Source organism: Pedobacter immunditicola, assembly GCF_037482985.1.
Classification (GTDB): domain Bacteria; phylum Bacteroidota; class Bacteroidia; order Sphingobacteriales; family Sphingobacteriaceae; genus Pedobacter; species Pedobacter immunditicola.
Map to the genome: position 1 here is coordinate 1 of NZ_JBBHKC010000011.1, position 57671 is coordinate 57671.

General features: G+C 40.7%; 42 protein-coding genes and 1 tRNA gene (1 of these 43 running past the window's edge). 19 read left to right on the top strand and 24 right to left on the bottom strand.

Going from position 1 to position 57671, the window contains the following annotated elements; genetic code table 11:
• Window positions 1-201 precede the first annotated feature (201 nt).
• The gene (gene trxA, locus WG905_RS17450; protein ID WP_339593040.1) at window positions 202-501 is read right to left on the bottom strand and encodes a thioredoxin; all 300 of its coding nucleotides are present in this window, start codon (window positions 499-501) and stop codon (window positions 202-204) included.
• Between the two features lie 117 nt (window positions 502-618).
• Between trxA and nhaA the strand changes: the two genes are divergently transcribed.
• A complete protein-coding gene (gene nhaA / locus WG905_RS17455) occupies window positions 619-1962 on the top strand; it encodes a Na+/H+ antiporter NhaA (protein WP_339593041.1) in 1344 nt (447 codons plus the stop codon).
• 15 nt (window positions 1963-1977) lie between these two features.
• The gene (locus tag WG905_RS17460; RefSeq protein WP_339593042.1) at window positions 1978-3168 is read left to right on the top strand and encodes an aspartate aminotransferase family protein; all 1191 of its coding nucleotides are present in this window, start codon (window positions 1978-1980) and stop codon (window positions 3166-3168) included.
• Between the two features lie 3 nt (window positions 3169-3171).
• Here the strand turns inward: WG905_RS17460 and obgE are convergent, their stop codons facing one another.
• The 4 genes from obgE to WG905_RS17480 all read right to left on the bottom strand — a co-directional run bounded on the left by obgE (window position 3172) and on the right by WG905_RS17480 (window position 9668).
• Window positions 3172-4170 (bottom strand): GTPase ObgE, encoded by a 999-nt coding sequence (gene obgE / locus WG905_RS17465; protein WP_339593043.1) that lies wholly within the window; start codon window positions 4168-4170, stop codon window positions 3172-3174.
• Window positions 4171-4245: 75 nt separating this feature from the next.
• On the bottom strand, window positions 4246-4815 hold the full coding sequence (locus WG905_RS17470) for an adenylate kinase (RefSeq protein ID WP_339593044.1): 570 nt from the start codon (window positions 4813-4815) through the stop codon (window positions 4246-4248).
• Window positions 4816-5087: 272 nt separating this feature from the next.
• Window positions 5088-6596, bottom strand: coding sequence for a RagB/SusD family nutrient uptake outer membrane protein (locus WG905_RS17475; RefSeq protein ID WP_339593045.1), 1509 nt, complete (start codon window positions 6594-6596; stop codon window positions 5088-5090).
• Window positions 6597-6662: 66 nt separating this feature from the next.
• Entirely contained in the window at window positions 6663-9668 is a 3006-nt protein-coding gene (locus tag WG905_RS17480; RefSeq protein ID WP_339593046.1) for a SusC/RagA family TonB-linked outer membrane protein, read from the bottom strand.
• Window positions 9669-9929: 261 nt separating this feature from the next.
• On the opposite strand from WG905_RS17480, the gene WG905_RS17485 reads away from it, so the two are divergent.
• Window positions 9930-13952: a hybrid sensor histidine kinase/response regulator transcription factor gene (locus WG905_RS17485; protein WP_339593047.1), complete on the top strand. Its 4023-nt coding sequence runs from the start codon at window positions 9930-9932 to the stop codon at window positions 13950-13952.
• A gap of 47 nt (window positions 13953-13999) precedes the next feature.
• On the opposite strand, the gene WG905_RS17490 is transcribed toward WG905_RS17485, so the two are convergent.
• The 4 genes from WG905_RS17490 to WG905_RS17505 form a co-directional block, all read right to left on the bottom strand.
• On the bottom strand, window positions 14000-15127 hold the full coding sequence (locus WG905_RS17490) for an amidohydrolase family protein (protein WP_339593048.1): 1128 nt from the start codon (window positions 15125-15127) through the stop codon (window positions 14000-14002).
• Window positions 15128-15187: 60 nt separating this feature from the next.
• The gene (locus tag WG905_RS17495) at window positions 15188-16423 is read right to left on the bottom strand and encodes an acyltransferase family protein (RefSeq protein ID WP_339593049.1); all 1236 of its coding nucleotides are present in this window, start codon (window positions 16421-16423) and stop codon (window positions 15188-15190) included.
• A gap of 225 nt (window positions 16424-16648) precedes the next feature.
• Window positions 16649-17860, bottom strand: a complete 1212-nt coding sequence (gene hmpA, locus WG905_RS17500) for an NO-inducible flavohemoprotein (protein WP_339593050.1) — start codon at window positions 17858-17860, stop codon at window positions 16649-16651.
• Window positions 17861-18184: 324 nt separating this feature from the next.
• Window positions 18185-19138 (bottom strand): fasciclin domain-containing protein, encoded by a 954-nt coding sequence (locus tag WG905_RS17505; RefSeq protein WP_339593051.1) that lies wholly within the window; start codon window positions 19136-19138, stop codon window positions 18185-18187.
• A 151-nt stretch (window positions 19139-19289) separates the two neighbouring features.
• Here WG905_RS17505 and WG905_RS17510 point away from each other — a divergent pair, with 151 nt between their 5' ends.
• Window positions 19290-19904, top strand: coding sequence for a MarR family winged helix-turn-helix transcriptional regulator (locus WG905_RS17510; RefSeq protein ID WP_339593052.1), 615 nt, complete (start codon window positions 19290-19292; stop codon window positions 19902-19904).
• Window positions 19905-19991: 87 nt separating this feature from the next.
• Here the strand turns inward: WG905_RS17510 and WG905_RS17515 are convergent, their stop codons facing one another.
• The 10 genes from WG905_RS17515 to WG905_RS17560 all read right to left on the bottom strand — a co-directional run bounded on the left by WG905_RS17515 (window position 19992) and on the right by WG905_RS17560 (window position 35345).
• On the bottom strand, window positions 19992-21170 hold the full coding sequence (locus WG905_RS17515; protein WP_339593053.1) for a n-acyl-d-glucosamine 2-epimerase: 1179 nt from the start codon (window positions 21168-21170) through the stop codon (window positions 19992-19994).
• Between the two features lie 16 nt (window positions 21171-21186).
• Window positions 21187-22116 carry a DUF4434 domain-containing protein gene (locus WG905_RS17520; RefSeq protein ID WP_339593054.1) on the bottom strand — a complete coding sequence of 310 codons (930 nt, stop codon included), beginning with the start codon at window positions 22114-22116 and terminating at the stop codon, window positions 21187-21189.
• Window positions 22113-22799 (bottom strand): GDSL-type esterase/lipase family protein, encoded by a 687-nt coding sequence (locus tag WG905_RS17525; RefSeq protein ID WP_339593055.1) that lies wholly within the window; start codon window positions 22797-22799, stop codon window positions 22113-22115. The genes WG905_RS17520 and WG905_RS17525 overlap by 4 nt, the downstream gene beginning before the upstream one ends.
• 1 nt (window position 22800) lies before the next feature.
• A complete protein-coding gene (locus WG905_RS17530) occupies window positions 22801-23484 on the bottom strand; it encodes a GDSL-type esterase/lipase family protein (protein ID WP_339593056.1) in 684 nt (227 codons plus the stop codon).
• Window positions 23485-23497: 13 nt separating this feature from the next.
• The gene (locus tag WG905_RS17535) at window positions 23498-25336 is read right to left on the bottom strand and encodes a sodium:solute symporter family protein (RefSeq protein WP_339593057.1); all 1839 of its coding nucleotides are present in this window, start codon (window positions 25334-25336) and stop codon (window positions 23498-23500) included.
• Between the two features lie 33 nt (window positions 25337-25369).
• On the bottom strand, window positions 25370-26773 hold the full coding sequence (locus tag WG905_RS17540; protein WP_339593058.1) for a family 10 glycosylhydrolase: 1404 nt from the start codon (window positions 26771-26773) through the stop codon (window positions 25370-25372).
• Between the two features lie 70 nt (window positions 26774-26843).
• Window positions 26844-28523, bottom strand: a complete 1680-nt coding sequence (locus WG905_RS17545) for a DUF5018 domain-containing protein (protein WP_339593059.1) — start codon at window positions 28521-28523, stop codon at window positions 26844-26846.
• A gap of 27 nt (window positions 28524-28550) precedes the next feature.
• Window positions 28551-30254, bottom strand: a complete 1704-nt coding sequence (locus WG905_RS17550; RefSeq protein WP_339593060.1) for a RagB/SusD family nutrient uptake outer membrane protein — start codon at window positions 30252-30254, stop codon at window positions 28551-28553.
• A 9-nt stretch (window positions 30255-30263) separates the two neighbouring features.
• Window positions 30264-33458 (bottom strand): SusC/RagA family TonB-linked outer membrane protein, encoded by a 3195-nt coding sequence (locus WG905_RS17555; RefSeq protein WP_339593061.1) that lies wholly within the window; start codon window positions 33456-33458, stop codon window positions 30264-30266.
• A 6-nt stretch (window positions 33459-33464) separates the two neighbouring features.
• On the bottom strand, window positions 33465-35345 hold the full coding sequence (locus WG905_RS17560; protein ID WP_339593062.1) for an FAD-dependent oxidoreductase: 1881 nt from the start codon (window positions 35343-35345) through the stop codon (window positions 33465-33467).
• A 373-nt stretch (window positions 35346-35718) separates the two neighbouring features.
• Between WG905_RS17560 and WG905_RS17565 the strand changes: the two genes are divergently transcribed.
• A complete protein-coding gene (locus WG905_RS17565) occupies window positions 35719-36942 on the top strand; it encodes an ROK family transcriptional regulator (RefSeq protein ID WP_339593063.1) in 1224 nt (407 codons plus the stop codon).
• A 39-nt stretch (window positions 36943-36981) separates the two neighbouring features.
• Here WG905_RS17565 and WG905_RS17570 read toward each other — a convergent pair whose 3' ends face one another.
• From WG905_RS17570 to WG905_RS17585, 4 genes are all read right to left on the bottom strand, one after another.
• Complete coding sequence (locus WG905_RS17570) at window positions 36982-38178, bottom strand: copper amine oxidase (RefSeq protein WP_339593064.1); 1197 nt, start codon at window positions 38176-38178, stop codon at window positions 36982-36984.
• Between the two features lie 518 nt (window positions 38179-38696).
• Window positions 38697-38770, bottom strand: a tRNA-Arg gene (locus WG905_RS17575).
• 99 nt (window positions 38771-38869) lie between these two features.
• Complete coding sequence (locus tag WG905_RS17580; protein ID WP_339593065.1) at window positions 38870-39334, bottom strand: redoxin domain-containing protein; 465 nt, start codon at window positions 39332-39334, stop codon at window positions 38870-38872.
• Between the two features lie 57 nt (window positions 39335-39391).
• Complete coding sequence (locus tag WG905_RS17585) at window positions 39392-40306, bottom strand: SDR family oxidoreductase (RefSeq protein ID WP_339593066.1); 915 nt, start codon at window positions 40304-40306, stop codon at window positions 39392-39394.
• A 182-nt stretch (window positions 40307-40488) separates the two neighbouring features.
• Here WG905_RS17585 and atpD point away from each other — a divergent pair, with 182 nt between their 5' ends.
• The 14 genes from atpD to WG905_RS17655 all read left to right on the top strand — a co-directional run bounded on the left by atpD (window position 40489) and on the right by WG905_RS17655 (window position 57269).
• Window positions 40489-41994, top strand: coding sequence for a F0F1 ATP synthase subunit beta (gene atpD, locus WG905_RS17590; RefSeq protein WP_339593067.1), 1506 nt, complete (start codon window positions 40489-40491; stop codon window positions 41992-41994).
• Between the two features lie 23 nt (window positions 41995-42017).
• Complete coding sequence (atpC, locus tag WG905_RS17595) at window positions 42018-42260, top strand: ATP synthase F1 subunit epsilon (RefSeq protein ID WP_339593068.1); 243 nt, start codon at window positions 42018-42020, stop codon at window positions 42258-42260.
• Between the two features lie 520 nt (window positions 42261-42780).
• Window positions 42781-43671: an aminotransferase class IV gene (locus tag WG905_RS17600; protein ID WP_339593069.1), complete on the top strand. Its 891-nt coding sequence runs from the start codon at window positions 42781-42783 to the stop codon at window positions 43669-43671.
• Between the two features lie 26 nt (window positions 43672-43697).
• The gene (gene ilvD / locus WG905_RS17605) at window positions 43698-45404 is read left to right on the top strand and encodes a dihydroxy-acid dehydratase (RefSeq protein ID WP_339593070.1); all 1707 of its coding nucleotides are present in this window, start codon (window positions 43698-43700) and stop codon (window positions 45402-45404) included.
• A 31-nt stretch (window positions 45405-45435) separates the two neighbouring features.
• Window positions 45436-47175 carry a biosynthetic-type acetolactate synthase large subunit gene (ilvB, locus tag WG905_RS17610; RefSeq protein WP_339593071.1) on the top strand — a complete coding sequence of 580 codons (1740 nt, stop codon included), beginning with the start codon at window positions 45436-45438 and terminating at the stop codon, window positions 47173-47175.
• A 7-nt stretch (window positions 47176-47182) separates the two neighbouring features.
• Entirely contained in the window at window positions 47183-47803 is a 621-nt protein-coding gene (gene ilvN, locus WG905_RS17615; protein WP_339593072.1) for an acetolactate synthase small subunit, read from the top strand.
• A gap of 51 nt (window positions 47804-47854) precedes the next feature.
• Complete coding sequence (ilvC, locus tag WG905_RS17620) at window positions 47855-48925, top strand: ketol-acid reductoisomerase (protein WP_339593073.1); 1071 nt, start codon at window positions 47855-47857, stop codon at window positions 48923-48925.
• A gap of 25 nt (window positions 48926-48950) precedes the next feature.
• The gene (gene leuC, locus WG905_RS17625; protein ID WP_339593074.1) at window positions 48951-50366 is read left to right on the top strand and encodes a 3-isopropylmalate dehydratase large subunit; all 1416 of its coding nucleotides are present in this window, start codon (window positions 48951-48953) and stop codon (window positions 50364-50366) included.
• Between the two features lie 136 nt (window positions 50367-50502).
• On the top strand, window positions 50503-51090 hold the full coding sequence (gene leuD, locus WG905_RS17630; RefSeq protein WP_339593075.1) for a 3-isopropylmalate dehydratase small subunit: 588 nt from the start codon (window positions 50503-50505) through the stop codon (window positions 51088-51090).
• A gap of 2 nt (window positions 51091-51092) precedes the next feature.
• Window positions 51093-52562 (top strand): ATP-binding cassette domain-containing protein, encoded by a 1470-nt coding sequence (locus WG905_RS17635; protein ID WP_339593076.1) that lies wholly within the window; start codon window positions 51093-51095, stop codon window positions 52560-52562.
• Window positions 52559-53650: a 3-isopropylmalate dehydrogenase gene (gene leuB, locus WG905_RS17640; protein ID WP_339593077.1), complete on the top strand. Its 1092-nt coding sequence runs from the start codon at window positions 52559-52561 to the stop codon at window positions 53648-53650. The genes WG905_RS17635 and leuB overlap by 4 nt, the downstream gene beginning before the upstream one ends.
• 10 nt (window positions 53651-53660) lie before the next feature.
• A complete protein-coding gene (locus WG905_RS17645) occupies window positions 53661-55169 on the top strand; it encodes a 2-isopropylmalate synthase (protein ID WP_339593078.1) in 1509 nt (502 codons plus the stop codon).
• Between the two features lie 382 nt (window positions 55170-55551).
• Window positions 55552-56802, top strand: coding sequence for a threonine ammonia-lyase IlvA (ilvA, locus tag WG905_RS17650; protein WP_339593079.1), 1251 nt, complete (start codon window positions 55552-55554; stop codon window positions 56800-56802).
• Window positions 56803-56855: 53 nt separating this feature from the next.
• A complete protein-coding gene (locus WG905_RS17655; RefSeq protein WP_339593080.1) occupies window positions 56856-57269 on the top strand; it encodes a hypothetical protein in 414 nt (137 codons plus the stop codon).
• Window positions 57270-57456: 187 nt separating this feature from the next.
• Here the strand turns inward: WG905_RS17655 and hmpA (WG905_RS17660) are convergent, their stop codons facing one another.
• On the bottom strand, window positions 57457-57671 hold the 3' end of the coding sequence (hmpA, locus tag WG905_RS17660) for an NO-inducible flavohemoprotein (protein ID WP_339593081.1). Its footprint extends 997 nt past the window's final position; 215 of the gene's 1212 nt are visible here — the last part of the coding sequence; the start codon falls outside the window, past its right edge; it ends in the stop codon at window positions 57457-57459.

A 57671-nucleotide genomic window follows, 5' to 3' on the forward strand; every position in this document is an offset into this window, starting at 1 on the left:
GCACAATCCGAAGTCATTCCACAAAAGAACAAGCCTCATTTCACAAAAAACGATCAAAATAAGAACCCAGCTTTATCACACCTATATATACTACGATGCTCTATCAGCCATGAAACTACCTTCGATCTACCTTTTTAGGGAGAAAAGGTAGATCGAAGGTACATCCATGGTAGATCCACCCTAGATCCATCCTCACTTAACTTAGACTGTATATCCTTCGATGATGGACTTCAACTGATTTGCTTGAATCACTCCAGATTGTCTCCATTTAATTTCGCCATCTTTAAATAAAATCAAGGTAGGTACGCCCTGAATCTGGTAAGCCCGTGATACGGAAGGATTTTTATCCACATCAACCTTTAGAATAGTGGCCTTTTCACCGATCATCCCTTTTAACTGATCTAATATCGGAACCATCATTTTACAAGGTCCACACCAGGTTGCAGAGAAGTCTACCAATACAGGCTTGCTTGATTTAATCAATTCTGAAAAAGTTGCCATAAGATGGAAATTATTTATGTTGATAAACAATTAAAACCGGTATTGGTTTGAATTGTTTCCTCCCGATTTAGCCATTTAAATTAAAAGGTTATTTTTGCAGAAACCTACTCAACAAACATGATGCAAAAATCACCAATCGACAAGATAATGGCCCCGGTTAGCAAATTCATTCAACTGGAATACACCAGTGGCATTGTTTTGCTCTTAAGTGTTATCGTTGCCATTATATGGGCAAACTCTGCTTTCGCCGATAGCTACCATCACCTTTGGGAACTCCATTTATCCATAGGATTTGATAAGTATGTATTCGATCAGCCTTTACATATCTGGATTAATGACGGACTGATGGTCATGTTTTTCTTTGTGATCGGACTGGAGCTTAAACGGGAATTCATGGACGGTGAACTTTCTTCGGCTAAAAAAGCTTCGTTACCGATGGCAGCGGCCTTGGGTGGTATGATTGTGCCGGCGCTGTTGTATTTTTCCATTAACCAGGGAACCGAGGCAGCACATGGTTGGGGGATCCCGATGGCAACCGACATTGCTTTTGCCTTAGCGTTGTTATCTATTGCAGGTAAACATATTCCTGGTTCTATAAAAGTTTTTTTATCGGCGCTGGCCGTAGCCGATGACCTCGGGGCTGTATTAGTGATCGCTTTTTTTTATACCGCAGAATTAAACTTTATCCCACTGGCCGTAGCCGGTGTGTTTCTTGCCATGATGCTCATGGGAAATCGTATGGGCATCCGCAGCACAGCATTCTATTTATTAATGGGATTAGTCGTTTGGATGGGTTTCCTACTTTCTGGCGTACATGCAACCATTGCAGGTGTATTAACTGCATTCACCATTCCCGCAGCCACTAAAGTTGATGAACTCCTCTATGCCAGTAAGTTAAAAAAACTAGCATCAGATTTCGAAAAGGAAATCCCCAGCAACAGTACACTGACCACCCCCCAGCAGCACCAAACCATAGAGCAGATCAAAGACCTCAGTTTGGCGGCCGAAACGCCACTTCAAAAAATAGAACATGCCATGCACCCATGGGTGGCTTTTGCCGTGATGCCACTGTTTGCATTAGCAAATTCGGGAATGGTAATTGGTTCAGATTTCTTTACAGCCATTGTAAACCCTGTAAGCATTGGCATTATGGTCGGCTTAATTGGCGGGAAATTTATAGGCATTTTGCTTTTCACTTGGTTAATGGTGAAATTCAAAATCTCCAAACTTCCGGCACAATCTTCCTGGAACCATATCATCGGCGTAGCTTTACTGGGAGGCGTTGGTTTTACCATGTCGCTATTTATCAGCAACCTTGCCTTTGCCGATGTGGCCATGATTAACCAGGCAAAATACGGGATCTTACTCGCTTCTGTAACCGCAGGAATTTTAGGCACAATAGCCCTTAGAAGAACAGCAAAATTAAAACCAGCAGCAGCGCCTGCCGAGGTTTATGACTAGCATAAAACACAAAAAATGATTAGCAATAAGCAACTATTCCTTCAAAATAACGCACAAACCTCAACCTCTCCCAACCTTTTGGAAGTTGAAATGGCAGAGGGAATATATTTATACGATAAAAGCGGGAAGTCTTATGTAGACCTGGTTTCTGGTTTTGCAGTAAGCAATATCGGTCACCGGCACCCAAAAGTTATTACCGCCATTAAGGCCCAACTTGATAAATATTTGCATTTAACAGTGTATGGTGAGTTTGTACAAACCCCTATGGTACTGTTTGCCAAGAAACTGGTGGAAGTGTTACCCGACAGTCTGAATAATGTATATTTTGTTAATTCGGGTGCTGAAGCAACGGAAGGCGCTTTGAAACTTGCAAAAAAATACACTGGCAGGTCAGGCATTATTTCCTGTTTCAATTCTTACCATGGTAGCACACATGGTGCGCTGAGTGTGATGGGCAATGAACAATTTAAACAAGGTTACAGGCCATTGCTTCCCGATGTAAAGTTTATACACTTTAATGAAGAAGCAGACTTGGCATTAATTACAGAAGACACCGCCTGTGTAATCATGGAAACCTTGCAGGGGGAAGCCGGCATTAGGGTTGCTTCAAAAGGTTATATGCTAAAATTGCGCAACCGTTGCACCGAAGTGGGGGCATTGTTGATATTAGATGAAATACAGGCTGCTTTTGGTAGAACAGGTACTTTGTTTGCTTTTGAGGATTATGGCATTGTACCTGATATTTTATTATTAGCCAAAGCATTGGGCGGAGGTATGCCATTGGGCGCCTTTATTGCAAATAAGGAGGTGATGGGCGTTTTGAAAGAAAACCCAATTCTAGGTCATATCACTACGTTTGGTGGTCACCCAGTATCCTGCAGTGCCGGACTAGCTAGTTTGGAAGTTATTCTGGAAGAAAACCTTGTTACCGCTGTTCATCAAAAAGGCGAACTTTTCCGTAGCTTACTGGTACATCCACTGATCAGGGAAATTCGCGGAAAAGGATTAATGTTGTGCATACAACTGGATAGCTTTGCACAAGTTGAAAAAGTAAGTCAGTTGTGTAATGAACGTGGAGTGGTGATCGACTGGTTCCTGCATTGTGAAACAGCAATGCGGATTGCCCCTCCTTTAATCATTAAAGAAGAAGAAATCCGCATGGTATGCGCTATAATATTAGAAACATTGGATTTGATCAGCGCTTAAGTACTAAGCATTGATGGCCTGCCAAAGCAGATCTTTCAGTTCTATGATGTTTTTCTGTGCAACAGACGAAATAAATAGGGCCGGAATATTTGCAGGCAGGTCTTTCTTCATTTCCGCCATCAACTCATCATCCAGCATATCAGCCTTCGTAACGGCCAACACATGCGGCTTTTGCATCAGTTCCGGATTATATTGCTCCAGTTCCGATTTTAAAATCGCATATTCTTCTTTGATGGAGCGATTGGTATCTGCCGGCACCATAAACAAGAGTACTGAATTACGCTCAATATGACGTAAAAAACGGTATCCTAGCCCTTTACCCTGTGAAGCTCCCTCAATAATTCCAGGGATATCTGCCATCACGAAAGATTTGCCTCCGCGGTACTCAACTATCCCTAGATTAGGCACCAATGTGGTGAAAGGATAATCAGCAATTTCCGGCTTGGCAGCAGACACAACCGATAACAAAGTAGACTTACCAGCATTAGGAAAGCCAACAAGCCCTACATCTGCCAATACTTTTAATTCAAGCACGACCCATCTTTCAGTACCAGGTTCGCCAGGTTGTGCAAAACGAGGTGTTTGCAAGGTAGGCGTTTTGAAATGCCAGTTACCCAGCCCTCCCCTGCCTCCGGGGGTTAAAATCTTAGTTTCACCATCCTCAGTAATTTCGAACAGCACCTCACCAGTTTCAGAATCCTTAGCAATGGTACCTAATGGTACATCAAGAATCTCATCCTTACCAAATTTGCCTGAGGACGTACCACTAGAGCCTGACTCGCCATCTTTGGCTATGATGTGTTTCCGGTATTTCAGGTGCAATAAAGTCCAGAACTGCGTATTCCCCCTGAGGATAATATGACCGCCTCGTCCCCCATCACCACCGTCCGGACCACCTGTAGCGGTTCTTATATCGCGGTGTAAATGTGCAGAGCCTGCCCCACCTTTACCGGAACGACAGCATATTTTAACATAATCTACAAAATTGGAACCTTGCGACATAATCTTTATATTCTTTTTAAAACAAAAATAGCGGGAAGAAGTTACATTCCTCCCGCTATTAATCAATATTTTTATTTAAAACTGATCAACAACAGCAGTAAGTTCAGCAAAGATATCATCTATTTTACCAATACCATTTACTTTAACCAACTTGTTTTGTGCCTCATAATAAGGTAAAACGTGTACCGTTTTGTTGAAATACTCTTCAATACGTTTTTGCAGTTTGTCTGCCTGATCATCTACCCTACCGGTTTCTAACTGGCGCTGAGCGATTCTGGTTGTCAACTCTTCCTGGTCTACATCAAGTGCGATAACGCCCGCAATGGAAGTACCTTTACGTTCCAAAAACTCATCTAAAGCTTGTGCCTGTGGTACAGTACGAGGGAAACCATCAAAAATGATTCCTTTAGCTTCAGGGTTTTTATCAACTTCTTCTTCGAGCATAGCAATTGTAATTTCATCAGGCACAAGTTGTCCATCTGCGATTAACTGGCTTACTTTTTGCCCCAAAGGCGTTTGATCTTTAATATGTGCCCTGAAAAGGTCACCGGTGGAAATGTGTATCAATTGATATTTATCAATTAATTTTTGAGATTGGGTGCCTTTACCTGCACCCGGGGGGCCAAAGAGAACAAAATTAAGCATTTGGGTTGTCTTTAAAGTTTAAAAAAGCCGTAATGCTGTTTTAGCAAGGCTTATCTCAGCAATAACTGAAGAACGATGATCCATGATTTCCTGAAAAAAGGAAATATCATGGAGAATAATCCCATAAAGGTTGCAAATATATAATTATTAATTTATTATGGTAATGTTTTTATGCACAGGGCGTGTTAAGAAAGGGTAAAGTTCAGGGAGACTTAAAAGCAAAAGGCTGCACTAAGCCATTGAAGAATGCCTTAGTGCAGCGTTGAGAATTATTATTTAACCACTGGTTGCGGTGCTAAATAAAAAGTATGCGCATTATCCTCAGGTCTACCCTTCAGTGGTAATTCTGCAGCTAAACGATCAACGTTAGCCTTGGCAACAGTTTCAGTTCGCACCAAATCAAACCATCTGGCTGCAGGCTCACATCCGGTAAATTCCCAGCCCCTTTCTGCAAGGACAGCATCACGGAAAGCAGATTGCGACAGACCAGAAGGTAAATCAGCCAGTCCTGCCCTTTTTCGCACTTCATTTATAGCCTGGTAAGCGGTAGCATCTGGTCCGCCAGCAGCCATTGCTTTTGCCTCAGCATAAGTAAGCAACACTTCGGCATACCTGATCAGATAAATGGTGGCACTTCCCCACCAATCACCCATTACATGTGTAGCCGGGTTGTAAGATTCATCGTCCCGGTATTTCATAAAATAAGGATGTTTGTGTGCAAGTTTCGTATAATCAACGGCCTTTGCTGGATCATTACCCAGAAAATAAACCTTCTGATAAGTAGCGTCCTTTCTGGGTCCTTCAGGAAATTTATTATAAAATCCAATTTCAGCGAAAGCCTCATCCCAGCCTCCTTCTTCGCCCGGGGCAAAGTTTGGCGGGCCCATCTGGCTACCATTACCCCAGTTATCTCCGTAATCCCAGATACTAGGCATATTTTTATTGAAATAGGCACCAAAAACAGCTTCTTTATTAAACCTGAAGTCCTTATCCCAAAGTTCTCCAAAATTAGGCATCAGACCATAGCCCCAGGTGGCCTTTCCCGAAATCACCTCATTAGCTTTATCAGCAGCAAGCTGGTATTTATCCACTTGTTTTAAGGGCCATCCGGCCATTGTTAAATAAACATTGGCAAGCAAAGCCTTAGCCGAACCCCTTGTAGGTAAAATATCTACGCCATCATGTCTTCTCGGACCAGTCCAGACATTCGGCAACATGGTTTCCGCTTTCAGAAGATCTGAAACAATTTGATCATAAACCTCTTGTGTAGTAGAATTACTTTTTTCTTCAAGACTAGCTTCAAGTGGCATAGGCACATCACCCCATGTTCTGGTCAGGTAGAAATAGGAAATGGCACGGTAAAAATGTCCTACCCCTGCTGCGTGATCACGCTCATTTGCTGTAGCTCCGGATGCTGCTGCATAATTCTGAACCAAACCATTTGATGACTTGATCGTTTTATAAAAATAGTTCCACCAAATGGACATCCTGTCGTTTGAAGATGTTGCCTGGAAGGTATCAAAGTCACTGAATCCAATCTTATTTCCACCCCCATGTGTAGTGATATCGTCAGCCCCAAAAGTAGTGGCAAAGCCCCCGGTTTGATTCCAAGCCAAGTTGAAAGTGAGGGCAATACCCAATGTGGCAGCATTTAAATCTTCGGAGGTTTTGTAGAAAGTTGGCTGCGTGATACTCCCTTTCGGGTTCTCTACCAAAAAATCTTTTTTGCATGCCGAGAAGCTGAGCACGCCGGTTAATAGTAATATATAATATTTTTTCATCCTGATTTTATTTGTTTTTAAAGGTGAAGCTACCCTCAGCTAACTAATAGCTGATGATAAAGCAACTTATAAGGTCAAATTAAGTTTAATGGTCACTGTTTTAGGTGTTGGGTACGCACCAAGATCTATCCCTGCATCTGCGTCGCTATTTGCTGCAGTGGTCGTAGCTTCCGGATCGAAACCTTTATAATCGGTCACCGTTAATAAATTTTGCCCGCTGACAGATAATTTTAAATCACCAAATTTTAACGTTTTCTTCGGAAACAGATAGGATAAGCTCACATTTTTAAGCCTTGCATAAGTACCGTCTTGTAAGAATTGTGTGGACTCTATATATCTTTTACTTTTACTTGCAGGATTTGCCCACTGCGAATTGGAACCAGGCACCCAGTAATCTGCTGTTTCAGCCAATGTTGGATAAGCAACATCACTTGAAGGAACTGCCGCAGCCGCATAAGTGGCATTAAACACTTTGTTACCCTGGGCACCCTGGATAAAAATGTTCATTTCGAAATTCTTAAAAGCTAAATTATTATTGAATCCCCAGGTTATTTTAGGTGTTGCATTACCCGCAATAACCATATCATCGTAACCAATAGTACCATTACCATTCACATCTGTGTATTTGTAATCGCCTGCTTTACGTCCGAGTGTGGCATCATCAGTTTGATGTACGCCTTCCCATGGGATCAGGTAGAAAGCACCCAATGACTCACCAACTTTAATGACCTGGATATCAGCGTTAATTAAACCACCACCAATTCTCGCACGCTTGATCATGTCGGCCCCTCCCAGGCTAACTACCTTATTTTTATTAAGCGAGGCATTTAACCCCGTGTTCCATTTAAAGTGATCTCCTTCAATGATATTGGCGTCAATTAAAAATTCAAAGCCTTTATTATTCATGGATCCGATGTTTTTAAGCAGTGATCCTCCACCCAGATAGTTATCGATTTGAGTGAATAAAAGCATATCAGTTGTATTCTTATTATAATAGTCAGCAGTCAGATTTAAGCGGCCACTAAAGAAGGAAACATCGATGCCGATATCTGTTTGTTTCGTTGTTTCCCATTTGATATCTGGTGTACTCGGATTACCAACAGCGTATCCCTGGTAAGACGTAGTGGTACCATAGGAATAATTAACCGGACTTAGTAAACCAAGTGTGCTGTAAGGGCCTATAGATTGATTACCTGTAACACCCCATCCTGCCCTCAGTTTTAAAGAAGAGAAGATATTCAAATCTTTGATAAATGATTCTTCTGACAGTTTCCAGCCAACACTCAATGAAGGGAAGTTACTCCACTTGTTGTTGCCCTGGAACTTTGATGAGCCATCTCTCCTCACGGTTGCCGTCAGTAAATATTTCCCCATGTAATTATAGGCGGCCCTTCCCATAAACGACAACATCGACCATTGCGAATAACCAGAAGAAATGCTTTGTGATGCATTTAAACCCAAATTATAATAACCGTTAGAGATTGTACTTAAGCCAGCACCATTCGCACTGAAACTGTTATTTGTACTGATTGTACTCTCCTCTACTGCAGTTATGGTAAGATCATGTTTTTCTGCAAAAAGACGACGAAAGGTTAGCACGTTACTATTTTGAAAAGTATAACTATCGGAAGTACTCTGTGCGGACCTCATATTTCCCGGAGAGATAAAGTTGTTAGACAACGAAGCATTTTTAGTAATATTCATGTCAAGGCCTGCAATTGAAGTAAAGGTCAGCCAGTCAAAAAAATTATAGTTGAACTTACCATTCACCACAGCCACATTAGCAAAGCTATTGCCGTCGCTTTCCATGCTGGTCAGGTACGGATTCACATAAATAGGTGATATACCTGTTCGGTTATAAATTCCATTCGCTTCATCATCATAAACAGCCTCTGTTGGTGCCCAGGTGACAGAAGACATAACTGGATTCCCTTTAAAACCATTATCCCCGTTATTATGGGAATTGATACGTTGCGCAAAAACATTAAGCCCAAGGGAGATCTTTTCGGTTAATTGCGCATCTACATTGGAGCGAAATCCAAATTTCTTTTGACTGGTATTCACCAGCAGACCATTTTGATCGGTATAAAAGCCCGAAATATAGTATTTAGCTTTATCTGTTCCGCCATTTACAGATAACTGGTGATTTTGAGTAGCTGCATCATTAAACAACAAACTCTGCCAGTCAGTAGATTTACCTGCATAAGAATCAGGATTTGCAATAACTTGTGAACCGGCTGTAAGATTAGCCATAGTTGCATAAGAAACACCATCCATCAGATCATAGCGTTTCATTGGGCTGTTAAAACTCACAAAGCTATTATAATCCACCTTTACAGCGCCTGCCTTACCTTTTTTAGTGGTGACAATGATTACACCGTTTGCACCCCTGGATCCGTACACAGCCGTAGCTGAAGCGTCCTTTAACACATCCATCGACTCAATGTCATTTACATTGATGTCCGACAAACCAATACTGCTTAAAGCAATTCCATCAACGATGTATAAAGGCTCATTGCTTCCGCTTACGGAATTTGCACCACGGATGCGGATTTTCATTTTTGCACCGGGAGCACCGGAATTACTTGTTACCGCAACTCCTGATACCCTACCTTGTAGCGCTGATGAAGGACTTAATACAGGTTGGTCTTTAAAGGCGGCGGCATTAACTGTCCCAATAGAACCGGTAAGATCTGAGCGCTTTTGCGTACCGTAACCCACAACAGCCACATCATCGAGCGTTTGAACACTCTCTTCAAGCTCCACGTTAACGACTTTTTGATTGTTTACAACAACCTCTTTCGTTTTATAACCCACATAATTAAATAATAGGGTAGCATTAGCAGGAGCGCTTATGGTATAAGCGCCATCTTGATTGGTTTGCGTGGTGAGGGCCGAACCTTTTACTTTGACAATCACACTTTGCAACACCTGCCCCTCGGCACGCACCGTACCCGTGATATTTTGTTGGGCAAAGGCACTATAATGAGAACAAACAATTAACAGGAACAGGATAAGCCTGCTATAAAATGGGCGCTTAAAAAAGCTGTAAATGGGTAGTTTTTTAATCATGTCTTTAATTTGGTTAGTGGATAATTTTTATAATCACATTAAAACAATAGCAGCATCACTGCATGATCAAGGCTTTAAAGTTTAGCTAAGATATGCTTGCTAAAACTTGGGCTAAGGGGGTGAAATCGTTAAAAAAGGGGGGCAAAATGAGAAAAAAGCGAGAGCGGACTAACCCACTCTTAAAAAGAGTGCCGGATAAATTACACTTATATTCAAATAATTATATATTTTCGACTTAGACTAAACTTACTTAAGGCATGTATGCTTCCTATACTAAAACGACCACTGTTGATCTTGTTTTTACTTTTCAACTTTTCATCTCCTGTATTTGCCATTGATTTTCCCTCCGTATTTTACCTTGGCATTCAAAATGGATTATCGAACAATGAAGTAAACTGCATATTTAAAGACCACAAAGGATATATGTGGTTTGGAACCCAGGACGGATTAAACCGTTACGATGGTTATAATTTTAAGATTTTCAGAAAAAAAATTGAAGATGAAAATTCATTGATTAACAACCGCGTTCTCAGTATCGAGGAAGACGATGATCATCAGCTTTGGATTGCCACCATGGGTGGGACATCGGTTTTTAATCCTGTCAGCGAGAAATTCCATAGTGTCTATTTTCAAGCCTATCGACAACGCGTAGAGAAAAAGGTGGAAAACACCCTGGTTGTAAAAAAGGTCAATCACAATGACATGTTGATTGGAACGGCAAAGGATGGACTGCTGTATTTTGACAGCCAAACAAAAGCGACAAATCAGATTCCATTAGTGTTAGCCGGTAAACACCTGATCAATTACCAGGTAAATGCGATTAAAACAGACAAGAAAAATCAAGTCTGGCTTTTAATTGATGGAATTGGTTTATGCCGGTATGATCGTGATACAAAAAAGCTCGTGCTCATAAATAAAGACTTTAAGTCTGCGAATTGTCTGGAAGAGGATCAACAAGGAAACTTATGGATAGGCACGAACGGCGGAATTTACAGCTATAACACCAGGTTAAACAAATCCTCTTTTACACCACTACAGCAGGTGATCACCAGTTTGTATTTCGACCAAAAATTTAACCTTTGGATTACCACAGATGGCGGAGGTATGTTTTTCAAAAACAGTTTAACTGGCAAAATAGAACATCCGTTGAAACCTGGTGGAAAACATGTTTTTGGCAGCGCCTCACTTAAATCCATTATGCAAGATCAAAAAGGGCGTTATTGGGTGGGTGCCTTAAGGGGTGGCATCGCGATAATAGATCCGCATAGACACCAATTTAATACACTTGTCCCCGGACCTGTAGTTGATGGTGCCAGTCAACATTATTTTATCTCTTCATTTGGTGAAGACCAATACAAAAACCTGTGGATAGGTACAGATGGGCATGGCCTTTATTATTGGGACAGAAAAAAGAACAATTATACAAATTACAAGGGTTTAGCACATGGATTGAAAAGTAACCACATTACAAAGGTTTTAAGTGATTATAAACACGATCTATGGATAACCACGTGGGGCGCTGGAATATATAAATTAAATAAAACCAATGGGATATTTAAACATTTCAAAGCTTTTAATCCAGATAAAAAACAGGAATTCACTAATACCTGGGAACTCTATGAAGACAAGCAACATCAATTATGGGCAAGTGCCTATAATAATGGGGGCTTATATAAATTAAACCGCATTTCGGATCAATTTGAATTATTTGACGGCACCATAGGTAATGTGCTCACGATGAATGAAGACAGCGAAGGAAACCTTTGGGCGGGCACTGACGACAGGATCATAAAAATTGACCAAAAAACAAAAAAACACAAGAGCTTCCCCATAGGATACCGTGTGAGGTCAATTCTGGAACACACAAAGAACAATTTATGGATTGGAACAGAAGGTGGCGGACTTTTGTTATTTAATACCAGCAACGGGCAGTTTAAAAGGTTCTCTGAACGCGAGGGCTTGCCGCATAATGCTGTGCTAAATATATTGAAAGATCAACAAGGTCATTTATGGCTCAGCACATTTATTGGACTCTCTAAATTTGACCCTGTACATTTAAAGTTTCATAACTTTTCTGTCAGCGATGGATTACAGAGTAACCAGTTTAATTATGCTGCTGCTTATCAAATGCAGTCGGGCGAAATGATCTTCGGCGGAATAAAAGGGTATAACTTATTTGATCCCGGAAAGATCATTATTCCTAAAACAAAGCTTCATGTATTGCTGCAAGACATTAAGATAAATGACATTTCTATTGGTGACGACCTGAACACACCTTACGTGGTAAGGCATTTGGGAGAGGTTAGACAACTCCTATTGCCTTATGACAAAACCTCCCTGTCTTTTGAGTATGCTGCCATTGAATATTCAAAACCCGATAAAGTGAACTATGCCTATTACCTGGAAGGATGGGATAAAAAGTGGATTCAAGCAGGCCGTAACAGAACCATAAATTACAGTCGGCTGGAAGAAGGAAAATACACCCTGCACTTGAAAGCCATGAATGATGACACCGGCTGGGGTGAAGAAAAACTGATTCAGGTTACTGTCCACCCACCTTGGGGACGCACCTGGTGGGCATATCTGTTGTATGCTTCCGTTTTCAGTTCACTTGTCGGCTTATTTATCAGATATAACAAAAAGCAGACGGCACTTGCCTATGAGGTGCGTCTGGCGCAGATGGAAACAGAGAAGGAAAAAGAACTGAATGAAAAGAAGATTTCCTTTTTCACCAACATCACTCATGAATTGAGGACCCCGCTGACCTTAATTGTCAACCCGATGAGGGAGCTCATCAATAGGTCTGACAATATTTTTAAAAACGAGCTTAACATTGTATACCGTAATGCCAGTCGCTTGTTAACGCTGGTTGATCAGCTCCTGCTTTTTAAGACCACAGATGCCGAAACCAGCAAGTTTAGTTTCAAGCGCTTAAATTTACACGACCTCTGTAAGAATACCTATGAATGTTTTGCGCAAATGGCCGACAGTAAAGATATCGCTTACACATTCGCCAGCGAAAATACAGATTTAACCCTGCTTGGCGATTTTGAGAAACTTGAAATTGCATTTTTCAATATCCTTTCCAATGCTTTTAAGTTTACTCCACAAAAAGGGCGTATTATGTTTACCATATTAGAACATGAAAATCATGTAGAAATTATGATACGGGATACCGGATGTGGAATAGATGACCGTATGAAGGATAAGTTATTTGAGAAATATTTCCATGAAAAAGCCAAGAGTAAAGAAACAGGATTTGGTATTGGTTTATACCTGACCAAACGGTTTATTGATGGACACCAAGGGGAATTGGGCTATTCGAGTTCTATTGTTGATGGCACATGCTTTACCATAAAGCTAAAAAAAGGGCAATGGTGTAATGTTGAGCTGGAAGCAAGTGAAACGGAAAAACCTGTAGCCTACAGACCACAACAAATTCCATTCAGGGAAGACATTACCTTACCAAAAGTAGCTGCATTTGAAATTACAGAAAAGAAATCAATCCTGATTGTAGACGATCATGATGAGTTAAGACAGTACATTAAACAAATATTTTCAGATGAATTCATCATTTATGAAGCTGGGGATGGCGCAAGTGGTTTTGAATTAACTAAAACCCACCTTCCTGATATCGTAATCAGCGATGTCATCATGAAGGAGATTAGTGGTATTGACCTTTGTAAGCAAATAAAAAGTGACCCCTTGCTGAGTTATATTCCCGTGATCCTGCTGAGCAGCTTATGTTCAGCAGAAAGCAAACTAGAAGGACTTGAAAGTGGTGCGGACCACTATATATTTAAGCCTTTTGATAAATCGCAATTATCAGCAACAATCCACACTATTCTTAAAAGCAGGAATATTCTTCAGCAATATTTCCAGGACAGCATCACTTTTAAAGAAAATCATCATAAAATATCTGAAACTTATAAGATCTTACTTGAAAAATGCATAGCCATTGTGGAAGAGAATTTGACAAATGAAGCGTTTAATGCTAAAACCTTAGCTAAAGACTGCAATATGAGTTATTCTAACTTTTATAAGAAAGTAAAATCAATTTCCGGTCAATCTGTTAATTCATTTATACGTTCGATTCGCTTGCGTAGAGCCGCAGTTTTGTTATTGAGCACGGATTCAACAATCAGTGATGCGGCATTCGAAGTGGGTATCTATGACATTAAATACTTCAGGGTACAATTTAAAAAACTGTATGGGATGAATCCATCTGATTATATTAAAAAATACCGGCAATCATTTAGTCAGGAATATAATTTGATTAAGTAAGGGGGGAATCAGAAGCTTCATGCAATTTAATTGAATGGGAACTTTTGTTATATCCCAGGAAACCACTTTTCGGCGTTAAGATGATAAATTTTATCTATCACTACCTTCGGCAATTTCAAACCTCTAAATTCTCCATCAAAACTTTCTCCACGCATCAGGTGGTCCGTAGCAAAAAATTCCCAGTCTGACAGCCTTGTTTGGTGAGCGCTTTCATTCACTTTCTCAAAATCTGATTTCACATCCACTCCATGATCAGTTGCGTAGATGAGCCTGTCTTGATATTTAACCATAAAGTCATAAACTTTTTGATGGTTTTCAACAGCTTGAAATTGTAAATGAGGGATTCGGGCAGCCATATCTACAGCCATACGAGGAAATTTATCCAGCCGTTTCGCTAATTCATCTACGTTCCACTCCAAACTTCCCAGGTGGGCACCAACAAATCTTAAGTTGGGGTGTTTGGAAAGCATGCGATCACGCGCATCAACCTCCTCTTCATAAGATGGATTTTGAGGGAATTTGTACATGTGATATTTGGGATTATTCGTAAAATAGCGTTGATCATTGGTTATGGTCATTTGTTCAACCGGCAGCCAGGCATTACGAGGTTCTCCCAGATGTCCAATTAGGGTGATGTTGTTCTTTTCAATGAAATCAATAACAGGATCAAACCGGGGGTCATCGATCATCACGAACTTCCCGTTTTTATCCTTTAATTCCATTCCGATATTTTTCCATATTTTAACCGCAATGCTTCCCATTTTAAAAGAATCTTCTAAATAAGCAAGTGTTTGAGCCTGCCATTGGTCAGTATCCCAATTATCCAGGTTAAAAGCAGTGGAAAATGCCACACGATCTGGAAAAGCTTTCTCAAGACTTTGTGCAATACTGCGTTGTTCTTCAATACCGGGGTAAGCTGCATTCTGATTGACATCAACGTTTACGGTTAACAAGCGAAAATTATCTTCTCGAGCCTGTTTGATAAAGGTGGAATCAAAAACATTAAGATGAACATGGGTATCGTATTTTTCAACTGATTTAAAATCTTCCATGCTATAAAATCCAATCTTTTGATCTTCATCAGCAGATGCATTACTTTTTACCTGCGTACAACTTTGCAAAAAAAAGCCCAGTAGGCCTAAGCACACGTACGTTAATTTAATTTGTTGTTTCATCAGCATATACGGTTTAAGGGGTTATAAAACTATATAAGTATTGTTTAACAGCACAGATGTTTAGATTTTAATAAAGATCTTTCTTTTATACATCCAATATAAAATCAACCATTCAAAGAGCAGTACCAGTCCCCCGGCAACTATTGTCATATATGCACCACCAAAAACCTGATCAAAACCAGGCCCCAAATGAATATAAAGAGACTTTCTAATAAATGTGGCTATGCCACCATCTGCAATTACATAAGCGGCAATTGAATTGACACCGATCACCATTAAAAAGAAGGACCATTTTTTTTTACCCTTTACATCTATTACAGTATAAAAAAACGCCAGCATCAGAAAGCAAATCCCAGCACTGAATATTGTCCATGCAGGTGTCCAGATCCGCTTTACAATGGGATTGATTCCTGTTACATGCAATAAGATTCCAAACAGAATTAAACTAATGCCGATCAGTAGAAAAGACTTGATCTTCGCTGTTGGTATTTTTGAAGAGTGAAGGATTTGACCAGCGAAAAGACCTAAAATCATGGTGCCCAATGTTGGTATAAAACTTAGTGTGGAATATCCGCCTGAATTATTAAGAAAAAAGTCCGTACGAGGAAAAAGATTTAAAAACCAGCTGTCAAAAGCCCAGGCGATGTTGGTATTCTTGTTCCAATGTGCAGCAAAGCCTTGCAAATTATGCTCCCAATTTGCTGGAACGCCGGCAGCAGCATAATTGAATCCTGCACCTGGAAGTGGATAAGCAGCGAAAGCCAACCAATATCCGAATAAAATAATAACCAGCGCAGCAATTTGAATACGTTGTGAATAAAAGCCAAGGAGCACTAAAAAAGTATAGCCTAAACCAATTTGTGTTAATGTATCTTCGAAAGTAAAGTTTGTCTGACTGGCCGACATCGATCGGAGGAAGATCCCCAAGAAAATTAAAATAACGGAACGTTTGATGGTATGAATCAAAAGACTTTTAAATGTGGCACCGTTATTTTTTCGGCTTGTCATGCTAAAAGGCAATACTACCCCAACCAAAAATGTAAAAGAGGGCTGAATAAGGTCATGTAAGCTTAACCAGGTCCAGGGTACATGGCTTTGATTAAACGATAGAAATTGCCAGAATGAGCTATTTGGTAATCCTTGGCTTACCCTAGCAAGAGAAAGCACTTCTGCCATCATTAAAAGCATCACAAAACCGCGATATACATCAACTGAAGCAACTCTTCCTGTTGGTAAAGGAGGATTGATAATTGGCGCTGGAGCAGGTTTTTCAAAAGTAACAGATGAATTTTTCATAATCCTGGATTACTCTCCAAGATACAATTTGTTGCCTATCTTAGTTAATTTAAGTAGAAATTTATTGTTACTTTTTCACAGCCTTACTCCATCGCTCCCTGTTCATGTTGTTGATTGAAATTCATGATCAAAATGTGAGGAAAATTTTAGCGAATTCCGCTCAAGCGTATTTATTAAATGAGAAGGCAAAACAGCAAATGTAGATCGAATAATTTAGCGAGCTATTTAAGTGAGTTGAATCACAGACGGGCCAAATTCTTCGAAGAAAATAGCATCTCTTTCAATACCCATAGCTCTTAAATCCCCGTACTGCTTGCGAATAAAAGCTGCAGGTCCGCAGATATAATACCTGGCATCTGGTTGGTCTGTCGGCAAAGTTATTTTATGTAGATCAAGAAATCCTTCCAAAACCCCTTCCTGCCTGTCCAATGCAGTTGTTTCATCATAGAAAATATGCTGAACGATATTGTCATGCTTAGCGATCACATCATCGACTTGCGCCTTAAAGGCATGTACTGATCGGTTTCTGCAACCATGTAACCAGGTAATCGGGTAAGAAAAATCCCTTTCGAGCAACTCTTGGAGCATGCTGACGAATGGTGTTAAACCCACACCACCGCTGATTAATACCATCGGCGCGGCAAGGTCTTCGGGAAGCAAGAAATCGCCGGCAGGCGCGGAAAGGTTTATCATATCACCTACATTAACCATTTCATGGAGGTGATTACTGATTAGGCCATTGGTATCAAGATCAGTACCTTTTTGCGCTTTTACCGAAATTCTATAATAATCATGCCCAGGAACACTTGAAACGCTGTATTGGCGGGCCTGATACAAGTTCATTTCCGATAAAAATACTTTGACGCTAATATATTGTCCTGGTGTATGCGCCATGACTTTTCCGCCGTCAGCAGGATAAAGGTAAAAAGAGGTGATTTCCGCAGACTCTTTCACTTTTTCCTTCACTAAGAAAGGCCGCCAGCTAGTCCATCCATGTTCTTTGGCGGTTTTTTCTTCATACAGGTTTGCTTCGTGACCAGACATCAGGTTTGCCAGTTGGTGATAAGCGGCGGTCCAGGCATCTATAATTTCTGGTGTCGCTGCATCGCCTAACACCTCCTGTATGGAAGCGATCAAATGATTTCCGACGATTTGGTATTGTTCGGGCCTGATGTCTAAGCTCACATGTTTGTGGCCTATTCTATCTACAACAGGCATGAGCACACTTGGATTGGCGATGTTTTCTGCATAAGCTAAAACAGCCATCGCTAATGCAGTCTGCTGTTTTCCGCTTTGCTGGTTACCCATGTTGAATAGGTTCTTAAGTTCAGGATGCTGTGTAAACATTCTGTTGTAGAAGTACTTCGTTAACAACACGCCATTTTCCTTAAGAACCGGCACTGTTGCACTGATCCATTGTTTTTGTTCACTGGTCATGATCGTATATTAAAAAATTCACCTTTTATGAGGTCATTTTTTTTCAGTCTGGTAATCCCCACATTCAAATCACCATAACAATTGGCAATTGAAGTTGTTGTAGCATTTTCAATTTATTACGAATGCCTGCAAGATTTTGGCAGAAAATGGGCTGGAGCATCAAAATATACTTCGTATAGATCAACCTCAAAATCAATGCTATTAAACGACTAAAATGAACGCCTTGGCTAAGATCAGTCTGGCTTTTTTATATACAGGCACCTATAAAATAAAGCGACTGCTAGTATATCTAACAGTCACTTTAATTAAATGATATACGGAGTCTTAAGGCAATAAAACCTGGTCAATCACGTGAATCACACCATTGGTAGTGACTATATTGGCAGGCAAAATAACTGACGCAGTTGCATTTTTATTTCCTTTAACTTTTGCACCACCGGTTAAAGTAATATTAACAGTGGCTCCATTTACAGTAGCAGGCTTAGCTCCTTCGGTTAAATCACTTGAGAATACGCGTGATGCGATAACATGATAGGTAAGTATGCTTGTCAACGCCGCAGGTTCAGCAGCTTGAATTGCAGCAATATCGGCAAAACCTGCATTAATAAAAGCTTGGTTAGTTGGTGCAAATACTGTTAACGGGCCTGCACCTGATAGCACTTGAGCAACATTAGTACTACCCTGACTTGCTCTTAACACAGCTGCCACTAAAAAGCTAAAGTTTGGGTTTGCTTGCGCTACTTCAACTATGTTTCCAGCTGGCGGCATTAAGATAGAATTGATAACATGGATTACACCATTACTCGCCATGATATCGGCTTGACTTACGCTGGCTCCGTTTACAAAAACTCCTGTAGAATTTTTAGTGATAAAAACATCAAGGTCTGCCGCAGTTTTTACTGAAGTATTATTAGCAGTTGCAATTGCAGACGACGGTACCCGCTGACCTAAAACATGATAGAGCAAAATCTTTTTTAACGTTTCAACAGGAACGGCTTTAATTTTAGCATCAGTATCCAGGCCTGCAGCTATTAACGCTTCGTTGGTAGGTGCAAACACAGTGAAAGGACCATTCGCCGCCAATACATCAATTAGGCCTGCTTCACTAAGCGCGGCTTTTAGCAGGGAGAAATTGCTGTTGCTATTTACAATTTCTACAATAGTTTTATCTTGTATCATTTCTTCCTGATCCTTTTTACAAGAACTAAATAACACAGTCGCTACCAGAGCGAAAATCATAGCAGGCTTTTTAATGAGGTTAGTGGTTAGCTTTTTCATAATATTAGTGTTTAAATACACTAATAATCTCCAAATATTATGCCACTAAGTGTAATATTGTACTAAATTCGGAAGCAATAAATGTTTATAAACACTAATTAGTACAAATTAGTACTAAATTGTATATTTGCGTATAAATAAAACTTAGCTGATGTATTACGAATTAATTACCGACTTGGTGACTCTGGTAAAAGTTTATGACAAAGAATCTAATCATAACGGTCAGGATGTACATTTATTCGTACAATGGCTAAACGAATATCACCAGAAACAAGGACATTCCACGATTATTGAACCTGAATGGGAAGGAAAATCAAAGGGACGTTCGGCTGAGAGTGTAATCAACACCTCGTTGGTGCATTTGTATAGGTATGCAAAACTACACGCAAAGGCCGCAATTGCAAACACCTCATTTTCTACACCCGATGATTTTATCTATTTAATTAGCTTGGTGTCCTACGGAAGTATGACTAAAACCGCATTGATTAAATTAAATGTACATGAAAAATCTGCAGGGATACAAATTATTAATAGATTAATCAACAGTGGTTTAGTTGAACAGTCTGCAACGGATAGCGATAAACGCAACAGAATGATTCAAATTACTGCAAAAGGAACGCAGCTTTTAACTGAAAGCATGCAGAATATTAAAAAAGCTTCCATAAATGTAACAGAACCACTGTCGTATCATGAAAAAATGGATTTGATCAGACTGCTTCAAAAACTGGAAAACTTTCATGAATTGAAATTACGAGGAGAACTGTAGTTTTTTAGACTTGGGTTTTGGCAATAGCTTAACAGTGAAAATAAAAGGTTGTATCATTTTGTCAACGATACAACCTTTTATTTGATTTTATAAAGCGATCGACGCCTTTTCTTTTACATCCTGTAGTGTTTGGTACACTTGAAAAAGTGCACGGGGCACATGGAAACAACATTTCCACTTCCCGCCCTTCAGCGGTAACAGCACCTCGCCCTGCCTGTTCAAATAACCATACCATTCCCCATATTCCGCATCTTTAAAATGTTGCCAGGTATACTCGTGTAGTTTTTCAAACCATATCTCGCAGGCTACATTTCCTGTTAGCGCATAGCCCTTTGCCATACAAACCAATGCCTCGAGGTGTACCCACCAAAGCTTTTGATCCCATTCAAGTTGCTGCACGGGCTTATTTTTAATGTCCATAAAATAATAGATCCCGCCGTACTCTTCATCCCATCCATGGTTTAAACTGTTTAAGGCTATAGTAGTTGCTCTTTCAACCAGTTTCTGATCTTTTATACGCACGCCCAGATCCATCATAAACCACATGGCTTCAATTGCATGTCCAGGGTTTAACAATCTTCCTTCGAAGGAGTCCGAAAAAGAACCATCAAGGTTCACATTTTCAAGGATCAATCCGCTTTCGGCATGATAAAACACTTCCATCACTTCATGGATGACGTCTTTAAGCAGGTTATCGACCAGTGTTTTATCGACGAGATGTTCCATTTCCAGGGCCAGATTACTCAGAATCATCGGCAAAGCAAAGTTTTTCAGGTCCCTTGTACCTGGGACTGCTTTGCTGTATTTCCCTTTAGGATTTTCGCGCCTTTTTAGAATGTTATGAAAAGTTGATACAGCCAGAGTCGCATATTTTTGATTGGCATCCGCTTTATAGAGTGCGGCGAAGGCCATGCATGCAAAGCAATCAGAAAAGATGTTATAAGGTTGAACAATAGGCCTTCCCTGTTTATTTAGCGAAAAATACCAGTTTCCCTCACTATCGCGGCCATAGCGCTCCATGAATTCAGCTCCATGCTTGGCCATTTCTAACCATTCAGTTCGCGCTTCCCATTTGTGGTAAAAAGTAGCAAAAGTCCAAACCTCCCTACCCTGCAACCACATGAACTTATCTGTATCGAAAACATTTCCAAACCGGTCGAGGCAATTGAAATAACCTCCGTCAACTTCATCTTTCGAATGTTCCATCCAAAAGGGCATGATATTCTCCCTAAGTTCCTGCTCATAAATTTTACTGTATTTCTTCATTTCTGCATTCAAATTATTAGCCTTTTATGTATTCCTTATATCTGTTGAATAAATGTCCTGCCTGAAGGTAGGATGACTGAGGGCTCATGAAGTGAGAAAACTCAAACGTAATCGCCTTATCATATCCAGCCCTTTGTGCCGCTTCCAATTTCAGTCTCAACTTTTCGAATTTGATGGGCAGGAATTTAATGGGCATATCCCTATCAAAGCTCTCTGCGTTTGTCCAGCACTGTAAACTGTATTGATCAGCCATCCGTTTGTTGACTGCAAAAAAGTCATCCAGTTCATGATAGTCGATATGGCCATCCTGGAAGGCAACAGCATCTATTGCTCCACTAATTCCGTCGAAAATCTCTCCCCACTCCCGTTCATGCTCCCTGATAGAAACGGCATCTTGTTTAGTGAGCTGCGCTGATGCAGCCATGACAGCTTTCTTGCCATCTATCCATGGTGAAATCAAAGTCGGCAAACCACCGCTTACCTCTTTACATTGCATCCCCAGGGTTCTAAAGGCATCAATAGCACCTTTGGTCTTTCTGCTAATTTCCATGCTGAGGTACCAGCCGCCGAAGCTTTTGTAGCTTCCGTACTTTTGCCATACCTCATCAATTACATAGCGGTTGGCATCAATCTCATGCTGAAGATTTCCGGTGTCCCAGTATTCACCACTATCGTACAAGCCAAAGAAGAACTTTAAGCCATGTTTATCGGAAAGCTGTAAAAAGAGTTCTACAAGATCTACTGATGGTTGGTAACATCCGTACTTATTCTTCAGATAGACAGATGGATAAGTAAGAAATTTCCTATAGCCGCTTCTAATCATAATGACCGTGTCAATGCCGACAGATTTCATATGGGCGAAATCATTATCCCACTCTTCCGCACCCCAGTTCTGATGCGGAATATCGTGGGAAATTTCGTCTAGAAAAGTTCCTGTAATTTTCATAAATACTTGTTTGTTTTTAAGTACTCTACCCAAACTGCATAGGCGGCCGGCTTAAGATGTATTCCGTCTATCGTAAATTCAGGCTTTAGCTTATTGTTACCTTCATTGAACACATCATAGATATTAAGGTAGTTTAAGTCATATTTTGCAGCAAGCGCCTTTAACTTCGTATTGAGTTCTATAACAAGATGTCCCTTGTTTTTAAGATATGCAGCACTGAGTATATCTTCATTCATAGGCAGCACACTTTGCACGTATAAAGTTGTTTTTGGTGAACCTTTTTGGAAACGCTGAATAATTTCTTCATAGTTATCCGCAATCACCTCTACGGGCAGCCCTCTTCCGATATCATTGATTCCGATTAAAAGAAACACCTTTTGAGGTTGGCTCGCAATGATGGGCCTTATTCTGGCGAGAACACCGAAAGTATTGTCACCGCCAATCCCCCTGTTTACAATCAATTTTCCTGGTAGGAGCTCATGCCACATCCCGCGTTCGGTGATGCTATTTCCCAGAAAGACTATTGACTTCTTAATTTGCGGCAGTGTAGAAAAAAGTTCCATTCTACCCTTATAATAGGTGTTATTATAGCTACTATCAATTTTTACTTTTTGGGCCTGAACTACACCAGCCGATAACAAACCGGTAATAGCCAGTACCCCGCCAATGGTTTTAATTTTCATTTTATAAATATTTTTTTTGTTTTAAATAATCCGCCCATAACATATATGCTAGAGGTTGCAGGTGCAGACCGTCTGTAGAGAGTTCTTTAATCAATTGACCATTCTTATCAACAAACACATCCTTGTAAAGGTCTACATAGGGCAACTTGTACTTTTCAGACAAATCTTTAAGCAATTCATTCAGACTGATAATTTTATGGTTTCTGATATTGTCATAAATGGCAGCAAGCATAGGTTCATTCACTGGAAGTATTGTTTGCAAGTACAATTTTGACTTCGGTGCGTGTTTCCTTATTTTAAGAATGATCCGCTCATAATTCTCAGCAATGACTGTCAAAGGCGTTCCTCGTTTGATATCATTGACACCAATAACCAGGAAAATTTTTGATGGTTTTAGCATTAAAATCTCATCAAGCCTGTGAAAAATCCCAAATGAGTTATCTCCACTTATTCCACGATTAATTACACCTGGCATGGCAGTCACTTCCTGCCAGTCGCCTACTTCTGTAATGCTGTTCCCTAAAAATACAATGGCATTTTTTTGTGGAGGAAGCTGTTTGAAGTAATCAAGTCTTTTAACATAATATCCATTTGCATAACTGGTATCGGTGCTATGTTTATCTTGAGCAGACAGCATTAATGGCAAGCTGACGAGCGCCAACAAGGCATATTTCGTTTTCATCATTAAATCTAATCGTTTAAAAGTTTTCATCCGCTTCAGGCAGTCTGTTCCACCAGTATTTCTTTAGAAGGAAACTTGTAAAAATCAAAACTGCGCACCATATTACCATCGATGTATTTTCCCTGATCATAAAATAGATTGGAATAACTACTTGTGCCATCTGCCAGACAATTCCTACTACGATATTGAACATATCACGGCCCAGGTCTTTATTTGGTTTAAACGAAGGATTTTCCATCATTACCTCACGCTTAATCGGGCCCCAAAACCCCCATGGACGTGTTTTTCTATAAAACTCTTTTACTGCCTCCCGATTATCTAACGGTGCCATGTAAGTGCCCATAATACAACCAATAGCAGAAAAAAGCAGGATAACCGGAAAAATATAAATGTCTACAATATCCGGAAAGAAAAACAACTTGACAGTTGAAGCGATCAGCCCAAAGAGCATTCCCCAAAAATAACCAGTGCCTGTAAAACGCCACCACACCCACTTGAGCAAGTTTGCAGCTACATACCCGCCATAAAGGGCGGATGTAAGCCATAAAGTAAGCTTAGTTAAAGATGAAGCATTAAATCCGAAAATGATACCAATAACCACCAGCACAATTGAAGAGATTACACTTAACTGGATGTATTTTGCATTGGAAGCATGGGGATTAATGTATTTTTTATAGATATCATTCACAATGTAAGCAGGTGCTGCGTTGACGAATGCTGAAAATGTACCCATAAATGCAGCTAGAAAACCTGCAAGCAGAAGTCCTTTTAATCCTACTGGAACAAATCGGTTGATCGCTAAAGGCAACACCTTTTCAAAATCAATGTTTTCGCCCATTAATCCCATCTCCGGACCAAGGTATACTAAGCCAAGAACAGCAAAAGAAGCGACCATTAGATAGCGTGGAATATACATAACAAAAATACTACTAATACTCATTTTTGCGGCATCCGATGGTGTGCGTGCTGCTAATACCCGCTGCATATCATAACTCGGCACAGGGCCAGCGATTGATGCGAAAATACCTTTGAAGAGCATCATCATAAACAGCAAGCCAAAAAATCCAAATCCGTCGCTTTCGATTTTATTGTTCACATTGGGTAGTTGGGTAGAACTCCAGTCGAGGTCGAGTTTCCAACTAAAAAGCATGTCGCCCCAACCTTCTGGTACCGCTGCCATTACCTGTTCAGCGGTAACACTGGTATAGGCGATATACCCTATCGCGAAACAGGAAATGGTCATAATGACAAATTGTATAACCTCAGTTGCTACAACACTGTACATGCCCCCCTTTACAGTATAAGCAGTAGTAAGCGTGCAAATAATCAGTGCGTAGGCATGCTCAGAACTTAACTGGTAACCGCCAATATTGGCACTTAAATCCCATGGAAGAATCGCCGTACAATATTTACCGATGCCTTCAAAGAAATATGCAATAAACCCGATCACACTGATCACCGCAAAAATGACAATGATAATCTGTGAAAGTTTCGCCCCCCTGCCATTTCCAAACCTGAATGTCATCCATTGCGCTCCAGTCATTACACCGGATCTCCGCATCCATATGGCGAGGTAAACAAAAATAAAGACCTGATTCCATACTGGCCAGAGCCAGGGTAGCCATACACTCTTTAAACCGTACACGAACAAGATGCTCACTGTCCACATTGTCCCAGATATGTCAAACATCCCCGACGCATTACTCACGCCGAGGTAATACCATTTCATCTTATTCCCACCGAGGAAATAAGAGTCCAGATCATTGTTTGACTGCCTGGCTATGTATATACCCAGTGCAACAATACCGACAACATATGCCAGAATGATTCCAATATCAAGTAGACTTAACTCCATTTTTTAATATAAAAATTACATGATTTCATTGTCCTATTTCTTCAAGCCCTCTCTTAGCGCATTCCAAAGTGGTTGTTTCAAACGGTTATATTGTGGGGCGTAGACATGAACAACATCGAATAACATCACGCCTCCTGAAGCATTTGACTTGATGTATTGTATAGTTTTGCTAATTGACTGCTGGTCTGGCCAATCTACATTCCCCATATCGATACTGCCATATAAGGGCATTTTATTCTTGGTGATATACTTGGTCCCCTTTAAAGACCCTTCAACACTCCACCAATGATAAGCTAAATTGGCACTTGCCGGATTGTCTTTAATCATCAGTTGTGTAAAATAGTTCCCCGTCATCAATAGGTCCAGCTGTTCGGCATAGCCCGTTTTGTTGTAATCCGGATATGACCAGTCAAAGCGAAGTTCGGTATCATTAAAAGGATCAAACTCCTGACTTGCCCAGTTTACGCCAACCTGGTAATAGGTAGTATACCATGCACCGACATACACTCCAAACTTAGCAGCTGGCTTTACGCTTTTTACTGCAGCCTTTGCTTTGACGAAAAAGTCATGAATAACGGTAGCCCTATATAACAGCCAGCGTTTATAATATTTTCCAGTTGCATTTGGTACAACTTGTCCACTCACCACTTTCCAGCTCGTTACGATGTCTGAAGGAAAGCTCATTCTTTTCGCTTCAGAATCGCCATACTTCTGTTCAAGAAATTTTATAAAATCATTCTTACTGAAATCAGAAAAATCGGCATTTATGTCAGTATAACGGGCATAATCAAGGATCAAACCGTCTACCTCATACTTAGTCAGGATCTCTTTGATTATGTTTAGAGCCCTTTCCTGCACTTGTGGAATAGCAGGATTAACGAAACCATTTTTACCAGTGGAAACAATTGGCACACGCTTGCCGCTTTCATTCATGACCACCGACTGGTACTGATCACGCCAGATAGGGTCTTCATAGACTTTCCCCTTATTAGCAGAACCTTCCACAAACGTGATAATGGAGGCGTATACTTTCAGGTTTCGTTTCTTTGCCGCCGCGATCATGAAACCAACATAATCCACACCGGGCGTAAATGTCTTCCCATCCATTGACGTCACCTGAGTTGAATATTCACTTGGATACATCGTATATCCGGTAGACATTTTCACATCCAATACCAGACCTGTTACGCCAACACTCTTTAAAGTGTCCAGCGTGAGACTGATTTTTGCCGTATCATTGAAACGGCCATAAGTTCCAAAAACATTTGAGCGTGCATCCACCCAGGCAATTGCCTCCCCTCTGCGCGTGGTGGTGTCAATTAAAATAGGCGGTTCTACGGGACCAGTTGGATCCTCAACGTTTGATTTCTTGCAGGCCGACAAGAAAATCGGGCCAGCAAGAAGGAACACAAATAGTGTATATATTATATTTTTCATGAGTCTATTTTTTAAAAGTTGATAAAACCATCATAAGTAGTAAGCTTACGACGGTTTTATAGTCTTAATGCTAAGGGGTGTACTTAGTGAATTCATGCGCCATGATACCTCCGTTTGTGAGAAGCATATATACCTGCATTCTTTCTTTATCAGCTGATAATGCAACACAAACATCTCCTGTACCGTTGCCGTTGGTGGTAGCACCCAAAAACTCTTCGGAATTGTAAATATTGAAGGTTGAATAACGTGGATCTGTGGCAGAAAGGTTGATTTTTGAACTCTCGGTTACATCGAACAGACCAAGAACTGCATTATTGTAACTATAACTTTTCACAAATTTTTGTACAGCCAAGTATTTCGCACCGTTAAATTCTATATAATCGGTGGCAAAGTGGAATATTCCGAACACTGCCGCTTCATTTGCGAAACCAATGGTACGTTCGTGACTGACCCCGTTTACATGACCTATTTCGAACTGGTAATTGATGAAATAGTTGGTATTTGCAGCGGTTGAAGTAGGCTGTGCATCTGCATTGTAGCCCATAAATGTAGCTGCTCCGCCGACTAAAGACTTGTAGTTAATGATTTCCGGTGTATTGCTTACCAGTGTTCCGTTTACAATTCTCCATTTATAGATCACCGCAGACTGACCTGCAGCAGACATGATCACCGCATCTTTTTCAACGTCACCATAGATATTTAAGCGCCTTCCAACTCCCCCATCGCCAGTGATACCGGCTGGATTATTGTTGGTCCAGTCGAACAATTTTACAGGAGTTGCATCAATATTACTCCATTTGTAAGCAATAAATTTACCGTTTTTAGCACCGTATGTGGTACCGATAAGGTTACCAGAAGCATCGTTAACGACCTGGAATGCAAGTGCACTAAATGGCAAGGCCAGATTTTTAATGTAAGCACCAGTATGTCGGTTATACACTCTGTAGGCTGCTGGATTAGTCCTAACTACAGTTACCAGGTAATCTCCTGTCACGGCTAAGGAAGTTTCCATATTGGCTGTAAAGCCAAGTTCTGCTGCTGTTTTAAGCCATATTCTACGATTAATTCCGACACCATAATCAAGCTTCACAGGCTCAGTGGCGATCAATGCATATGTTTTTTTAACGCCATCGACCCCAGTAATAGTTAAGGGAACACTTTGGCTCAGGTTAATCGTTGTGCCATTGGGGATTGAACTGTTGGAATGATTGTTAATTTGAAGGTTTAGCTTCACTGAAGAAACATCAGTGCCAGGCAAAATATAAAACAGAATTTCTGCTCCTTTAATTACCGCTTCAATTTGCTGACTACCTGTGCCATTTTGAATAACCACATTAGCGCTAGTTACAGATACGTCACCAATTTTTTTGGACACAACGACATAAGATTTTGTATCGCCTGATCCTGAGGTAATATTAAGAACGAAGGGTTTCGACACGTCCTGTATGGTTCCGAGTGCGGGTGTCACGATGGCATCAGAAGGAACAGTTGACCGAAGAATGATTTTGGAAAGATCCACCTCATGCTCAGAATCTACAGGATAATAATAAGGAATATCAAAATAAATGGTATCCTTATTTGCACTAAATCGAGGCTCAAACAGGCGACTGCTGCCCATACCTTCGAGTGTGCCATAAATGTCGGCCAGTTCGCTACTGGTGTTTCGCACCGCCTCGTCCGCTTTTTTGCAAGCGCCCAAAGAGAGGCAAAGGGACACGATGAATAGATATACTAATGATAAATTTTTCATATTAAAATTTAAGGTGATGAATTAATACTACCATCCTTTGATTTGAGTTATTGCGTTATTTCTAAGAGTTTCATCCAGTGGAATCGGGATATAATATAAGGCAGGTGTAAACTGGCGATTTGCATTATCAACAGAAATAGTAGAGTAAGAAGTCGAAGCCCCACTTGGCACACCTCTGTGGCCTGTAAAACGTTTGTTATTTAACACGATATGCGCCTTTCTCCACCTTCTTAAGTCCCAATACCGATGCCCTTCAAAGGCCAGTTCAACAATGCGCTCATGCTCAATAGCGACCATCATCTCGGCCGGGCTTTGGGAAGGTGTATTAGGAAGCCCTCTTTTCGCTCTGAGTGCGTTCAATGAAGCTTTAGCGCCAGTGATATCGTTGATTTTTGTTTTCGCTTCCGCATCAATCAGCAAAATTTCGGCAAAACGCATTTCTATCCAACTTTGGTCACTTTTATTCACAACCATATTAGTGTTAAGCTGATCAAGAAATTTCTTAGCATAGTAGCCGCTAACTGTTCGCTTCGGATCGCTGGAGGCACCATATTCTATTATCCCTTCAACAACATCGCCAGTAGTGGTATTCAATGTTCTGCCCTTCCATGAGGATCCATTATGAAGGATCGTTGCATTGAAGCGGCTTTCCCGGTTAGCATAGGGATTAGCAGCCATGGTCGAATTTGCCCAAGAGAACTTCGAACCATCGGCCATTTCAAATTCGTTAACCAATTCTGCCGTAGGTACGCCATATACCAATACCTGACCAGGAGCATCCTTTGGCGGTGCAAAACCAAGGTCATATTGATGGGTTAACTGCGGTCGCTGGTAGTCGATCTTAAATATCGCTTCCTTTGTCGTTTTCTTCGTGAAAATCGATGCAAAATCAGCTTCAAGTTCATATAAGCCCTCTGCAGCAAGTTTCTTCACCTCTTCAGCAGCATGGGATGCATTCGTATAATACTCAGTGGCTTTAGCAGCCGGAACTCCCGTAAGTTCATCAGTATTGAACTGTTTCTTATCATATTCAGCAATGGAAGCGGCGTATAACCATGTACGCGCTAACATCCCGTAGGCCGCCCCCTTGGTAGCCCTGCCAGAATTGGTGGCATCCCATGTTTTTGGAAGATACTGAGCCGCAAAAGCAAAATCAGCTGCAATAAAGTTCCAGCAATCATCTTCACTTGCCCGGGGATTGTCTTTTTCAGCCGTAAGTTTATCTAATAGTACCACACTTCCATGAAGTTTGACCAGCCAGAAGTATACATATCCACGTATGAAACGTGCTTCAGCTTCAAACATCCTTTTGGAATTTTCATCAAGACCTTGCGCTTGTTTATCTAAGCCTTCCAGAAATTCATTAAGTCTCCTGATACGGGCATAACCAGTCCCCCAATAGTTCAACTGTGGGCCTGCAGCACTTACCCTTGATGCATCCGTTGCAAGGATATTTACGGTTCCATTTCCAGAAACACCTGAAGTATATTTCATGAGATCAGTCAGGGCATCTGTTGCATTGTCATAACCAATAGGAAAAGTCCCAAACTTAAAAATATTAAACTCATTGTACATTCCAAGTATATACAACCGTACGTTTGCAGGGTTTTGGTATACGGCAACATCTGTGTACCTGTCGAGCGGGTCCACATCTACTTTACAGCCAGTCAGCGCTAAAACAGCACCCACCATCAGGAAAGATTTTTTTATTAGTTTTATTTGAAATTTCATTGCTGCAGATTAAAATGTTACGTTAATTCCACCAGAAATCATTTTCTGTTGTGGATAAAATCCATTATTTACATTCGGCATTTCGGGATCGAGGTACTTTAGTTTATCCCAGGTGAAAAGGTTATATCCTGATACATAAAAGCGAACCCTTTCGATCTTATTGTTAAATGCACTCTTTGGAAGTGTATAACCAAGCTGCACACTTTTCAATCTGAGATAACCATTGTTAACAATGAAACCCGAGTTTGCATTTGCGTTGTGCGGAGAGAGTGCGACACCACCAGATGTCAACCTCGGATAGGTGGCATTTGGATTATCAGGCGTCCATGATTGTTGTACCAGGTAGTAAGGCGAGTTGCCATACCCATAGAAAGTTTTGGTAAAAGGACTATTATCCTCAATGCCTGAAGTACCAGAAGACCCCTCATATACACCTCCTAAGGCAATACTTGAAAGTGCTGCTCCCTGGAATAAAGCTGAAAAGTCGAAACCCGCAAAGTCGGCCTGAAGGTTAAGTCCGTACATAATTTCCGGTAAATTACTTCTACCTACAAAAGTCATATCAGCATCGCGGGTGATGCGGCCATCGCCATTCAGGTCTTTATACTTAAAGAATCCTGGTGCTATAAAACCACTACTCGGTGAAGAACCATTTCTTGCTTCTTCCCAATTTTGATAAAAGCCGTCGACCACAAAGCCCATTTTCTGTCCGATAGGATTACCCGTTGTTTTTTGCCAGGCCGGAAGATTCTGATTTTCATTAATTTTAATAACCTTGTTTCTTGCCCAGTTGAAATTACCCGTAACCGAATAATTAAACTTGCCAATGTTATTTCTGTGCCTGATTTGCAGGTCCACACCTCTATTGTCGGTAATTCCGTCGTTAAATGAAGAAGGATAATAACCACCAATCGATGCGGGATACAATGAGCCTCTACCAGTTAAGATATTGGTGACAACTTTATAGAAAAAGTCTACATCTATGCCTAATTTTCCGTTCCACAATTCAGTCTCAAGTCCGATGTTTGTCACATGGTGGCGTTCCCAGGTGATATCTCTGTTAGGAGGACTTAATGTATATAATGCTGAAACAGGCACTCCACCAATGATCGCGACAGGGCTGTCTGTTAACCCGAAGCTAGGGAGGTAGGCAAAAGCTGTTGGTGTACCGTCTTTACCAAGTACCCCATGAGAAGCCTTTAGTTTCAAGAAGGTTACGGTTTCTTTTAGGCCACTAAAGAAACCTTCTTCACTGGCAATCCACCCTAAACCTGCACCTGGAAAGTAGCCCCATCGGCCTTCTTCAGGAAAATTAATGGAAGCATCCGCACGTAAAGCAGCTTCAAACAAATATTTTCCTTTATAACTGTAGTTGAATCTTCCTACATATCCTTGTCTGGCTGTTTCGCCGCTCGAACCCGTAGGGCTTATAAAATCTTGAGTGGCGTTGCTACCAAAATTAATATCTTGTAACTCACCTATAGCAAAGTTCCTGGCACCGGTTGAGAATAGATTATTTTTATACTTAGACCATTCATATAATGCAAGTACTGTTAAACTATGGTCTTTAAATGTTCTGTTATAGTTCAAACTTGGTTGAAATGACAACCTGTTGTTCTGAGAATAACTTTGTCTCAGCGTATTTACAGTTATTCCCGGAGGGTTAGCCACCATGGTAAAATTACCGGTCGTCTGTCCACGTCCTCTTCCCATCAAAGCATATGGTGTTGTCCAACCTTTGTTCTCCGTAGCGTTTTTATCAAAGGAGGATAATACTTTTGCACTTAAACCATCTATCCAGGGCACTTTAATATTTACCGTTAAAGTACTCTGAAAAGCAGTTGTTTCACCATTCTGGTAACCGGATTGATTTACAGATGCAAGAGGATTAACATAACCAGCATTACTGTTATAAGCAGTAGGTAATCCATTTTCTGCATACATCGGCATATTCGGCAACGTTCTTACCGCCTGATAAAAGGGATTCATGTAAGATGTATTGTCAGGTGAGATACCGGGTGTATTGGTACGTTGCAATCTTCCTCCCAGGTCAAGGGACACAGAAAGCACACTGTTTAACTCTGCATCAACATTGGTCCTAAGATTATAACGTTTGAAGCCTGTATTAGCTACAATTCCATCCTGATCCAGGTAACCAACGTTAGAAAAATACTTGACTTTTTCACTGCCACCACGAACAGTTACACTGTGGCTTTGTGATTTACTGGATTTGCCTAACAATTCACCCACCCAATCTGTATTACCAAAAAGTGGATTTGTATTGGTGCCATTATTTAGGGCATCAATCTGTCCCTGATTATAGGTGAGTGGTACAGGATCCTGATTGGTATTCATTCTGTAATCATTATCCAGGGTCTCGGCTCTGGAAAACCAATCCATATAGTCGGGACCATTTAAAAACTCGGGGAATCTGGTATTGGAGTTGACAGTTAAAGCCCCGTCATACGATACTTTTGGTGCTTGTGCTTTCCCTCTTTTTGTGGTAACCAAAATTACACCGTTTGCAGCTTGCAGCCCATACACAGCAGCTGATAATGCATCTTTCAGAACAGAGATACTTTCAATTTCGTTAGGATCCAGTTGAGAGAAAGGTCTTTCCACACCATCAACAATCACCGTTGGGCCCTGGCCACCTGAATAGGTAGAAGTACCTCTCACACGAATCGTCGCGTCATCCGCTCCTGGACGGCCCGACTGTTGCAATGTAGTGATACCAGGTAAACGACCGGCTAACATGTTGGTAATATTCATTGTTGGCGCCTGTTTTAAATCTGCGCTGGTGATCTGTGCCACAGAGCCAATTACGTTAGATTTTTTCTGGGTTCCATACCCCACTACAATGACTTCGCTGAGCTGTGAATTCGACTCTTTTAAAACAACATTAACATTTGGTCCAGTGGTTGTTACTTCTTGAGTTTCATACCCGATATAAGAAAATACCAGGGTTTGTTTGCCTGCATCAAGCGACAGCGAAAATTTACCTTCAGCATTGGTTACTGTTCTTTTGTCGGAGTTCACCACTCTTACAGAAACACCAGGAACACCAGTCCTGCTGTTGTCGGTTACTGTTCCTGTAATGATTCTGGACTGCGCAAAGCCAGCGATGCTAGAACATAGCATACAAAACATCATAGATAATACTATCCAGGGATGCTTTTCTTTTTTGGTAAAGAATTTCATCATAATTGGTTATTTGTTTATTTTAGGATTGTTTGATTCTAGTAAATCACCATTAAAATCGATCTGCCGGTCAAATGGATGAAGGTATCTATCCAGCAGCACCGCTAATTCCCCTCTTTTTATGGTGTTGCTTTTAGTTTGGTTGTTCTCTTCCTGAAGTTGATGTAAGTCCTTTAAGATGGTTGATCTGTCTTTTGGACTACCTGCTTTAGCAAGCACCTCATTAAAAAATCCGATGTCGAGGTCTTTACCCGAAGCAGCCAAATCTGCCAATTGAGGATAATAAAGTCTCATGCCGGATACAAAATCTGCTTCACTAATGAAATGGTGTGGATAGAACCACATTTGGTTGGCCCATTTATAAGATATACCGGTACCTTTCAAAATCCCAGTGGTTCCTATGCGCTGAATTGCTTTGAAATTACTGTCCTGCGGTTTCACATCGATGAACGGCATCAGATAGGCATTGCTGTTTAATAATGCCGTTTGTACATCCCTGACGTTTACGTTTTCAGGATCGATAGATTTTTGAATGGCTATGGCTGCCAAAGCACCTGCTGCCTGGCCGATGCCTAGAACGACAGGCTGCAACCTGGTTGCACCGGCAACAATGTTAGATACACCGATACTTTTCTCTGCAACAACCAGTCCCTTAACCGAGTTTGAAATTAAAGAACCCAATGGCACATTGTAAGCTGGCACCTTAATTTTCACAAAATCTATAGCTGGTGCTTCAGGGTTTTTTAAATGATGATGGTCTATGGTATAGTCGCCTACCACAACCCCTGTACGGTAATAAGCATGTATTTGCTCATAAGGTTTCGATACATACGGAAGTGTCAGGGATGTAAGTGCGTTTACGCGCCTTGATTCACGGTGATAGGGAATCATAGGCAATTTATCCTTCGTTGGAAATTCGTCATCCGCAATGCCCAGATTTTTAAATCCCATAGCTGTCTGCAAATAATAGACGAAGCGCAGGGTATGAAGTTTTGCTTCCTTAAGCGTTTCCAACCGTTTTTCGGTGCCCATTTCAATGATATTCAGATAAATATCATTACCGTTCTTTGGCCAGTTGATCATATACTTATTATTGGGCAGTTTCCCATAGGTGATCATTTTAGAACAGTCAATGATTGGTGTAGCATCATTTGAAGCAGGATCAGCAACATCACAACTATGCTCGAAAACGGAAGGATCATACCCTTTGGGTTTAGGGATCGTTTTATCCACATTTTTTCCATAATCCTTAAGCACCACTACATAAGTAAGATCCTGAATGATGTTGTTTGCTTTTTCAGGTGCATACTCTTCGCCGGTCTGGTCCCTGCTGTCCATCCCGATTGTATATTTGGCACCAGCAGCGGCCATCACATCACCCAGTTCAGTGGCATCCAGAAGTATTTTACACTCAATGACATACTGCTTCGAGTTCCTGGTCACGTACACGCGCCATTTATCACCATGCCGCTCAACACGACTCCATTTGGATTTGTACCAAATATTAAGCTGTTGATGTGTTGCGAGTTCCTTCAATATCTTGTTACCAACCGACGGCTCAAATAAGGTGTTGCTAACCCAACCTGTTTCTACTGCGGTCGGCCCACCATAATAGTCATAAAGTTTCTGTCTGAATTCCGCCCAAAGACCAGACGGAAGCTGGTGATTGCCATCAATGGCAGAAACTCCTGCCGAAGTTAACATGCCTCCAAGCCATTCTGTTTCTTCTACTACAATCGTTTTTACGCCCATACGTGACGCTTGGATAGCCGCCGTTGTTCCACTGGCTCCACCACCAACAATTAGCAGATCGGTAGCAATTTTTTCTTGTGCGTTGGCAATCGTGGTGGTCAACACGATAACTGCCAGCAGACATTTCAGGTAATACATAGGTTTTGATTGGTCGGAACGAATATAAATTATTTTTTAATAACATAGAATTAATTATTAATTTTTTTTAATAATTTATAAGAACATAACAACGAAGATTTGTTCAGTGGCTCAGGCTCCTAATAGGCTTGAAGAAACAAAATCAACTTGAACATTACCAACAGGTTATAAATTAAATACTTGATATCAATTATTTATTCTGATTTTTACAAAATGACAACGCCCGATTTGACCTGATAAACATCCTAAAAAACTACACTTAGTGGAAATTCCGATATTTATTTGTTCCTAATTCGATAATCTCAACTGAATTCGTCTTTAAAGTTTTTAAATAAACTTAAATACTACACATTAATAACATCACCTCAACACTATGACGTTTTTTGAAGAATTGAACGATGAACAAGCATCTGGAGTAGCTTATAAAAATATCCAGATCAAAAAGTCCATCCTTTCTTACCTGTGTAGCACAGGCAACTCAACCATATCAGAACTTTGTAAAGAATTGAATCTCAGCACACCAAAGGTTACCAATTTAATTTCTGAACTCGTGAGCGACGGACTGGTAGCAGATCATGGCAAACTTGATTCTACTGGCGGGCGCAGACCTAACATATATGGAATGATATCAGATTCCGTATTTTTCCTGGGTGTCGATGTAAAGTATACGCATATTAACTTAGGTCTGACAGATCTGCAAAAGAATCTGGTTCATGTATCACAATTCGTTCCTTACGAATTGAACAACAACAAGGAGTCCCTTGATGCGTTATGTACCTTAATTAAAGCCTTTCTAAAAGAAACAGGGGTCAATAAAGAAAAAATAATTGGCTTATGCGTCAATTTATCTGGTCGGATTAATTACGCTACAGGTTATAGTTACAGTTTTTTTCATTTTAATGAAGAGCCATTAACCAAACACCTGGAGCTGGAACTGGGCATCAAGGCCTTTCTGGAAAACGATTCACGTGCAATGGCGTACGGAGAATTTTGTGCGGGAGCAGTCAAAGAAGAAAAGAATGTTTTATTTCTGAATATAGACTATGGCCTCGGCATGGGCATCATGATCAATAGTCAGTTATATTATGGAAAATCAGGATTTGCGGGAGAGTTTGGCCACATTCCTATATTTGACAATGAGATTATTTGTAGATGTGGGAAAAAGGGCTGCCTGGAAACAGAGGCATCCGGGCAGGCACTGCTCAGGATATTCAAAGAAAAAGTTTCCAACGGATCCTCCACTTCGCTTATTTCGAGGAAAAAAATGAATGCCGAAAATATTACACTGGAAGACATCATACAAGCTAGCAAGAAGGATGACGTACTCGCAATTGAACTGATTGCACAAATCGGAGAAAAACTAGGGAGAGGTATAGCATTGTTAATCAACGTATTTAATCCGGAACTGGTGATTTTAGGTGGCAGCCTTGCCACCACAGACACCTACCTTAGTCTTCCGATGCAAAGCGCTATTAACAAATATTCCCTAAGCCTGGTAAGTAAGGACACGCAAATTAAATTTTCCCAACTTGGTGAGCGGGCCGGCATCATAGGTGCGTGTCTCCTTGTTCGGAATCGACTATTAAACCTCAAATAAAATAAGGGTTTCTCCCCAAAGAGAAGAGAAACCCATATTTTAATTCAAATCAATCGGTACAAAAATAAGAGGCGTAGGTAAACAAGAAGCTCCCGGAGGAGAATACTTTAACTTGATAATTTGCTCTTCACTAGTTTTACCCGGCTTAAATATCTGTACAAGAACAGCTTCCGGTGATTTTTTTGTAATCAACTGGTCTTTTGGCAATTGAATCACCCCTCCAGGAAAGATTCCGGAACTCACTACCATACTGGTAGCCATACCGCCACACCACTGATTATCTGCAGATCGCGAATTCCAGGTCACCAGCGCCAAACCTTTACCATCGGTACTTTTCCACTTTAACTCAATATCATACATTACACCGTAGTTGCCAGCGAGTTTCGCTTCATCACCACTATGACCTTCCTTTCCAATAACCCAGGGATCTTTCACACCATCAGCTACCATTAACTGAACAACACCATCCTTAGTGTCGATAACAGATTCATTATCAACTTTGTAATTACTTACACCAAAGGTACCCCGACCTGCATTGGCATGACCTATCGGCACTACATTTTTAATATTGTTCACCATGTAAGATACCGAAGCGGAAGGTGCCGCCTGCACTACTGATATTTCACCTGGCTGGTCTATCACAAATTCGTAGAAACCATGTACAAGTTCATCAAATTTCACAATATGTTTATCAAGTTTTTCATCAATCAGAATGGATCCACCTGGAGCTACTGTACGAATAACATTTTCGTCATTTGACGTGAAGTAGTCATATAGACCTTGTTTTCCTATTTGAAAATAATTTAAACTTGGTTTCTGAGAAGAATATTTGATCATGCGTACATGCATGGGCGCAGAACCTGTATTTTTTAGCAGGGCAACAATTTTGCGATCAATTTTAACCGGGTCCTTTACACCGTTAACATTATATATATATAAGCGCACAGCCCCCGGTACAACGGGCTCTTTGAGCGCGATTGCTTCGGGAACTCTGATATATTCAGGATCATCAGATATCATAAACTGCGGACCTGGCAATACAATTTTTTTGTAATTAATCTGGTTTATCTTTTCCGTTAAGAAACCAGGAAGTTCCACAATACTACCTTGCTTGGTTTTAAGAATCTCTTTGTCAAGTCCAGGTTTTAATACTTGCGCATCAACTTGCAATACAGCAGCACATAAAAACAAACAGCTCAGGACTGTTTTTCGGTTAATCATTTGGTGTCTTTTCATTTAGTTTAAATTTGGTTAATAGGCTTTGGTGAGCTTATTCTTACTAAGCGCATCAAAAGTAATATTGATGAATTCTTTGACTATTAAAAGTTTGCAACTGGAATATGAAGGGCAAGGGAATTTGAGCTTGATTTAATCGCTGTGGTCTTTGGCCACGTGTAAAATCGTTCCTGAAAAAACAATAAAAAGAAAAGTTGAGAAAAGCCCACACAATTTGCACAAGTTTATTTATTTAAAATTTTCGTAAGTATACAAACATTCTAATAAAATAAAAAAAGTTGTTGAGTTTGTTTTTTTTATTATTTCAAAGTCATTTTCTTTTCGAGCAACTCGTGGCTTAAGAACAAAAGATAGCTATCTCGGAAAATGAGATTTATCAACTGTTTGATATGTTAGCGAAATGATTGGGCAATGAAATTTAGGGAAACAAAGAGACAGCTATTTTATGAGTTGATCCGAAATTCCGCTCCCAAAATCTCATTAACCAAAAAAGCCTCACATTTCTGTAAGGCTTTCTGTGCACTTGTAGGGATTCGAACCCCAAACCTTCTCATCCGTAGTGAGATGCTCTATCCAATTGAGCTACAAATGCTTTTCCCTTTCGTTTAAGGGAATGCAAAAGTAACATTAGAAATTGAATTGACCAACTTTTGCTGATATATTTTTATACTTTTTTAGATAAAAATATCCACTAAGCTTCTACTTCTAACTTAATAGCGTCAAAATCAGGAAGATCACCTGCATTTTCCAGTACTTCTGCAAATTGAATAATTCCATCTTCATCAATCAAAAATGCCGATCTTTTAGATACACCTTTCAAATTAAAGACGAATTCATCATAAAAAGCACCATAAGCCTGGGAAACCTCTTTATTAAAGTCAGACAATAATGGAAACTGATACCCTTCCACTTCTTTAAACTTAGCTAAAGTAAAAGGAGAATCTACGGAGATAGCGATTACCTCAGCATTAATGCCTTCATAATAACCAAAGTTATCTCTTAAAGTACAAAGCTGCGTTGTACAAACGCCTGTAAAGGCCATCGGAAAAAAGTGAATAATTAACTTCTTACCTTTAAAATCATTTAAGGATACTTCTTTCAGTTCTGAACTGAATAATTTAAAATCCGGAGCTTTGTCACCTACTTTTAATGCCATAATTGTTGTTTTTCTGTAAATATAGGATTGTGTCCCATCCCTTGGGTCAAAAAAATCTCATTTTAATGGTAAAGCTTTTACCTGTCTGTCGAGGATGGCCAGGCCTTCTTCGAAACTATGCGGCTGATAATTTAAATCAGCAACGGCCTTATCCAATATAAAACCTGTTTTCAAAGGACGCCCCGCACTTTGACTAAGCGTAGCACTGCTTACCTCCTTTACCAGACTGTCATCAAGGTTCCAATACGCGGCGACTTTTCTCACCAGTTCCACAATGCTCATCATATCCTTGCCGCTGATATGATAAATCCCCCGCGCCTCCTTTTCCACTGCCAATAAACAGGCCTCGGCCAGATCCTCGGCCAAAGTAGGCATCCGCCATTGATCGTTTACCACGTTTAAAGGCTCCGCTTTCTCAAGGGCACCTTTCGCCCATAGTACGATATTGCTCCTGCTCATGTCGCCAACGATACCATACACCAGAATAGTCCTGATAATGACCCAGGGACAAGTGGCCTGTTTAACCAGTTCCTCTGCTGCTGCCTTTGTTTCCCCATAGTAGCTCAAAGGATTTAGTCTCGCCTGTTCATCGTAAGGACCAGCTGCACCATCAAAAATGAAATCTGTAGACAAGTGTATAAATTGTATTTGGTAAGTTTGACAACAAGTGATCAATGTTTTCACAGCTTCCACATTCAGTGCATAGGCTATTTCTTGTTGGGCCTGGCAGGTGTCAACATTAGTCATCGCCGCAGTGTGAATAATGGCATCGGGCCGGTATTTATCGATAACAGTCCTTACATTTTCCGGATCAAGAATATCCATACTGACATAAGTATAACCTTCCTGAAGTGGAAAACGATTGGCGCCACGTGAAGTTGCAATTAAACGATAGTGCTGTGATGATCGGATATTCTCGGTAATTTTCTGACCTAAAAGGCCGTTACTACCTGTTACCAGGATGGTTTTCATCAAAATTTAACGCTTTTAGTGAATGATTTAATACTTACTAAAGTATCAATAAAACACTTGTTGAAAAACTTTTTATTTATATATAGAATATAAGTGGAAAAAACTTAACTTTGCGAACCAAATTACAGGCTTTAAAACAGCCCTTAACATTTTGATATTTATAATTTTACCCAAAACAATATATGCCTAACATTGGAAAAATAGCGCAGATTATAGGACCGGTAGTTGACGTAAGTTTTGCTAACGATGCTCATTTACCTAAAATTTTCTCGGCTTTAGAGATCGAAAAAGAAAACGGACACAAGATCGTTTTAGAAGTTCAACAACACCTTGGTGAAGACCGGGTTCGTGCAATTGCAATGGATTCTACCGATGGTTTAGTTCGCGGTATGGATGTTATTGACTCTGGTGCTCCTATTAAGATGCCCGTTGGTGAGCAAATTAAAGGTCGCTTGTTCAATGTTGTTGGTGATGCTATTGACGGAATCAACACGATTGATAAAACTAATGGCAGACCGATTCATGCTACTGCCCCTAGATTCGAAGATTTATCTACTGAAACTGAAGTTCTTTACACCGGTATTAAAGTTATCGATTTATTAGAGCCTTATGCTAAAGGTGGTAAAATCGGATTGTTTGGTGGTGCGGGTGTAGGTAAAACCGTATTGATCATGGAGCTGGTAAATAACATTGCTAAAGCTCATGCTGGTCTTTCTGTATTTGCTGGTGTAGGTGAACGTACTCGTGAAGGTAATGACCTTTTACGTGAGTTTATCGAATCTGGTGTAATTAACTATGGTGAAGAGTTCCTTCATTCAATGGAAAAAGGTGGATGGGATTTATCTAAAGTTGACACAGAATCTTTAAAAGAATCTAAAGCAACATTGGTTTTCGGTCAAATGAACGAGCCTCCTGGTGCACGTGCACGTGTAGCTTTATCCGGATTAACTGTTGCTGAATATTTCCGTGATGGTGATGGTGAAGGTGCTGGTAAAGATATCCTTTTCTTCGTCGACAACATTTTCCGTTTTACACAGGCTGGTTCTGAAGTATCGGCACTTTTAGGTCGTATGCCTTCAGCGGTAGGTTACCAACCAACTTTGGCAACAGAGATGGGATTAATGCAAGAGCGTATCACTTCAACCAAACGTGGATCAATTACTTCTGTACAGGCCGTTTATGTTCCTGCAGATGATTTAACTGACCCTGCTCCGGCAACAACGTTTGCTCACCTTGATGCAACAACTGTACTTTCACGTAAAATATCTGAGCTTGGTATTTACCCGGCGGTAGATCCATTGGATTCAACTTCGCGTATTTTATCTCCGGCAATTTTAGGTGATGAACATTACAACACTGCTCAACGTGTTAAAGAAATTTTACAACGTTACAAAGAGTTACAAGATATTATTGCCATCCTTGGTATGGACGAGCTTTCTGAAGAAGATAAGTTAACCGTTCACCGTGCACGTCGTGTTCAACGTTTCTTGTCTCAGCCTTTCCACGTAGCTGAACAGTTTACAGGTCTAAAAGGTGTATTGGTAGATATTAAAGAAACCATCAAAGCATTTAATATGATTATGGATGGTGAAGTTGATGAATATCCTGAAGCAGCTTTCAACCTTGTAGGTAATATTGAAGAAGCGATTGAAAAGGGTAAGAAAATTTTAGCTGAAGCAAACGCTTAATTAGAGCGTATATACTTATATATATGACATTAGAAATTTTAACACCAGATAAAAAAGTCTTTGAAGGTGAGGTAACAGCGGTTACCGTACCAGGTACAATGGGATCATTCCAGATTTTACATGACCATGCGCCTATCATTTCTACTTTAGAAGACGGACCAGTAATTATTAAAAGCAAAACCGACAGCCAGACCTTTGTGATCAAAGGTGGAGTTGTAGAGGTTTTAAAAAACAAAATTATTGTTTTAGCCGAAGGTGTTGCTTAATCTCTGATTATTAAAAAATATAGCCCTTCTGATTTCGATCAGAAGGGCTTTTTTTATGATCAAAAAAAACACTGGTTTTTTCAAAGTTTTTTACCCCTCTCCATCATTTTACGCCGAATTCCTTAAAAAGTAGTATGCCTGCATAAGATCAATACCGAATACCAAAATCATATTCGGTATAGTTTTAACCATCAAATGTATTTAGAGAGGCTATTCTACAAAATATAAAATACAATAACACATATTCTGCCAAATTATATTTTTTTAAAAAATATTTCGACTAACTATTGCTATCCAGCCTATCAAAAAGTAAATTGGTTTTATAGAAATTAATTAAAAACGATTACGAATGAACACTTCAATTACAGGCATTAATAATGTGATTATTAACCTAAACTTACTGCTGCTAATCCAGGAGTATAAGGCGCTGTAAAAGAATATTTGATAAATATAAAAAGCGCCTTCAAAAGAGGCGCTTTTTTGATAAGAAAAAAAACAAGAACGAACTATACGCAAAACCATGCAATACTATAATGATAAAACAGTACTTTATTTAAACGGATCAATCGTTAAGGCCACTGCGGCCAGTACTGATTTATACAGCCAGTCTATGCATTATGGTTATGCTGCATTTGAAGGTATCAGGGCTTACAACACACACAATGGTACCCGTATTTTTAAAGCTAAAGCACATTTTGAACGCTTAAAGTATTCCTGTGAAAAAGTTAATATTCCATTCGGTTGGGATATTGATGAACTGATCAGAGAATCTTATAAAGTATTAGCATTGAATAACTTAAAAGATGCTTACATCCGCCCCTTGGTTTACTGCGACGCAAACATGAGCCTTTCAGAACCCAATGGTGTATCTATCATGATCTGTGCATGGGACTGGGAAACCTACCTGGGCAGCAAACTTTTAAATGTGGGCATCTCCAGTTACCAAAGGCCTAATCCTAAATCTGTACCAATAGATGCTAAGATAAGTGCTCACTATGTAAATTCTATTCTTGCCTCTACTGAGGCGAAGAAAAGAGGTTTTGATGAGGCCATTTTGCTAGACATGCACAATAACCTGGCAGAGGCACCGGGTGCCAATCTTTTTCTTGAAAAGAATGGAAAACTTTATACGCCAGCATTAGGACATATTTTACCTGGTATTACACGCAGAACGGTGTTACAGCTTTGCAGAAGGCTCGATATTGAATGTATTGAATCCCAATTAACGGTGGAAGATTTAAAAAATGCAGACAGTGCATTTCTATGTGGTACGGCAACAGAAATCGCAGGTATCCATACTGTAGAAGATGTTGTATTGCCGCTCAAGTGGGTGGATAGTGTAGGCGCCATCTTACAACGCACTTATAAGTGCTTGGTATTAGAAAAACAAAATTACGAAGTAATCATATAATAAATAGATTAACCAGATCATATCAAATGTCACAAACAACTGAAGTCACCGAAATTAACCGATACAGTAAAACCTTCACACAAGATCCTACACAACCAGGCGCACAAGCTATGTTATATGGAATTGGCCTTACAGATGCCGATTTTGACAAAGCACAGGTCGGTATAGCCAGCATGGGCTACGATGGTAATACTTGTAATATGCATTTAAATGATTTGGCGAAAATCGTAAAAGATGGCGTATGGAAAGAAGGAATGGTGGGCTTAACTTTTGGTACTATTGGAGTGAGTGATGGTATGTCTAATGGAACAGACGGTATGCGTTATTCCTTGGTTTCAAGGGATGTTATAGCAGATTCTATTGAGACAATTTGCGGCGGACAATATTATGATGCCGTTATTGCCCTTCCTGGTTGTGATAAAAACATGCCCGGATCTATTATTGCCATGGGTCGTTTAGACCGCCCGGCGATTATGGTTTATGGCGGAAGTATCCACTCGGGAAAATACAAGGAGAAGACATTGAATATTGTATCTGCTTTTGAAGCTTTGGGTGAGAAATTGGCAGGTAATTTATCAGAGGAAGACTACCAGGGTATTATCAAACATACCTGTCCCGGAGCAGGTGCTTGTGGGGGTATGTATACAGCAAATACCATGGCTTCTGCAATTGAAGCTTTGGGCATGAGCTTACCTTACAGCTCTTCTTATCCGGCATTGAGTGAAAATAAAAAGCAAGAGTGTCTTGAGGCTGGTAAAGCCATTAAGGTATTGCTTGAAAGAAATATCCTTCCGTCACAAATTATGACCGAAAAAGCATTTCATAATGCGATTGTAACGGTCATGATTTTGGGTGGTTCTACCAACGCTGTATTGCACTTAATTGCGATGGCCAGATCTGTTAATATTACTTTAAAGCTGGAAGATTTTCAAAAGATAAGTGATAAAACACCTGTTCTTGCTGATTTGAAACCTAGCGGAAGTTATTTAATGGAGGATGTCCATGAAATTGGTGGAATCCCTGCTGTTTTAAAATACTTGTTGAAAGAAGGTTTAATCTATGGCGATTGCCTTACTGTTACCGGAAAAACACTTGCTGAGAATGTGGCTGATGCTATCGATTTAGATTTCGACCAGCAGAAAGTGATTTTGCCAGTTACGAATCCTTTAAAGGAAACTGGTCACTTGCAAATGTTGTACGGAAATATTGCTCAATTAGGCGCGGTAGCTAAAATCAGCGGTAAGGAAGGTGAAAAATTTGAAGGCCCTGCAAGGGTATTTGATGGCGAGAAACAATTAATTGCCGGCATCCAAAGCGGCAGAGTTCACCAGGGCGATGTGGTTGTCATCAGACAGGTTGGTCCTAAAGGTGCTCCGGGTATGCCGGAAATGCTGAAACCTACTTCCGCCATTATTGGTGCAGGCCTGGGTAAATCTGTTGCTTTAATTACGGATGGTCGTTTTTCTGGAGGTACCCATGGATTTGTTGTGGGCCACATTACGCCAGAAGCCTGGGATGGCGGTAACATCGGGCTGATTAAAGACAATGACATCATTACCATTGATGCCATCAACAATACCTTAAATGTGAACATTACGGACGAAGAACTGGCCGCACGCAGAGCACAATGGAAACAACTCCCTCCTCCTGTAAAAAGCGGCGTGCTGTACAAGTATTTAAAACAAGTAAGCAATGCCAGTGAAGGCTGCGTAACTGACGCATATACTGATTAACAAAATTGAAAAACACCTAAAATACAATAAAATGGATATAGCACAAACGGAAGCAACCACCTTAACCGAGCCTTTTAAAAATAAAAAGGTAACAGGTTCCGTAGCTTTATTAGAAGGGCTAATTGCTGAAGGTACGGAAACCATTTTTGGTTATCCCGGCGGAGCCATCATGCCCATTTATGATGCTTTGTACGATTACAAAGACAAGTTAAACCACATTCTGGTTAGACATGAGCAAGGCGGCATTCATGCAGGACAAGGGTACGCCCGTAGTTCTGGAAGAGTCGGTGTCGTTTTCGCTACGAGTGGTCCCGGGGCAACAAACCTGGTTACTGGTCTAGCAGATGCGCAGATAGACAGCACACCTTTGGTCTGTATTACCGGCCAGGTTTTCGCCAGCTTATTGGGCACTGATGCTTTTCAGGAAACCGATGTGATCAATATCACTACACCGGTTACGAAATGGAACTTCCAGGTAACTGATGCAACAGAAATTCCTGCTGTACTGGCTAAGGCTTTCTATATAGCCAGAACCGGCCGTCCAGGACCTGTTTTGATTGACATCACAAAAAATGCACAATTGCAGGTTTTTGATTATGAAGGGTATAAGCCTTGTGATCATATCAGAAGTTACAGACCTAAACCAAATGTTCGCAGGTCATATGTAGAACAAGCTGCTGCATTGATCAACAGTGCTAAAAAACCGATGATCATATTCGGACAAGGGGTTCTTTTGGGCGAAGCAGAGCAGGAGTTTAAAGCTTTTGTTGAAAAAAGCGGAATCCCTGCTGCCTGGACTATTCTAGGTGCGGGCGCTATTCCAACAGATCATCGTTTAAATGTAGGTATGGTTGGGATGCACGGAAATTACGGCCCTAACGTTCAAACCAACTCTTGCGATGTGCTGATTGCCATCGGAATGCGTTTTGATGACCGCGTAACCGGCCGTTTGGATAAATATGCCAAACAGGCTAAAATCATCCACCTGGATATTGATCCGGCTGAGATCGATAAAAACGTGTTAGCCGATGTACCGGTTTGGGGCGATTGCAAAGAGACCCTGCCTATTTTGACCGAATTGGTTGAAAAAGGAAACCATGAAGCCTGGCTACAAGAGTTTAATGCTTTTGCGAAAATAGAAGATGAAACTTTAATTCAAAAGGAACTTAATCCGGGTACGGGTGAGTTAACCATGGGTGAAATAGTGAACCAGTTGAATGTGCTTACCAAAGGAGAGGCAATTATTGTAACTGACGTAGGTCAGCATCAAATGGTTGCCTGCCGCTACGCTAAATTCAATAATACCCGCAGCAACGTTACCAGCGGTGGCTTAGGCACCATGGGTTTTGGCTTGCCGGCTGCAATAGGTGCTAAATTTGGTGCACCTGACCGTACGGTAGTTGCCATTATTGGCGATGGCGGTTTTCAGATGACTTTGCAGGAATTAGGTACGATTATGCAGTTTGGGGTAGATGTGAAGATCATGATTTTTAACAATCAGTATCTGGGAATGGTGCGCCAGTGGCAGCAATTGTTTAATGACAAGCGTTATTCATTTGTAGATATCACCAGTCCTGATTTTGTGAAACTTGCTGAATCTTATTATATCCCTGGTCAGAAAGTTGTCGAACGCGAAGACCTGATCCCTGCGATTGAAGCCATGCTGAACCACAAAGGTTCTTACCTTTTGGAAGTCATGGTCGCTAAAGAACATAATGTATTCCCTATGGTTCCTCAAGGCTGTAGCGTAAGTGAAATCAGATTAAAATAATACGATCATGACCCATAAAAATGATATAGACGGGGCTAACCCAAAGCAGGAATTCACCATTACGGTATATACTGAAAATCAGATCGGTTTATTAACCCGGATTGCCATTATATTCTCGAGGAGAAAGATCAATGTAGAAAGTTTAAATACTTCTCCTTCTGAAATTGAACACATCCATCGTTTCAATATCGTTATCCATGAAACAGAAGAGGTTGTACGTAAGCTTGCCCGCCAGATAGAAAAGCAGGTAGAAGTTTTAAAGGTGTACTACAATACCAACGAAGACATCATCTGGCAGGAACTGGCCTTATATAAAGTTCCAACAGAGGCTGTTGTAGAAAAAGTACTGGTTGAACGCTTATTGAGAGAAAACGGTGCCAGAGCGGTAGTAATTCGCAAGGATTATACAGTTTTTGAAACTACTGGTCACCGCGAAGAAACGGACAAGCTGATAGAAGTATTGCAGCCTTATGGCCTTATAGAATTTGTAAGAAGTGCCCGCGTAGCCATTATCAAGGATAGCGAGGGCTTCAATGCCAAATTAAGGGAATTTGAAAGAAAAGAACCCGGACAGGATGTGGCAGAGAACGAATACCTGGACAAAAAACACAATGTATTTACCATGTAGTAAGCTTGCTTACTGCTTTATAACAATCAATAAAACCAATTTTAAAAGATTATGGCAAAATTAAATTTCGGCGGAACAGAAGAAAATGTAGTAACGCGTGAAGAGTTTCCGTTAGCAAAAGCGCAGGAAGTATTAAGCACAGAAACTGTAGCGATCATTGGCTATGGCGTTCAAGGTCCTGGACAAGCTTTAAACCAACAAGATAATGGCATTAATGTTATCGTTGGACAACGTAAGAATTCTAAAACATGGGATAAAGCGATCGCTGATGGTTTTGTACCAGGTGAAACACTTTTCGAAATTGAAGAAGCCTTAGAGCGTGGTACCATCATTTGCTATTTGTTAAGTGATGCGGCACAAATTGAACTATGGCCAACAGTAAAAAAACACCTTACTCCAGGTAAAGCATTATATTTTTCCCATGGATTCGGTATTACCTTCAATGAACAAACAGGCATCATTCCACCGGCAGATGTGGATGTATTTTTGGTTGCCCCTAAAGGATCAGGTACCTCTTTACGTCGTATGTTCTTACAAGGACGCGGCTTAAACTCCAGCTATGCTATTTTCCAGGATGCAACAGGTAAAGCTTACGACAGGGTAATCGCTTTGGGTATTGCTGTAGGTAGCGGATATTTATTCGAAACTGACTTCAGAAAAGAAGTTTTCAGTGATTTAACTGGTGAGCGTGGTACTTTAATGGGCTGTATCCAGGGTATTTTTGCTGCACAATATGATGTGTTGCGTGCCAATGGCCACTCCCCTTCTGAGGCTTTCAATGAAACAGTTGAAGAATTAACACAAAGCTTAATGCCATTGGTAGCAGAAAATGGAATGGACTGGATGTATGCCAACTGTTCTACTACTGCGCAACGTGGTGCATTAGACTGGTGGAAAAAATTCAGAGATGCTACTAAACCAGTTTTCGAAGAATTGTATAATAGCGTAGCTACAGGTAAAGAATCTCAGCGTTCGATTGATTCAAACAGTCAGCCTGATTACCGTGAGAAGCTGAATGCTGAACTGGCAGAACTTCGTGACAGCGAATTATGGCAGGCAGGTAAAACAGTACGTAGCCTACGTCCTGAAAACCAAGCAGCAGAAAAAGAAACTCAAGCTTAATCATAAAACTTTTAGATGAACCCTTATGGGAAAAACATTAGTTGAAAAAATCTGGGATGCCCACGTCGTTAAAAGCGACGAGGGTTTCCCTGATATTTTATACATAGACACTCACTTTATTCATGAAGTGACTAGTCCGCAGGCATTTGATGGTCTTCGCAAAAGAGGTTTACCTGTTTTCAGACCAGCACAAACTGTGGCTACGGCAGATCATAATGTGCCTACTTTAAATCAGCATCTACCGATCAAGGAAGAACTTTCGCGTTTTCAGGTGGATATGCTGACAAAAAACTGCGCAGAATTTGGCGTAGAACTTTATGGCCTCGGCCACCCTTTCCAGGGTATTGTCCATGTAATCGGACCAGAATTGGGCATTACCTTACCGGGTGCCACTATTGTTTGTGGCGACAGTCACACCTCTACACACGGTGCATTTGGTTGCATCGCCTTTGGGATAGGTACATCCCAGGTTGAACAGGTTTTAGCAACGCAATGTTTATTGCAGCAAAAACCCAAGACCATGAAAATTGAAGTTAACGGAGATCTTGGCAAAGGAGTTAGTGCCAAGGATATCATTTTATATATAATAGCGCAAATTTCTGCTGCTGGTGGTACGGGCTATTTTATTGAATATGCCGGTTCTGCTATTGAGAAACTGAGCATGGAAGCCCGGATGACCATTTGCAACATGAGCATAGAAATGGGCGCCAGAGGTGGCTTAATTGCTCCTGACCAAATTACTTTCGACTATGTGAATGGTAAGGAATTTGCCCCTAAGGGTGAAGCATGGGATAAAGCATTGGCTCATTGGAAAACTTTATACAGTGATGCTGACGCCAAATTTGATAAGGTATTAACTTTTGATGCCGCTGACATTGAACCAATGATCACTTATGGTACCAACCCAGGTATGGGCATGGGCATTAGTCAGCATATTCCTTCAACAGCTAACCAGACGCCGTCGGAGCAACCGTCTTTCCAGAAAGCTTTAGATTATATGGGCCTGGAAGGTGATGCATTGATGCTGGGCAAAGCTATAGATTATGTTTTTATCGGCAGCTGCACCAATTCCAGGATGGAAGATCTTCGTGAGGTAGCTGAATTTGTGAAAGGCAGACAAAAAGCAGAGAACGTTACAGTTTGGATCGTTCCCGGATCGAAACAAATTGAACAGCAGGCCATCGCTGAAGGATTGGATAAAATATTTGAGGCTGCAGGTTTCCAGTTACGTGAGCCGGGATGCAGCGCTTGCTTAGGGATGAACGAAGATAAAATCCCCGCAGGAAAATACTGTGTTTCTACTTCCAACAGGAACTTTGAAGGCAGACAAGGACCAAATTCACGCACTTTCCTTGCAAGTCCGTTAACAGCTGCCGCAGCAGCTATAACAGGCAAGGTTACAGACGTGAGGGAATTATTAAAAGAGACAGCGGTTTCTTAATTCGTCATACTGAATTCGTCTCAATAAATAGATCCCGGAACAGGTCCGGGATGACGACAATAATCAGCGTGACGACAATCCTCAGCATGGCTGAACTAAATGACAGCTTAATTTATAAAAAGCAAATTATATACAGATGAAAAAATTTGTAAAATTAACTTCCAGGATGGTTCCCTTGTCAATTGAAAATATTGACACGGATCAAATTATTCCTGCAAGGTTTTTAAAAGCGACGACAAGAGAAGGTTTTGGTGAGAACTTGTTTTGCGATTGGCGCTATGACGGCGACAAGCAAGAAAAAGCTGACTTTGTTTTAAATAACCCGCTATATAAAGGTGAAATATTAGTGGCTGGAAAAAACTTCGGTTGCGGCAGCAGCAGGGAACATGCAGCCTGGGCAATACAGGACTATGGCTTTAAAGTGGTCATCAGCAGCTTTTTTGCAGATATTTTTAAAGGCAATGCCCTGAATAATGGCCTGCTACCGATCCAGGTATCTGATACTTTCCTTCAAAAGATTTTCACTGCCATCGCAAGGGATCCGGAAACACAATTATTGGTTGACTTGCAAGAACAGGTTGTTGAACTGCAGTCGACATTAGAAAACGAATCTTTCGAAATAAACGCCTATAAAAAATCATGCCTGTTGAATGGCTATGACGACATCGATTTCATTCTAAATCAAAAAGAAGCCATCGAAAACTTTGAAAAGAAAAGTGCCTAATAATGACTGAACCTTTTGTCCACATAGAGAACCTGAGCTTAAAATTCCGCAAGAATGTGGTTTGGGCTGATTTGTGCTGGAAGATAAACAAAGGGGAACAGTGGTTACTGACTGGCGCCAGTGGTAGTGGAAAGACTGCATTGGCAAAGGTAATAGCAGGCTTAATGCATACCAGGGGATCAGTCCAGGTGAATTATGAAGGTAATTTACCGGCAAGAACTTTATATGTTGCGCAATGGTTCTCTTTTAAAGATAAACAAGGCAAAGCTGATTTTTATTACCAGCAGCGCTATAACAGTACCGAATCAGAAGATTGCAATACCGTTTGGGAAGAGATCAGTTCTTATTGTTTGAAGTTAGGGAAACCTGAATCAACGGGATTGGCTATTTTAAAGAATTTCGAGCTTTCACACCGTAAAGACGCCCCTTTAATTCAGTTATCCAGTGGTGAACATAAAAAATTGCAGTTAAGCAAAGCTTTATTATTGCAGCCACAATTGCTGATCCTGGATAATCCTTATACCGGATTGGACACTAAAACCCGCAGCAACCTGAATACATTGATTGCGCAGGCTTGCAAAAACGGGATGCAATTGTTGTTGATCAATAATGATGGAAATGAACCTGAATGTATCAGCCATTACGCCCGGTTAGAAAATGGCAGGCTTCATTTTTCTTCCGAAGCTTCAAAGGAAACAGGAAACACCCCTCCTGTTTTAGCTGCATTTGACTTGCCGGCATTTTTACAAACAACACCTGATGAACTTGAAGAACTGGTCAGCTTAAAAAATGTAAATATAAAATATGGCGACCATTTAGTTCTTGACAACATGAACTGGACCGTTAAAACTGGGGAAAAATGGTTATTGCATGGACCTAACGGTTCTGGAAAATCCACCTTACTGAGTTTGCTGACGGGTGATAACCCCCAGGCGTATGCGAATGAAATTCACTTATTTGGCAAAAAGAGGGGTACCGGAGAAAGCATCTGGGATATTAAACGCAATATTGGCTTTATTTCCCCTGAATTGCAATGGTACTTTGAACCCAATTCTACGGTGTTTCAAACCATCGCCTCTGGCTTTTTTGATACCGCAGGGCTTTTCCGTCAGGTAAGTCATGCCCAGGCCGAAAAAGTAACGGAATTAATGCAGCTGCTTGACCTGGCAGCAGAAGAACATGCTTTGATAACGCAACTTCCACTTGGAAAACAGCGATTGACATTTTTAGCCAGGGCAATTGTTAAAAACCCACCGTTGCTAATTTTAGATGAACCTTGCCAAGGTTTAGATCAGCAACAAACCAGGTTATTTAACCATTTAGTCGATGCCCTTTGTACAGGAAACAGATCGCTGATTTATGTAGGGCATTATGAAAATCGTTTACCCGACTGTATCGAATATCGCCTCGGCTTAAATAAGGGCATCACAACACACATTGAACACCACATAGAACAGGAAATTACAACATGAAGAAAAATATATTAGTTATACCCGGAGATGGAATAGGCCCAGAAGTAACTTCCTGGGGAAAAGCAGTTTTAGAAAATATTGCTGCAGCTTTTGGTCATGAATTTAGTTTTGACGAAGCTGAAATGGGTCATGTTGCTATTGAAAGCACTGGCAACCCACTACCGGATGTAACGTTAGAGAAAGCAAAAAGCAGCGATGCGATACTTTTTGGTGCGGTTGGCCATGCTAAATATGACAACGACCCTTCCTTAAAAGTAAGACCTGAACAAGGTTTATTAAAGATCAGGAAAGAACTGGGCTTGTATGCTAATTTACGTCCAATCCTGTTATTTGATGAGCTGCTAAATGCCTCTAGTATTAAACCCGGCATCCTGAAAGGAACAGATATCCTGTTCTTCAGGGAATTAACGGGCGATGTTTATTTTGGAGAGAAAACCCGTTCTGAAGACCGAAATACCGCTTCAGACTTAATGATATACCACCGCTATGAGGTAGAGCGGATTGCTCATAAAGCATTCCAGGCGGCCATGCAACGCAGAAAGAAATTATGTTCGGTAGATAAAGCCAACGTATTGGAAAGCTCCAGGCTCTGGAGGGAAACCGTACAGGAAATCGCTAAACAATATCCTGAAGTGGAAACTGAGCACATGTTCATCGACAATGCAGCAATGCAATTGATTAAAGATCCTAAACGCTTTGATGTTGTATTAACAGCAAACCTTTTTGGAGATATCTTAACAGATGAAGCCTCACAGATTGCAGGCTCCATGGGAATGCTCGCTTCCGCCTCTATTGGTGACGGAACAGGATTCTTTGAACCCATCCACGGCTCAGCACATGACATTGCTGGTAAAAACCTCGCTAATCCGCTTGCATCCATCCTATCGGCCGCGCTCCTGTTAGAAATCAGCTTTGGCTTAAAAGACGAAGCTAAGGTAATCATTAACGGCGTGGACCAGGTTTTAAAGGAAGGCTACCGTACTCCTGATATTGCAGATGACACCATTGACCCAGCTAAAATTCTAGGTACTGAGGAGATGGGCAAGCTCGTCTTGAAATTTATTACACAATCTACAATTACCCATTAATCCAAAAGATATGTTACACGATCCAAATAGAGTTTATGTATTTGATACCACCCTTCGTGATGGAGAGCAAGTACCAGGTTGCCAGTTGGCAACGCATGAAAAGGTTGAAATCGCTAAAGCATTGGAAGCACTGGGTGTTGATGTGATTGAGGCTGGTTTCCCCATTTCAAGTCCGGGCGACTTCCAAAGTGTGGTAGAGCTTTCTAAGGCTGTTCAATATCCTGTCATTTGTGCTTTAACAAGGGCTAACAAAGGTGATATTGATGCCGCGGTTGCTGCCTTACAATATGCAAAAAGACCACGTATCCATACAGGTATCGGTGCATCGGATATGCACATCAAATATAAATTCAACAGCACGCGGGAGGCCATCCTCGAGCGTGCTGTTGAAGCTGTTAAATATGCCAAACAGTTTGTAGAAGATATTGAGTTTTATGCCGAAGACGCTGGTCGTGCAGATGACATATTTTTAGCACAAATGGTTGAAGCGGTTATCGCTGCAGGTGCTACTGTAGTGAACATTCCAGATACCAACGGCTATTGTTTACCAGATCAATACGGGGCTAAAATCCTGTACCTTAAAGAACATGTAAAAAATATTGATCAGGCTATTATTGCTGTTCATTGCCACAATGACCTGGGCCTGGCAACCGCAAATACTTTATCCGGTATCATGAATGGTGCCCGCCAAATTGAATGTACCATTAACGGTATCGGTGAGCGTGCAGGTAATACTGCACTGGAAGAAGTAGCGATGATTTTAAAAACGCACCACGCCTTAAACCTTCACACCAATCTCAACACCAAACACTTTAGTGATATCAGTGCCATGGTGAGCAGAATGATGCGTATGCCTGTGCAGCCTAACAAAGCCATCATTGGTCAGAATGCTTTTGCCCATAGCTCTGGTATCCACCAGGATGGGTTTTTAAAACACAGGGAGAATTATGAAATTATGAACCCTGAAGATGTTGGCATCGACAAGGCAGATATTATTTTGACTGCACGTAGTGGCCGCCATGCCTTGAAACACCATCTCGAGCGCCTGGGCTATAGCGATGATCGTCTTAACCTTGATCATGTCTATGAGCGCTTCTTAGTGATGGCAGATGCAAAGAAAACGATCACTGATGATGACTTGCTTTATTTAATGAGTGATGGAGAAGACAATCCTTATAAAAATGGTTACAAACTTAACCTCTTGCAGGTTGTCTGTGGAGATCCTGTAAGCCCTACGGCTAACATTGTCCTGGAATTTAATGGGGAAGAGCATGAGGCCATGGCTAAAGGCAACGGACCTGTTAATGCGACCATCAAAGCCATCGATAGTATCATTGGGAAATCTATAGAACTTAAAGACTTTACCATCCAGGCTATGCATGGTGGTAGTGACGATGTGAGTAAGGTAAACATGAAGATTACCCATGATGGTAAATTTTATGTAGGCTATGGTTTCAGTACAGATATCGTAAAAGCCTCGGCCAATGCTTATTTGGATGCAATAAATAAATTTTTATAAGAATAAGGTTTTATCATAAATGAGTCCGTCATGCTGAATTCAGTTCAGCATCTAATTTAAAACAAAGTTTGACGCTTTAAGATCCTGAAATTAATTGATCCCGGCACGGGTCCGGGATGACGGTGAAATTAAATTATGATACAACCATCATTAAAGAACAAACAATATAAAGATGAATGTGAAGGAACATTGGATCTAGGGTGCATCTACCATGTAGATCATGGTAGATGCACCCTAGATCCAATATCAGCTGATGATAACTTCATCACCATTTGAAGAACAAACCATACTCTAATGAAACCATCATAAGCTTGCCACTTACAAATCGCATCAAACAAGCTTATGATAGCTTCATTTCCATTGAAGAACAAACTATACTCAAATGAAAATAGCGAATGAAGTAGAATATGATTTTCTGGCAGCAGCAAAGAGAATCAGCGATACCGTGAAGAGAACGCCTCTGGAATACAATGCAGGACTTTCTGAAAAGTACAATGCACGTATTTACCTGAAGCGGGAGGATCTGCAGGTTGTTCGTTCGTATAAATTGCGTGGTGCTTATAACATGATCAGCACCCTAAACGAACAACAAAGAGCAAGTGGTGTAGTTTGTGCCAGTGCAGGCAACCATGCACAGGGCGTGGCTTATTCCTGTAAGAAACTGGATATTAAAGGGGTCATCTTTATGCCGGAGATTACGCCGAAACAAAAGGTGAAACAAACAGAAATGTTTGGTAATGGCAACATCAGAATTGTACTTGTTGGTGATACTTTTGATGATTGCATGAAAGAGGCTATCCTATATACGAAGGCCCACCAGATGACATTTATCCCTCCTTTTGATAATGCTAAAATCATTGAAGGTCAGGGTACCGTGGGTGTAGAAATATTCGAAGACTTGCCGGATATAGATATGGTGCTGATGCCTATTGGTGGCGGAGGTCTTGCTTCCGGGGTCGGAAGTTACCTCAGATCGGTGAAACCCTCAGTTACACTTATCGGCGTTGAACCTTTAGGTGCCCCTTCCATGAAGCAAGCCCTGAGTAATGGTGGTCCAATTACCTTGGAAACGGTGGATAAGTTTGTTGATGGAGCCTCTGTAAAAAGGGTTGGCGACTTAAATTATCGTCATTGCAATATTCTTCTGGATGACATGTTATTAATTCCTGAAGGTAAAGTTTGTACCACCATCTTAAAATTATATAATGAGGATGCCATTGTGGTAGAACCGGCAGGTGCGTTATCGGTAGCCTCTCTTGACCAGGTAAAACACCTGATTGAAAATAAAACCGTGGTTTGTATCATCAGTGGAGGTAACAACGATATTGAGCGCATGCAGGAGATCAAAGAAAAGTCATTACTTTTCGAAGGATTGAAACATTACTTCATTATTCGTTTCCCGCAGCGACCAGGTGCCCTTAAACGTTTTGTTAATGATGTTTTAGGGCCGCATGATGATATTACCCGTTTTGAATTTATTAAGAAAACTAACAAGGAAAGCGGACCAGCATTAGTGGGAATTGAATTGGCACAAGCCGCTGATTATGAATCACTGTTGAAAAGAATGGAGGAATTTAATTTTGAATATATCGAACTGAATAACGATAAAACCTTATTTGAATACCTGGTTTAGGGCTTTTGCATATTGTGGCAATATATTTGCTTAACGAGTACTAAACACGCAATATGAAAAAAGGCTTTTTACTCCTCCTTTGCATCGCTACACTAGGGTTGGCATCATGCAAAAAAGAAACGATTATAGATTCAGGCTTGCCAAATGAGACTATAGAAACGGTAATTAACCCATCTGACTGGCAGTCAATTGAAGGCGGAACTCGTTTAACCACAACGATCAACATGCCGGAACTTAATGAAGAGGCTTTTGCAAATGATGGGGTAATGGTATATATTTATCCTGATAATTCAGTTAACGAATACAGGCAATTACCGATGACATTTGACGGACAAGCTTATAGCTACTCAGCAAGGCCTGGTTTCATCACCATTGATATACAAACCAGTTCCGCTAATGGAACACCAGCACGACCTGCTGTGCCAACCGGCTTAAGGGTTGTCATCGTGACTTCCACTTTAAACTAAAACAACATTCAAACAACACAAAAAAAGCGACAATACCTCAAGAGGTATTGTCGCTTTTTTTGTACGACGTGCTTTTAAGAAGCTGAACAATCATCGGTTCCATTGTTGCAACCTAAGCTTTTAGAGCATTTACATCAGCGGGTTTCTTACTCATGTTCAGAGATCTCGATTATTCGAAAATCGTTTTTTAATTAAGATTAAGCAATTGAGGTCCAAACTCTTCAAATAAAATCGACTCTTTATCCACTCCCATCGCAACAAGATCTTTGTACTGTTTCTGAATGAAAATCGATGGTCCGCATAAATAATACTTCGTACCCGGTTCGCCTGAAAATGATGGTAGCTGTTTGATGTCTAAATGTCCTTCCAAAATACCTTCCTGTTTATCTTCTTCGGTGAGGT

Coding starts and splice junctions, on each gene's coding strand:
- trxA (WP_339593040.1), bottom strand. CDS start 501: ATGGCAACTTTTTCAGAATTGATTAAATCAAGCAAGCCTGTATTGGTA.
- nhaA (WP_339593041.1), top strand. CDS start 619: ATGATGCAAAAATCACCAATCGACAAGATAATGGCCCCGGTTAGCAAA.
- WG905_RS17460 (WP_339593042.1), top strand. CDS start 1,978: ATGATTAGCAATAAGCAACTATTCCTTCAAAATAACGCACAAACCTCA.
- obgE (WP_339593043.1), bottom strand. CDS start 4,170: ATGTCGCAAGGTTCCAATTTTGTAGATTATGTTAAAATATGCTGTCGT.
- WG905_RS17470 (WP_339593044.1), bottom strand. CDS start 4,815: ATGCTTAATTTTGTTCTCTTTGGCCCCCCGGGTGCAGGTAAAGGCACC.
- WG905_RS17475 (WP_339593045.1), bottom strand. CDS start 6,596: ATGAAAAAATATTATATATTACTATTAACCGGCGTGCTCAGCTTCTCG.
- WG905_RS17480 (WP_339593046.1), bottom strand. CDS start 9,668: ATGATTAAAAAACTACCCATTTACAGCTTTTTTAAGCGCCCATTTTAT.
- WG905_RS17485 (WP_339593047.1), top strand. CDS start 9,930: ATGCTTCCTATACTAAAACGACCACTGTTGATCTTGTTTTTACTTTTC.
- WG905_RS17490 (WP_339593048.1), bottom strand. CDS start 15,127: ATGAAACAACAAATTAAATTAACGTACGTGTGCTTAGGCCTACTGGGC.
- WG905_RS17495 (WP_339593049.1), bottom strand. CDS start 16,423: ATGAAAAATTCATCTGTTACTTTTGAAAAACCTGCTCCAGCGCCAATT.
- hmpA (WP_339593050.1), bottom strand. CDS start 17,860: ATGACCAGTGAACAAAAACAATGGATCAGTGCAACAGTGCCGGTTCTT.
- WG905_RS17505 (WP_339593051.1), bottom strand. CDS start 19,138: ATGAAAAAGCTAACCACTAACCTCATTAAAAAGCCTGCTATGATTTTC.
- WG905_RS17510 (WP_339593052.1), top strand. CDS start 19,290: ATGTATTACGAATTAATTACCGACTTGGTGACTCTGGTAAAAGTTTAT.
- WG905_RS17515 (WP_339593053.1), bottom strand. CDS start 21,170: ATGAAGAAATACAGTAAAATTTATGAGCAGGAACTTAGGGAGAATATC.
- WG905_RS17520 (WP_339593054.1), bottom strand. CDS start 22,116: ATGAAAATTACAGGAACTTTTCTAGACGAAATTTCCCACGATATTCCG.
- WG905_RS17525 (WP_339593055.1), bottom strand. CDS start 22,799: ATGAAAATTAAAACCATTGGCGGGGTACTGGCTATTACCGGTTTGTTA.
- WG905_RS17530 (WP_339593056.1), bottom strand. CDS start 23,484: ATGATGAAAACGAAATATGCCTTGTTGGCGCTCGTCAGCTTGCCATTA.
- WG905_RS17535 (WP_339593057.1), bottom strand. CDS start 25,336: ATGGAGTTAAGTCTACTTGATATTGGAATCATTCTGGCATATGTTGTC.
- WG905_RS17540 (WP_339593058.1), bottom strand. CDS start 26,773: ATGAAAAATATAATATATACACTATTTGTGTTCCTTCTTGCTGGCCCG.
- WG905_RS17545 (WP_339593059.1), bottom strand. CDS start 28,523: ATGAAAAATTTATCATTAGTATATCTATTCATCGTGTCCCTTTGCCTC.
- WG905_RS17550 (WP_339593060.1), bottom strand. CDS start 30,254: ATGAAATTTCAAATAAAACTAATAAAAAAATCTTTCCTGATGGTGGGT.
- WG905_RS17555 (WP_339593061.1), bottom strand. CDS start 33,458: ATGATGAAATTCTTTACCAAAAAAGAAAAGCATCCCTGGATAGTATTA.
- WG905_RS17560 (WP_339593062.1), bottom strand. CDS start 35,345: ATGTATTACCTGAAATGTCTGCTGGCAGTTATCGTGTTGACCACCACG.
- WG905_RS17565 (WP_339593063.1), top strand. CDS start 35,719: ATGACGTTTTTTGAAGAATTGAACGATGAACAAGCATCTGGAGTAGCT.
- WG905_RS17570 (WP_339593064.1), bottom strand. CDS start 38,178: ATGAAAAGACACCAAATGATTAACCGAAAAACAGTCCTGAGCTGTTTG.
- WG905_RS17580 (WP_339593065.1), bottom strand. CDS start 39,334: ATGGCATTAAAAGTAGGTGACAAAGCTCCGGATTTTAAATTATTCAGT.
- WG905_RS17585 (WP_339593066.1), bottom strand. CDS start 40,306: ATGAAAACCATCCTGGTAACAGGTAGTAACGGCCTTTTAGGTCAGAAA.
- atpD (WP_339593067.1), top strand. CDS start 40,489: ATGCCTAACATTGGAAAAATAGCGCAGATTATAGGACCGGTAGTTGAC.
- atpC (WP_339593068.1), top strand. CDS start 42,018: ATGACATTAGAAATTTTAACACCAGATAAAAAAGTCTTTGAAGGTGAG.
- WG905_RS17600 (WP_339593069.1), top strand. CDS start 42,781: ATGCAATACTATAATGATAAAACAGTACTTTATTTAAACGGATCAATC.
- ilvD (WP_339593070.1), top strand. CDS start 43,698: ATGTCACAAACAACTGAAGTCACCGAAATTAACCGATACAGTAAAACC.
- ilvB (WP_339593071.1), top strand. CDS start 45,436: ATGGATATAGCACAAACGGAAGCAACCACCTTAACCGAGCCTTTTAAA.
- ilvN (WP_339593072.1), top strand. CDS start 47,183: ATGACCCATAAAAATGATATAGACGGGGCTAACCCAAAGCAGGAATTC.
- ilvC (WP_339593073.1), top strand. CDS start 47,855: ATGGCAAAATTAAATTTCGGCGGAACAGAAGAAAATGTAGTAACGCGT.
- leuC (WP_339593074.1), top strand. CDS start 48,951: ATGGGAAAAACATTAGTTGAAAAAATCTGGGATGCCCACGTCGTTAAA.
- leuD (WP_339593075.1), top strand. CDS start 50,503: ATGAAAAAATTTGTAAAATTAACTTCCAGGATGGTTCCCTTGTCAATT.
- WG905_RS17635 (WP_339593076.1), top strand. CDS start 51,093: ATGACTGAACCTTTTGTCCACATAGAGAACCTGAGCTTAAAATTCCGC.
- leuB (WP_339593077.1), top strand. CDS start 52,559: ATGAAGAAAAATATATTAGTTATACCCGGAGATGGAATAGGCCCAGAA.
- WG905_RS17645 (WP_339593078.1), top strand. CDS start 53,661: ATGTTACACGATCCAAATAGAGTTTATGTATTTGATACCACCCTTCGT.
- ilvA (WP_339593079.1), top strand. CDS start 55,552: ATGAAAATAGCGAATGAAGTAGAATATGATTTTCTGGCAGCAGCAAAG.
- WG905_RS17655 (WP_339593080.1), top strand. CDS start 56,856: ATGAAAAAAGGCTTTTTACTCCTCCTTTGCATCGCTACACTAGGGTTG.